Annotated in this window: 51 protein-coding genes, 1 tRNA gene and 1 riboswitch; of the genes, 28 read left to right on the top strand and 24 right to left on the bottom strand. The window is 56.6% G+C overall.

Annotation, left to right across the window (positions count from 1 at the left end; genetic code table 11):
- Window positions 1-83: 83 nt before the first annotated feature.
- From ACIQZK_RS04340 to ACIQZK_RS04330, 3 genes are read right to left on the bottom strand one after another with little or no spacing between them, the layout of a single operon-like run.
- Entirely contained in the window at window positions 84-857 is a 774-nt protein-coding gene (locus tag ACIQZK_RS04340) for an enoyl-CoA hydratase (RefSeq protein WP_397575061.1), read from the bottom strand.
- Window positions 854-1,903 carry an enoyl-CoA hydratase/isomerase family protein gene (locus ACIQZK_RS04335; protein WP_397575060.1) on the bottom strand — a complete coding sequence of 350 codons (1,050 nt, stop codon included), beginning with the start codon at window positions 1,901-1,903 and terminating at the stop codon, window positions 854-856. The genes ACIQZK_RS04340 and ACIQZK_RS04335 overlap by 4 nt, the downstream gene beginning before the upstream one ends.
- The gene (locus ACIQZK_RS04330; RefSeq protein ID WP_397575059.1) at window positions 1,900-3,045 is read right to left on the bottom strand and encodes an acyl-CoA dehydrogenase family protein; all 1,146 of its coding nucleotides are present in this window, start codon (window positions 3,043-3,045) and stop codon (window positions 1,900-1,902) included. Before ACIQZK_RS04330 ends, ACIQZK_RS04335 begins: the two co-directional genes overlap by 4 nt.
- 196 nt (window positions 3,046-3,241) lie before the next feature.
- Between ACIQZK_RS04330 and ACIQZK_RS04325 the strand changes: the two genes are divergently transcribed.
- The 3 genes from ACIQZK_RS04325 to ACIQZK_RS04315 all read left to right on the top strand — a co-directional run bounded on the left by ACIQZK_RS04325 (window position 3,242) and on the right by ACIQZK_RS04315 (window position 5,647).
- Window positions 3,242-3,318: transfer RNA gene (locus ACIQZK_RS04325), tRNA-Arg, on the top strand.
- 353 nt (window positions 3,319-3,671) lie between these two features.
- Window positions 3,672-4,232, top strand: a complete 561-nt coding sequence (locus ACIQZK_RS04320; protein ID WP_397575058.1) for a hypothetical protein — start codon at window positions 3,672-3,674, stop codon at window positions 4,230-4,232.
- 545 nt (window positions 4,233-4,777) lie between these two features.
- The gene (locus tag ACIQZK_RS04315) at window positions 4,778-5,647 is read left to right on the top strand and encodes a response regulator (protein WP_397575057.1); all 870 of its coding nucleotides are present in this window, start codon (window positions 4,778-4,780) and stop codon (window positions 5,645-5,647) included.
- Between the two features lie 17 nt (window positions 5,648-5,664).
- On the opposite strand, the gene ACIQZK_RS04310 is transcribed toward ACIQZK_RS04315, so the two are convergent.
- From ACIQZK_RS04310 to ACIQZK_RS04275, 8 genes are all read right to left on the bottom strand, one after another.
- Window positions 5,665-7,227 carry an ATP-binding protein gene (locus tag ACIQZK_RS04310; RefSeq protein ID WP_397575056.1) on the bottom strand — a complete coding sequence of 521 codons (1,563 nt, stop codon included), beginning with the start codon at window positions 7,225-7,227 and terminating at the stop codon, window positions 5,665-5,667.
- 3 nt (window positions 7,228-7,230) lie between these two features.
- Entirely contained in the window at window positions 7,231-7,776 is a 546-nt protein-coding gene (locus tag ACIQZK_RS04305) for a heme NO-binding domain-containing protein (protein ID WP_397575055.1), read from the bottom strand.
- A 12-nt stretch (window positions 7,777-7,788) separates the two neighbouring features.
- The gene (locus ACIQZK_RS04300) at window positions 7,789-8,025 is read right to left on the bottom strand and encodes a hypothetical protein (protein WP_397575054.1); all 237 of its coding nucleotides are present in this window, start codon (window positions 8,023-8,025) and stop codon (window positions 7,789-7,791) included.
- A 120-nt stretch (window positions 8,026-8,145) separates the two neighbouring features.
- On the bottom strand, window positions 8,146-8,823 hold the full coding sequence (locus ACIQZK_RS04295) for a hypothetical protein (RefSeq protein WP_397575053.1): 678 nt from the start codon (window positions 8,821-8,823) through the stop codon (window positions 8,146-8,148).
- A 206-nt stretch (window positions 8,824-9,029) separates the two neighbouring features.
- Complete coding sequence (locus ACIQZK_RS04290) at window positions 9,030-10,148, bottom strand: acyl-CoA dehydrogenase family protein (RefSeq protein ID WP_397575052.1); 1,119 nt, start codon at window positions 10,146-10,148, stop codon at window positions 9,030-9,032.
- Between the two features lie 88 nt (window positions 10,149-10,236).
- On the bottom strand, window positions 10,237-11,862 hold the full coding sequence (locus ACIQZK_RS04285; protein WP_397575051.1) for an alkaline phosphatase D family protein: 1,626 nt from the start codon (window positions 11,860-11,862) through the stop codon (window positions 10,237-10,239).
- 112 nt (window positions 11,863-11,974) lie between these two features.
- Entirely contained in the window at window positions 11,975-12,784 is an 810-nt protein-coding gene (locus ACIQZK_RS04280; protein WP_397575050.1) for a tryptophan 2,3-dioxygenase, read from the bottom strand.
- Window positions 12,785-12,801: 17 nt separating this feature from the next.
- Window positions 12,802-13,398 (bottom strand): TetR family transcriptional regulator C-terminal domain-containing protein, encoded by a 597-nt coding sequence (locus ACIQZK_RS04275; RefSeq protein ID WP_397575049.1) that lies wholly within the window; start codon window positions 13,396-13,398, stop codon window positions 12,802-12,804.
- Between the two features lie 36 nt (window positions 13,399-13,434).
- On the opposite strand from ACIQZK_RS04275, the gene ACIQZK_RS04270 reads away from it, so the two are divergent.
- Both ACIQZK_RS04270 and ACIQZK_RS04265 read left to right on the top strand, forming a co-directional pair.
- Entirely contained in the window at window positions 13,435-14,595 is a 1,161-nt protein-coding gene (locus ACIQZK_RS04270) for an aromatic ring-hydroxylating dioxygenase subunit alpha (protein ID WP_395637549.1), read from the top strand.
- Complete coding sequence (locus ACIQZK_RS04265; RefSeq protein WP_397575048.1) at window positions 14,592-16,211, top strand: phytoene desaturase family protein; 1,620 nt, start codon at window positions 14,592-14,594, stop codon at window positions 16,209-16,211. The genes ACIQZK_RS04270 and ACIQZK_RS04265 overlap by 4 nt, the downstream gene beginning before the upstream one ends.
- A 142-nt stretch (window positions 16,212-16,353) precedes the next feature.
- Here the strand turns inward: ACIQZK_RS04265 and ACIQZK_RS04260 are convergent, their stop codons facing one another.
- The 4 genes from ACIQZK_RS04260 to ACIQZK_RS04245 form a co-directional block, all read right to left on the bottom strand.
- The gene (locus ACIQZK_RS04260) at window positions 16,354-18,693 is read right to left on the bottom strand and encodes a TonB-dependent receptor (RefSeq protein ID WP_397575047.1); all 2,340 of its coding nucleotides are present in this window, start codon (window positions 18,691-18,693) and stop codon (window positions 16,354-16,356) included.
- Between the two features lie 202 nt (window positions 18,694-18,895).
- A complete protein-coding gene (locus ACIQZK_RS04255) occupies window positions 18,896-20,503 on the bottom strand; it encodes a sulfotransferase (protein ID WP_397575046.1) in 1,608 nt (535 codons plus the stop codon).
- A complete protein-coding gene (locus ACIQZK_RS04250) occupies window positions 20,500-21,078 on the bottom strand; it encodes a nucleotidyltransferase family protein (RefSeq protein ID WP_397575045.1) in 579 nt (192 codons plus the stop codon). The genes ACIQZK_RS04255 and ACIQZK_RS04250 overlap by 4 nt, the downstream gene beginning before the upstream one ends.
- A 14-nt stretch (window positions 21,079-21,092) precedes the next feature.
- The gene (locus ACIQZK_RS04245) at window positions 21,093-22,031 is read right to left on the bottom strand and encodes an XdhC family protein (protein ID WP_397575044.1); all 939 of its coding nucleotides are present in this window, start codon (window positions 22,029-22,031) and stop codon (window positions 21,093-21,095) included.
- A gap of 69 nt (window positions 22,032-22,100) precedes the next feature.
- Between ACIQZK_RS04245 and ACIQZK_RS04240 the strand changes: the two genes are divergently transcribed.
- The 8 genes from ACIQZK_RS04240 (at window position 22,101) to ACIQZK_RS04205 (ending at window position 31,337) form a co-directional block, all read left to right on the top strand.
- Window positions 22,101-22,592 (top strand): (2Fe-2S)-binding protein, encoded by a 492-nt coding sequence (locus ACIQZK_RS04240; RefSeq protein ID WP_397575043.1) that lies wholly within the window; start codon window positions 22,101-22,103, stop codon window positions 22,590-22,592.
- The gene (locus tag ACIQZK_RS04235) at window positions 22,592-24,826 is read left to right on the top strand and encodes a molybdopterin cofactor-binding domain-containing protein (protein WP_397575042.1); all 2,235 of its coding nucleotides are present in this window, start codon (window positions 22,592-22,594) and stop codon (window positions 24,824-24,826) included. The genes ACIQZK_RS04240 and ACIQZK_RS04235 overlap by 1 nt, the downstream gene beginning before the upstream one ends.
- Window position 24,827: 1 nt before the next feature.
- The gene (locus tag ACIQZK_RS04230) at window positions 24,828-25,424 is read left to right on the top strand and encodes a GNAT family N-acetyltransferase (protein WP_397575041.1); all 597 of its coding nucleotides are present in this window, start codon (window positions 24,828-24,830) and stop codon (window positions 25,422-25,424) included.
- A gap of 57 nt (window positions 25,425-25,481) precedes the next feature.
- A riboswitch (cobalamin riboswitch) is annotated at window positions 25,482-25,681 on the top strand.
- 83 nt (window positions 25,682-25,764) lie between these two features.
- Complete coding sequence (locus ACIQZK_RS04225) at window positions 25,765-27,612, top strand: TonB-dependent receptor plug domain-containing protein (RefSeq protein ID WP_397575040.1); 1,848 nt, start codon at window positions 25,765-25,767, stop codon at window positions 27,610-27,612.
- A 17-nt stretch (window positions 27,613-27,629) separates the two neighbouring features.
- Window positions 27,630-28,460 (top strand): ABC transporter substrate-binding protein, encoded by an 831-nt coding sequence (locus tag ACIQZK_RS04220; protein ID WP_397575039.1) that lies wholly within the window; start codon window positions 27,630-27,632, stop codon window positions 28,458-28,460.
- The gene (locus ACIQZK_RS04215; RefSeq protein ID WP_397575038.1) at window positions 28,457-29,422 is read left to right on the top strand and encodes a FecCD family ABC transporter permease; all 966 of its coding nucleotides are present in this window, start codon (window positions 28,457-28,459) and stop codon (window positions 29,420-29,422) included. Before ACIQZK_RS04220 ends, ACIQZK_RS04215 begins: the two co-directional genes overlap by 4 nt.
- On the top strand, window positions 29,419-30,195 hold the full coding sequence (locus ACIQZK_RS04210; RefSeq protein WP_397575037.1) for an ABC transporter ATP-binding protein: 777 nt from the start codon (window positions 29,419-29,421) through the stop codon (window positions 30,193-30,195). The genes ACIQZK_RS04215 and ACIQZK_RS04210 overlap by 4 nt, the downstream gene beginning before the upstream one ends.
- The gene (locus tag ACIQZK_RS04205) at window positions 30,192-31,337 is read left to right on the top strand and encodes an alkaline phosphatase D family protein (RefSeq protein WP_397575036.1); all 1,146 of its coding nucleotides are present in this window, start codon (window positions 30,192-30,194) and stop codon (window positions 31,335-31,337) included. Before ACIQZK_RS04210 ends, ACIQZK_RS04205 begins: the two co-directional genes overlap by 4 nt.
- On the opposite strand, the gene ACIQZK_RS04200 is transcribed toward ACIQZK_RS04205, so the two are convergent.
- The 4 genes from ACIQZK_RS04200 to ACIQZK_RS04185 form a co-directional block, all read right to left on the bottom strand.
- A complete protein-coding gene (locus ACIQZK_RS04200; RefSeq protein WP_397575035.1) occupies window positions 31,321-32,868 on the bottom strand; it encodes a PH domain-containing protein in 1,548 nt (515 codons plus the stop codon). The two genes, ACIQZK_RS04205 and ACIQZK_RS04200, sit on opposite strands and share 17 nt — an antisense overlap.
- Entirely contained in the window at window positions 32,865-33,338 is a 474-nt protein-coding gene (locus tag ACIQZK_RS04195; protein ID WP_397575034.1) for a PH domain-containing protein, read from the bottom strand. The genes ACIQZK_RS04200 and ACIQZK_RS04195 overlap by 4 nt, the downstream gene beginning before the upstream one ends.
- 75 nt (window positions 33,339-33,413) lie before the next feature.
- Window positions 33,414-34,412: an NAD(P)H-dependent flavin oxidoreductase gene (locus tag ACIQZK_RS04190; protein ID WP_397575033.1), complete on the bottom strand. Its 999-nt coding sequence runs from the start codon at window positions 34,410-34,412 to the stop codon at window positions 33,414-33,416.
- 40 nt (window positions 34,413-34,452) lie between these two features.
- Window positions 34,453-35,709, bottom strand: coding sequence for an aspartate kinase (locus ACIQZK_RS04185; protein ID WP_333569254.1), 1,257 nt, complete (start codon window positions 35,707-35,709; stop codon window positions 34,453-34,455).
- 54 nt (window positions 35,710-35,763) lie between these two features.
- Between ACIQZK_RS04185 and ubiG the strand changes: the two genes are divergently transcribed.
- Window positions 35,764-36,501 (top strand): bifunctional 2-polyprenyl-6-hydroxyphenol methylase/3-demethylubiquinol 3-O-methyltransferase UbiG, encoded by a 738-nt coding sequence (ubiG, locus tag ACIQZK_RS04180; protein WP_397575032.1) that lies wholly within the window; start codon window positions 35,764-35,766, stop codon window positions 36,499-36,501.
- Between the two features lie 127 nt (window positions 36,502-36,628).
- On the opposite strand, the gene ACIQZK_RS04175 is transcribed toward ubiG, so the two are convergent.
- Window positions 36,629-38,116, bottom strand: coding sequence for a replicative DNA helicase (locus ACIQZK_RS04175; protein WP_395635245.1), 1,488 nt, complete (start codon window positions 38,114-38,116; stop codon window positions 36,629-36,631).
- Between the two features lie 146 nt (window positions 38,117-38,262).
- Here ACIQZK_RS04175 and ACIQZK_RS04170 point away from each other — a divergent pair, with 146 nt between their 5' ends.
- From ACIQZK_RS04170 to ACIQZK_RS04145, 6 genes are all read left to right on the top strand, one after another.
- The gene (locus tag ACIQZK_RS04170) at window positions 38,263-38,745 is read left to right on the top strand and encodes a UPF0262 family protein (RefSeq protein WP_397575031.1); all 483 of its coding nucleotides are present in this window, start codon (window positions 38,263-38,265) and stop codon (window positions 38,743-38,745) included.
- Between the two features lie 113 nt (window positions 38,746-38,858).
- Complete coding sequence (locus tag ACIQZK_RS04165) at window positions 38,859-39,545, top strand: GH25 family lysozyme (RefSeq protein WP_397575030.1); 687 nt, start codon at window positions 38,859-38,861, stop codon at window positions 39,543-39,545.
- Entirely contained in the window at window positions 39,542-39,973 is a 432-nt protein-coding gene (locus ACIQZK_RS04160; protein WP_183941746.1) for a cytidine deaminase, read from the top strand. The genes ACIQZK_RS04165 and ACIQZK_RS04160 overlap by 4 nt, the downstream gene beginning before the upstream one ends.
- A gap of 94 nt (window positions 39,974-40,067) precedes the next feature.
- Window positions 40,068-40,622: a dCTP deaminase gene (dcd, locus tag ACIQZK_RS04155; protein WP_324477873.1), complete on the top strand. Its 555-nt coding sequence runs from the start codon at window positions 40,068-40,070 to the stop codon at window positions 40,620-40,622.
- A gap of 195 nt (window positions 40,623-40,817) precedes the next feature.
- Window positions 40,818-41,978 (top strand): saccharopine dehydrogenase family protein, encoded by a 1,161-nt coding sequence (locus ACIQZK_RS04150; RefSeq protein ID WP_397575029.1) that lies wholly within the window; start codon window positions 40,818-40,820, stop codon window positions 41,976-41,978.
- Window positions 41,979-42,020: 42 nt separating this feature from the next.
- Window positions 42,021-43,334, top strand: a complete 1,314-nt coding sequence (locus ACIQZK_RS04145; protein WP_397575075.1) for a M20/M25/M40 family metallo-hydrolase — start codon at window positions 42,021-42,023, stop codon at window positions 43,332-43,334.
- 2 nt (window positions 43,335-43,336) lie between these two features.
- Here ACIQZK_RS04145 and ctrA read toward each other — a convergent pair whose 3' ends face one another.
- Window positions 43,337-44,038, bottom strand: coding sequence for a response regulator transcription factor CtrA (gene ctrA, locus ACIQZK_RS04140; protein ID WP_395629008.1), 702 nt, complete (start codon window positions 44,036-44,038; stop codon window positions 43,337-43,339).
- Between the two features lie 395 nt (window positions 44,039-44,433).
- Between ctrA and ACIQZK_RS04135 the strand changes: the two genes are divergently transcribed.
- The 4 genes from ACIQZK_RS04135 (at window position 44,434) to ACIQZK_RS04120 (ending at window position 47,563) form a co-directional block, all read left to right on the top strand.
- Window positions 44,434-45,159, top strand: coding sequence for a pirin family protein (locus ACIQZK_RS04135; protein ID WP_397575028.1), 726 nt, complete (start codon window positions 44,434-44,436; stop codon window positions 45,157-45,159).
- Window positions 45,160-45,181: 22 nt separating this feature from the next.
- Window positions 45,182-45,583: an alternative ribosome rescue aminoacyl-tRNA hydrolase ArfB gene (gene arfB / locus ACIQZK_RS04130; RefSeq protein ID WP_397575027.1), complete on the top strand. Its 402-nt coding sequence runs from the start codon at window positions 45,182-45,184 to the stop codon at window positions 45,581-45,583.
- 12 nt (window positions 45,584-45,595) lie between these two features.
- Window positions 45,596-46,078 carry a GAF domain-containing protein gene (locus ACIQZK_RS04125; protein ID WP_397575026.1) on the top strand — a complete coding sequence of 161 codons (483 nt, stop codon included), beginning with the start codon at window positions 45,596-45,598 and terminating at the stop codon, window positions 46,076-46,078.
- A 105-nt stretch (window positions 46,079-46,183) separates the two neighbouring features.
- A complete protein-coding gene (locus ACIQZK_RS04120; protein WP_397575025.1) occupies window positions 46,184-47,563 on the top strand; it encodes a pyridoxal phosphate-dependent decarboxylase family protein in 1,380 nt (459 codons plus the stop codon).
- A gap of 16 nt (window positions 47,564-47,579) precedes the next feature.
- Here the strand turns inward: ACIQZK_RS04120 and ACIQZK_RS04115 are convergent, their stop codons facing one another.
- Both ACIQZK_RS04115 and ACIQZK_RS04110 read right to left on the bottom strand, forming a co-directional pair.
- The gene (locus ACIQZK_RS04115) at window positions 47,580-48,326 is read right to left on the bottom strand and encodes an arginyltransferase (protein WP_397575024.1); all 747 of its coding nucleotides are present in this window, start codon (window positions 48,324-48,326) and stop codon (window positions 47,580-47,582) included.
- Window positions 48,327-48,430: 104 nt separating this feature from the next.
- The gene (locus tag ACIQZK_RS04110) at window positions 48,431-49,651 is read right to left on the bottom strand and encodes a threonine ammonia-lyase (protein ID WP_397575023.1); all 1,221 of its coding nucleotides are present in this window, start codon (window positions 49,649-49,651) and stop codon (window positions 48,431-48,433) included.
- 42 nt (window positions 49,652-49,693) lie between these two features.
- On the opposite strand from ACIQZK_RS04110, the gene ACIQZK_RS04105 reads away from it, so the two are divergent.
- The 4 genes from ACIQZK_RS04105 (at window position 49,694) to ACIQZK_RS04090 (ending at window position 56,258) form a co-directional block, all read left to right on the top strand.
- The gene (locus ACIQZK_RS04105; protein WP_397575074.1) at window positions 49,694-50,578 is read left to right on the top strand and encodes an NAD(P)-dependent oxidoreductase; all 885 of its coding nucleotides are present in this window, start codon (window positions 49,694-49,696) and stop codon (window positions 50,576-50,578) included.
- On the top strand, window positions 50,575-52,257 hold the full coding sequence (locus ACIQZK_RS04100; RefSeq protein ID WP_397575022.1) for an amidohydrolase: 1,683 nt from the start codon (window positions 50,575-50,577) through the stop codon (window positions 52,255-52,257). The genes ACIQZK_RS04105 and ACIQZK_RS04100 overlap by 4 nt, the downstream gene beginning before the upstream one ends.
- On the top strand, window positions 52,257-53,273 hold the full coding sequence (locus ACIQZK_RS04095) for an NADP-dependent oxidoreductase (protein ID WP_397575021.1): 1,017 nt from the start codon (window positions 52,257-52,259) through the stop codon (window positions 53,271-53,273). The genes ACIQZK_RS04100 and ACIQZK_RS04095 overlap by 1 nt, the downstream gene beginning before the upstream one ends.
- Before the next feature lie 201 nt (window positions 53,274-53,474).
- Window positions 53,475-56,258 (top strand): TonB-dependent receptor, encoded by a 2,784-nt coding sequence (locus ACIQZK_RS04090; protein WP_397575020.1) that lies wholly within the window; start codon window positions 53,475-53,477, stop codon window positions 56,256-56,258.
- A gap of 237 nt (window positions 56,259-56,495) precedes the next feature.
- Here ACIQZK_RS04090 and ACIQZK_RS04085 read toward each other — a convergent pair.
- On the bottom strand, window positions 56,496-57,671 hold a 1,176-nt coding region (locus ACIQZK_RS04085), incomplete at its 5' end, for a DEAD/DEAH box helicase (RefSeq protein ID WP_397575019.1).

Below are 57,671 nucleotides of genomic sequence, written 5' to 3'. Positions count from 1 at the left end.
CAGGATAACAAATCACCGTCGAATGTTATCCTGAAACAAGTTCAGGATGACGAGACCGAGAAGCTTATCGCGCGACTGAAGCCCTACTTCCCTGTCCAATTCCCCGGACGCTTCTCAACAAAGGCGGCCATGCCCTCTTTCTGATCTTCGGTGCCGAACAGACCGTGGAACAGGCGGCGTTCGAACAGGACGCCTTGCTGCAATGTTGTTTCGAATGCAGCGTTGACCATTTCCTTGCACGCGAGCGCAGCCAATGGCGCCATGCCCGCGATGGCGGTCGCAGTTTTGATGGCTTCATCCACCAGATCTGCCGCAGGAACAACCTTCGCAACCAACCCAGAACGTTCGGCCTCAAGTGCGTCCATCATGCGGCCCGTCAGGCACATTTCCATCGCCTTTGCCTTGCCAATCGCCCGCGTTAGTCGTTGCGAACCGCCCATGCCGGGGGTGACCGCAAGTTTGATTTCAGGCTGCCCGAATTTTGCATTGTCGCCGGCAATGATGAAGTCGGCCATCATGGCCAATTCGCAGCCACCACCAAGCGCAAAGCCGTTCACCGCCGCAATCCATGGCTTGCGGGTCGCGGTCACGCGGTCATAGCCTGCGAAAAAGTTGTGGCCATACATGTCCGCAAAGGACTGGCTTTGCATTTCCTTAATGTCCGCGCCCGCCGCAAATGCCTTTTCGCTGCCGGTCAGCACGGCACAACGTTGGCTGTCATCGGCATCGAAAGCCGCAAATGCGGCAATCAGGTCCGCCAACACTTGGCTATTCAGCGCGTTCAACGCCTGCGGACGGTTGAGCGTAATGAGCGTCACCGCACCGCGTTGTTCGACCAATATCGTTTCGTAGCTCATAGCGGCTTCCATTCTTCTTGTGCGGGTAATGGGGCAAAGATCGCATCGATAAGCGCGTCAGTCACGCCTTCGGCTGTCGCAGGATCCCATTTGGGGCTATTGTCTTTATCCACGATCACGGCCCGCACGCCTTCAGCGAAGTCGGGGCGCACAAGCACGCGGCTGGCGATACGATATTCCATGGCCATATTATCGGCAAAGTCGGTGAGCTTCAGGCTCTCGGCCAATTGGCGAAGCGCAACTTTGCAGGTTTGCGGGCTTTTGCTCCGCAAAGTCGCAAGCTCTTTCATCGCCCAATCGCTTTCATCGCCTTCCAAGCTTGCGAGAATATCCTCCAGCCTATCAGACGCAAAATGGCGGTTGATCTGGACTATTGTCTCGACGATTTTGGAATCTGGCGGCGTGACCGACAAGGTTCCCAAAATGCCGTCAATCCGTTCGACATCCTCGGTCGCGATCCGCGACTTCGCCTCAGCAAGAACATCGCTCGTCAAATAATGTGTCGCCAGCCCAAGCGCGAGACAGCCTGCACCTGCGATACGCGCGCCGGTAAGCGCTAGAAACTGGCCAACGCGTCCCTCAAGCCGCGAAAGATACCATCCACCGCCAACATCGGGAAACAAACCAATGCCTGTTTCAGGCATGGCAAACTTTGTGTTCTCGGTCGCCACGCGGAAACGCGCAGGTTGGCTGATGCCAACGCCGCCACCCATACATATACCGTCCATGAACGCCACAACCGGCTTGGGATAATTAATCAGCAAATGGTTCAGTTGATATTCGTCGTGGAAGAATTTTAGGCCCGACACGCCGCCGTCGTTCATGGCCGAATTGCGCAAAAAGGCTATATCGCCACCCGCACAAAAACCGCGTCCGTCGGCATGATCAATAACCACGCACTTCACCGCAGGATCGTCCCGCCATTCCAGCAATGCCTGCGTCATGGCATGCACCATCGGCAATGTCAGCGCGTGGAGCGCCGATGGCCGGTTCAAGCTAATGAAACCGGCATGTCCTTCGACCTTAAGCAAAATATCATCGGTCATTGGCGTAACAAATCCCGACCGATAATCATGCGCATGACCTGATTGGTGCCTTCTAAAATCGAATGCACCCGCAAGTCGCGCCAGAAACGCTCAATGGGATAATCGCGTAAATAACCATAGCCGCCGAAAAGCTGCAGCGCTTTGTTCACTATCTCGCTTCCGCTGTCTGTCGACAGCCGCTTCGCCATCGCCGAAAAACGCGACTTGTCCGGTGCGTTCGCCGTGACCTTGGCGGCAGCGATGTAGAGCAATGCCCGCGCGGCTTCCAAATCGGTGGCCATGTCGGCGAGCATGAATTGCGTATTCTGAAAATCGGCGACGGGTTGGCCAAATTGCTGACGCTCTTTGGTGTATGCAATCGCCTCATCCAGACAACGCTGCGCGCCGCCCAACGAGCATGCACCGATGTTCAAGCGCCCGCCATCCAAGCCCATCATGGCAAAGCGGAAACCGTCCCCTTCCGCGCCCACGCGGTTGGCCACCGGCACGCGGCAATCTTCGAAGATGACTTGCGCCGTGGGCGAAGCGTTCCAGCCAAGCTTTTTCTCTGGCGCGCCGAAGCTCAATCCCGGCGTATCCTTGTCAACAACAAGGCATGTGACTCCCTTGGTCTTTTCTTCGCCTGTCCGGACCATGACAACATAGACGTCATTATAACCCGCTCCCGAAATGAACTGCTTCGTGCCGTTTAAGACATAATATTCACCATCGCGCCGCGCACTTGTCTTCAGCGCTGCCGCGTCGGAACCGCTGCCGGGTTCCGTCAGGCAGTAGCTTGCGATTTTCTCCATCGACACAAGGTCGGGCAAATAACGCGCCTTAAGCTCCGCGCTGCCAAAGCAATCGATCATCCACGCAGCCATATTATGGATGGAAATGAAGGCACTTGTGGCGGGGCAGCCATAGGCCATCGCTTCCATGATCAGCGCTGCTTCCAACCGTCCAAGGCCAGTGCCGCCCGACTCTTCGGACACGTAAATGGCGCCAAAGCCAAGTTCGCCGGCTGCTTTCCAGACATCGACCGGATAATGCGACTTTTCATCCCATTCGGCAGCAAATGGCGTAATCGCGTCCGCGGTGAATTTGCGCGCCATGTCTTGGATGGCAATCTGATCGTCCGTCAATTCAAATTGGTTTTGCATGGCGTTGCCGTAGCATCGCGTTTTTCAGTTATCCAGCCATTAGCTTCAGACTGCGCACATATCGCGTCACCGGGCAAATCCAAGGGCACAATGATGGCTTCTATACGCCGCGGAACGGCGCCCCCTGCCAAAAAAGCGAAGCTGCCCAAAAAAAACTTGGCGCGATGCTGCTCCGCCTGCTAACCGACCGCCACACGCACCCATAGCTCAGCTGGATAGAGCGCTGCCCTCCGAAGGCAGAGGCCAGAGGTTCGAATCCTCTTGGGTGCGCCATTTAAAACATTGATATATAACAATATTTAAACGCAACGATGTGCCAGTTGCGGCTTAAAGTGCGCTTTTTAGCTATGCACAAATCGTGCACACGACCCAGAAAAACATCATAAATTATTGATTAATAACGACTATCTCAATCATTAACCGCCCTCCGAAGGGCGGCGGCAGAACCCCGAATTCACTCACTGCCGCAAAAAGGAAATCGTGATCTATCCAATATTGACGATTTCAATAATAATAAGGCTGACCTGAAATAAATTGACTTTGATGATATTCGGGCGAACACCCGGGCAGAATTAGAAACGCACGACGGTAGAATACTATTTAACAATTTGTACGTCAGGGAAACTATGAAATTATTATTATGTGCAGGCCTTGCTTTAGCAAGCGCACCTGCTTTCGCTCAATCAAACACAACATCGCAACCAGCAACAGCTTCTTTGGCTGCAGAGCCGACAGTTGCAGCAATTGCGCCGCCTAAGGACAATATTCTGCGAGCTGGCACGAGCGTATCGGTTCGCTTGCTCGAAGAACTTACCACTGAACGCAAGGTAGCACGTGTAGGGCAACGCTTTCGAATGGAAGTAGCTGAGAACCTTAACTTGAATGGAAAAATAGTCATTCCATCTGGGTCGCCGGTGCAAGGCGAGATCACCGAAGTTCGTAACAAAGGTATGTGGGGCAAGTCAGGCCACATTACCGCTAGGGTCTTGTACACCACTGTTGGTGGAAGACAGGTAAGACTATCAGGTTCATTTGATGATAAGGGTGTGACCGGAACTGCAGGCGTTGTTGGAGCAATCGTCTTGGTTCCTCTCGCTGGATTTTTCGTCACTGGGACAAGTGCAAGAATCCCTAGTGGATCGGTCGTAAGTGCTTCTCTCGATGAGGACATCGCTGTCCTACCTTAAGGGTAACTAAACGGATCTTAATGTCCTGAAGAATGGACAAGGAAGGTCTGGCGTTTACGGGAGTGCGAAGATCCGCATTCCCGTATTTCGTAAAACCAAACGTCAGAACAGCTGGAGCCAATGGCTGCGTAACTGATCTGAGCGCACTTCAAACAATCCCCAAAAAATCATCTTAAATATCTGTAAAACCAGTGGAATATGACTAATTTTGCACAGCTGAAAAATGCATAAATCGTGCACACGACCCAGAAACACATAATAAGTTATTGATTTATAACAATTATTTTAACCATTAAGTGCCCTCCGAAGGCAGAGGCCAGAGGTTCGGATCCTCTTGGGCGCGCCATTTTATACAATCTTTTACCCCTATTCTGTGTTATACGCTGAGCGCACTTAGAAGATTGGGCGCTTTGCCAGCACCGTTGCATCTGCAAAAACATGGCAGATCGGGTTTGGTAGAACGTAATGATTAAGTTACATTGATGGGAAGCACCACAATTCATAGGTTCAGTACAGCATATTGGCAGGAATAACGGGGACCTTTCATGCACGTCAGCGACTCAAACGGAGAGTTGACCTTCAAACGAACTCCGAAAGGATGCACGGTTCTCGTCGTGGACGATGACCCGATTTGTCTGGATGAATACCGCGATACGATCGTTAATCTGGGCTATGATGTGGTCTGCGCGGGCAATGCGTCAGAAGCGCTCAAGAAGATTTCGGATTCCCAAGATATCGGCATTGTGCTGACCGATTTGGAAATGCCGAGCATGAACGGCATTTCGTTGCTCTCCGAAATTGCGGAGCGGTTTAAACCAAACCGGCCGATAGTAACATTGGTGGTAACGGCCTATTCAAGCCTGGAAGTTGCCACCATGGCAATGCAATCGCAGGCGACCGATTTACTCAGCAAGCCCGTGTCGATGGATGATTTGGCGACCGCACTACGGCGCGCCACCGCCAGTCATTCCGCGTTGGCCAACCTTTTCCAAATCATGGCACTTACCAAGCGCCTGGATCCGCAGGTATCGCAGGACAATGTCGATAAAGACGCGCGGCCAACGCATGAAGATTTGCAAGGTTTCATCCGGCTGCTGTTGAAGTACCAACATAATAAATCGAAATATTTCGACCCCGCTGTGCTGAGTGGTCCTTCGTGGGAAATATTGCTGGACCTCGCAGAAGCAAGCCTGCGTGGCGAGCCTGTGCCCGCATCAAGCGCCTCGGCAACGACCCTCGTTCCCCTCACCACCGCGCTGCGTCATGTAAACCATCTGGTTGAGGCCGGCTTAGTCAAACGCTGGACGGACCCAACAGATAAACGCCGCACATTGCTGGAGCTAGAGCCTGAGGCGCAATCTGCCATGCAGCGCTATCTGGAAAATGCTTGGAAGCTTAAGGCACAAGACGGTTAATCGGGCCGAAGGTTCGTTTAGACTGCGGACGCGACAAGACGCAGTAGTTCGTCGCTATCCATCGGTTTGCGTATGAACATCCAACCGGGTTCAAGCGATGCCGAATCGGGCACATATCCGCTCATCAATATCGTCTTGATCGATGGCTGACTAAGCTTGGCCAGCCTGGCGATTTCCGTGCCGGGTTGCCCGGGCATAACAATATCCGTCAGCAACAGATGATAGGCCTGCTGCTCCAACGCGTGCATGGCCTGTTCCCCTGACGCGCATGGGGTAACCACATAGCCTTCCGCCTCCAGCATTTCGGCCAGTGCCTCAAGCGCGTAAGGTTCGTCCTCGACCAAAAGTATGTGCCGCGTGCGAATGGCTGGTGCGTCAGCGGACTTTACGAATTCAGGGGCCATTTTGGTTTCGGTGGACGGATTTGCCAAGGGCAGATGCAGGTAAACCGTGGTTCCCTCGCCGACCTGCGATTCCAGCCAAACGTCACCGCCCATTTCCTTCGCAAAATCCCGGACGGATGCAAGGCCAAGGCCTGTTCCCTTTGGCTTTGACGAGAATAGCGGCTCAAACGCGCGTGAAAGTAATGCTTCGTTCATTCCGCTGCCACTGTCGGCGACGCAAATGGCAATATATGCGCTTGGTTCCGTGTCACCGCTGTCCGGTTTGCTGGTGGCAAGGCCGCGCGTGATAGATGTTGAAAGCGAGATCAGCCCGCCATGCGGCATCGCCTCACGCGCGTTAATGAGCAGGTTTATAATGCAGTTCAGCAACCCATTATAACTGATAACGCTTTCGGCATTAGCAGCCTGTAAATCGATATCAAAGGTAATGCCCGAACCCACGACGCTATTCAGAAATGTGTCATTTTCCCGAATGAGGTCGTCGATGACGATAGGCAGCAATGTATCCGTTTGCTGTTGTGACAGTCTCATCAGCGACTGCGTAATGTTCGATCCGCGCGCAGCCGTTTCCCGAATTATCTGGGCAAGATTGCTGATTTTTTCATCATGGCCAAATTTACGGAGCAATCGGTCAGCGTTCAACCTGATGATGGACAGCAAATTGTTAAAGTCGTGACCCATATAGCCTGCGACCCGGCCTGTCCGCTCCAGAAGGCTCGCGCTGCGCTCTCTTTCATGGGCCAACTCAATCGCGGTTGCTTGCGGCTCTTCAAGCATGGCCCGTTGCAACGAGATCAGCATAGTACTTAGCACGACAGGGTCGGCATAACCGAAGTCGTTCATATACAAGGTGCCATTGTTCATCGATTCTTCGGACAGAACACGCCGCACTGCCAAGATACAGCCCGTTTTGTCAAAAACCGCTGCGCCGAATAAATGGGTCCTTCCACAGCGCGAAACGAGCCGGATAGGTTTAACGCCCTGTGTGTTGTCGAAAAATTCCTCGATATCGGTATGAACAAAGTCAAACACATCGGTGCATCGCATGCCGATCCGGATATCCGGCATATGTTCAACCACCGATGGCCCCATCGCTTTAATATGAAGCGAGGAGTCCAGACGCAGATATGCTGGCAGGAGGCTGGCAAGCTGCTGCTCCGTAAATGTCAGCAGCACGCGTTAACTTCCGTCTTGATATTGCAGTTCAAAGATGATCGAGTCTGCCTTATGCTCGGCGATCATCACGTCGCCTGTCGCACCAAAGCGTGTAATCAAACCATCGAATAGCCCCAGAACAAATTGCTCCAAACCGGTGCGATCCGACCGATATTCCACCATCAGCTGCCCGGGCGCCTTCGATATTGTGGTGAATGAGGGTAAGCGCGCGCCGGGCATAGCTGCCCCCACCGCAAGATGTAATCTGTCCAGATTTTCAATGAAGCTGGCCAAATCTTGACCCGTGAAATTCATGATCGACGCGAGCGAACCGCGCTCGGCATATTTAATCCAGTAGCGACCAAATTCGAAAAGGCAGGCTTCAACGGATAAGTTCAACCGCGCGGACGCCTCCGAGATAATAGCGATGGTCAAGGCGTCATCATACACCATACCCGTCAGCAGTTCGGTTGGCCCGATACCCAGCTTATGTTCGAGAGCGAGCCAAGCGTCTTCACCCAACTCATCAAAAACCATCTGCCGCACAGCCCGGTGAATCATGCCATACATAATGATTTCCCCTTAACTTTCGCGAGGCATGCCGTCATTTTCATCGCGCCTTTTTAAATCCTGCAAAAGCTTGGTAGCGCGCACGACTTGCTCTTCGATACGCACCATTTTCTCAACAAGATAATCAGAATTCTCACTTGGATGATTTGAAATCCTTGCGCGAATATTACCACAAGACAACCGTATGATGTTTAACGGCTGCATGATTTCATGCAGCGTCTTGCTGTCTAGCTCATTAATTGATTTCATCGATTTAACCGCAAATTGAATAAAAATTTATGAATTTCGAAGCGCTGAATAGGCTGTCGTCGTCGATTTTGCAAACAAATGCCGAGCGGGCGTAGCCCGTGGCGCAGCCGAAAACTGCACTTAAGACGCGATCGTCAGGTCACTATCGTCGTCGGTCAGCAAAATACGCTGAATTTCCTGTTTCGTTTCCTCAGTCAGTTCCAGATATACACGGCGCTGGTCGCGCGGGTCGAAGCGCCGGACAATGATATTTCGTTCGGTCATAATCGCAATGTGCCGCAGCGCTGTTGTGACAGGCGAAAATGACGCTTGGCAGGCGCTGGAAACGCCCGTGTCCAAACCGGAATGCTGCCGAACAAACAGGTCCAAAAGGATGAACCAAGCAGGGTCAGCAAACAGGTTTGCATCTGCAACAAGCCGCGAGCGGCGCTTGGCGATTTCGATAAGGTCGACGGCTTTTTTCACTGCCAGCGTCGTGGCAACGTCGGCTGAATTGGAATCTTCGTCAAATATAGCTGCATCATGCGCATCCGCCTGAAAGGCGAGCAGCATCTTTTCCAGCTGCTTTTGCGTGAACGTAATGGGAACCTCGAAAGTGCGAATCTGGTCGTTGATGTCTAAATCATCTTGGAATTCGACCATTTTTCCCACCGGACGCAAACAAAATAAACCTCGTGGAGCTTTCCCAGACATCCACCAAGGTGATGAAAAATACCGAATCTTAACAACTAAGCATCGATGCGGCGCGCGCTTATCGCTTCGGCTGTGCGCCCTTGAGGTTCGCAAAGAAAATTGCACGGCATATCGCCACCGCTACGAAAGCAAATATAATCATTTTGCCACTATTTATCATTTTTCGATTATATTACAGATGCTTATGATCAGACGTAACCTCATTTGGTTACAATAGTTAGCAAAATATCATAGGGCACAATATGAATGGGCCTTTATCGAGATCGGCGGCAACATGTTGTGTGGTTGCCCCGACAATTTTGACATCATGATTACCCGAGCAACAACGGCGCAAGCTTTGCGCGTTGCCATGCCGCATCACCATATTGTGACGCGTGGAATATCGCGGCACGGCGGTGCAACCCGGCGTCGCAATCATGGGTAAAGCCAAAGCCACCGTGGAATTGGATCGCGCGGTCGGCGGCAAAGCTGTAGGTGCCATCTGCGGCGGCTTTCGCCATCCGCACGGCGATTTCGCCCATCCCCTGATCGCTAAAACTGTTCGCGGCGCTGTACAAATGCGACCGCGCTTTTTCATAGTCGACATAGGCGTCAACGGTCGGATGTTTGAGCGCCTGATACTCGCCAATGATTTTGCCGAATTGTTTGCGCGTTTGCAGATAGCTGACGGTGTAATCGATCACGCTCTGCGCGCCGCCGCACATTTCGGCGCTCTGCAACAGATTGGCGGCCTGCTCGACATGCGCCAATGTGGACGCGGCGCGCGCGACGTCCAGCAATGCGGCGCGGGGCACCGACAGTCCATCGAGCGACACCGCAAAGCTGCGCTTGGTTTCGTCAATGATGGATTCGCGGCGCAGACGGCCAGCGACATCATCCGCGGTCAACGCGACAAGCGCTGCTTTGCCATCAAGCATGACCGATGCGATAATGATATCCGCGCTTTCAGCCCAAAGCACAAACTGCTTTTCACCGGACAACAGGATGCTGTCGCCATCAACCTTGGCCGTCGCGGTGATGTTGAGCAGATCCCAGTCGCCATGCGCTTCGGATAGCGCGAGTGAACCAATGGCCCCTTCGGCAAGCTTTGGCAGCCATTCCGCGCGCTGTGCTTCTGTGCCACCAGCGATGAGCGCTTGCGCAGCCAGCGTGGATGCGACCAACGGCGAAGCCATCAAATGCCGCCCCATTTGTTCCACAACTGGTACGACTTCAGCCATGGTCAGCCCGACGCCATTATGTGCTTCCGGAATGGCGATTGCAGTCCAACCCAAAGCCGCAACTTCAGCCCAGATTTCGGCGTCATAGCCAAGATCGCTTTCCATCAACTTGCGGACGCGATCAATTGGAGATTTGTCACGACAAAAGGTCGTCGCCACATCCAGCAACTCAATCTGCTCTTCGCTATATCCTAAGCCAGGCATCTGCATGTCATTCTCTCCTCGCGCCGTTGCATTCACTATGGCGCGAGGCGATGGACAAAATCAAGGCGATTTAACCGACCGGTTAAATTGCACCTTATGCCTGTTCGAGAACTTTGCGGCCTGGACGGACTTTCATTTTGTGGCCAGCCTTGGTGGCGAGCGAAATGTCTTTCACAGTTTGCATGAACACCCACTCGTTCGTCGCAGCCTGCGGCGTCAGCGCCAAGTGCATGTAACCACGGTTGGATGTGTCCACCCAACGCAATTCCTGCTTATTGCCTTCAAGCAGTCCGCGCGCCACAGTGGACGGATCCGTCCCTTGCGTTGCGCTTTCAAAGCCGGGTGAAGACACGCTGTGGCCTCCAAACTCTACACCGGCGGGTTTGCCACCTTCTGGCAGGTCGTAAGCCCATCCGTTGTGGCTGTCGCCTGTGATCACGACAAGGTTGGCATCGGCGCGCTGCGCAGCGGCCAATATGCGTGAACGCGCCGCAGGATAGCCGCCCCAATTGTCGAGATTGTATGGCAGGCCAGCCTTCGCCGCGGCGATGCCCTGACGCACAAAGTTACGTGTGCGTTCGGGCGCATCTTTCGGGAACCAGTCAATGGCGGATTCTGGGGTGTAGTTATAGCCCATGTTGGTACCCGAGCCCAAGACAGTCCAAGTCGATTTGTTGCGGCCTATGCTGCGCGACAGCCATGCTTCCTGTTCCGAGCCAAACATGGTCATCGACGGATCTTGCCAAGCGCCGTCGCGAAACTCGGCAAAGGCCTTTGCCGGATCTGCCGCGCGCATCAGGTCGCCATGAAAATAGGGCTTGGAGCGCGCGACCGCCCGCGTGTCGGTGCGGTAATAAGTCGCAAGGTCGCCTATTGAATATTCTTTCCAAGGCTGTTCACCGACGGGCAACCATTCGCGCCAGACCTGCATCGCTGCATTGCGACGGGCATTCCAGTCGCCTTCGTCGACGCTATGGTTCTGCGCGCCGCCTTCCCAAGCGTCGTTCGCTGTTTCATGATCGTCGGTATTTACGATCATCGGGAAATTGGCGTGCAGTGCCTGCAATTGCGGATCAGCCCGATAGCTGGAATAGCGCAACCGATAATCCGCCAAAGTCAGAATTTCGTCAGCAGGAAAAATGCGCGCCGCGAATTTCGCGCCGCCATCATAACCACCGCGTCCATATTCATAGATATAGTCGCCCATGTGCAGCACAAGGTCGATGTCGTTGCGTGCTGCGGCATGGCCATATGCGTTGAATTCGCCAAAGCCCAAGTTCGAGCATGAAAATATCGCGATGTTGAAATTCGACGTTTTGCCAACGGGCAATGTCTTCGTGCGGCCAATAGGCGATATGCTGCCGTCGGGCGCAATGAAGCGGAACCAGTGCCATTTGCCGGGCGCGAGATTATCGACCGTAATCTTCACGGTGTGGTCGCGCCAAGGACCCGTTACCATTTGACCGCCGCCCGCAATTTTAGAAAAATCCTGGCTTTCGGAAATTTCGACGCGGACTTTGGATGGACCGCCGGTCGGGTTTACATAACGTGTCCACAACAGCACGGAATCCGGGCCAGGCTCACCACTGGCGACATTGTGCGTAAAACCGGTAAGGCCAAGCAGTGTCTGCGCCATGGCGGCTCCGCCCGGCAGCAATAAGCCGCCAATGCCAAAGCCAGCGGTTGCCAACAAATTGCGACGATTGATAAAAAATGACATCCCGTGCTCCCCCGATGGTCCGATTCAATATACTGCGTATCGCGCTAGTCGGCTGCTGTTGCAACCTTGTGACATGAAATCGGTTCATGCCCGCTGATGATATATGAAGCGGTCACAGTTGCGTGCGCAGCGACCATAATTCGGGAAAGGCGCGCTTGGACACGGTGCCGTTCAAATAGCTGACACCCGCCGTCCCGCCAGTTCCGGTCTTACCGCCAATGATACGCTCGACGGTCAGGACATGCTTGTGCCGCCACGTCGCCATTGCATCGTCCAGATCGACGAGCTTTTCGGCCAACTGGTACAATTCCCAATATGTGTCAGGGTTGCGATAGACCGTGAGAAACGCCGCTTCGACCTCCGGCGAAAACACATGCGCCTCGCTCCAGTCGCGTTCCAACAACGCAGACGGTATGTCGAACCCCGCGCGTGCCAAAGCGGCAATGGCATCATCCCAAATACTTGGGTTCATGAGTGCGTCGGTCATTGCCGCATGCGCATCTGGCCTGTCTTCCTGATATTTCAAAAATGCCGACGCTTTAAGACCGAGCAAATATTCCACTGTGCGGAACTGGTCCGACTGAAAGCCAGAGCTTGGCCCAAGGACATGCCGGAACCGTGTATATTCGGACGGCGTCATCGTCGACAGCACATCCCAGCTGAGCGTCATCACCGCCTGAATACGGCTAACGCGCGCTAACGCCTTATAAGCAGGCACAAGCGCATCGTTCCGAATTTGCGATCGCGCCAGTTGAAGCTCGCGGATGATTTGTTTTAGCCAAAGCTCTTTGGTTTGGTGGATGATGATGAAAAGCATCTCATCATCCAAATCGGACTGCGGATTCTGACAATCCAGAAGTCTGTCGAGCGCGAGGTACCGCGCATAGGTCATTGGGGTATCGGGTTGGGATGTATCGGCCATCCCGCAACCTTACTGTTTCAAATGAAACTATCCACCCACTTTTCGGCCAGTGCCTCGGCTTCAGCAACGCTGAACGGCGCGTTGCCCAAACTCAGTTCCAACCACAAGCCATCGACCAACGCCGTCAGCGCCACCGCGGCGAGCCGTGTATCCTTCGGCGCGTTGGGACAGGCGGATATCAGCCTTTCGATATCCTGTCGGTTTTCGGCGTACAGCTCGTCATGAATTTGTCCAATTATGGGCGACGTTCGCGACAGGCTCCAAAAGGCGAGCCATGTCGCGAGCAAAGCAGGGTCGGCAATGGGTTCCCGAAAACTGGCGGTGATAAACCCCAGCAATCGCCCACGCGGATCTGTTTCGGGAACCATAACAACGGCCGCGTGCATCGCTGCGGAAACGCGTGTCCCCGTCGTCCGATATGTTTCCGCGATCAGCGCATCAATTCCATCGAAATAATGCCGCAACAACCCCGGTGATACGCCAGCTTCCACGCAGATCGCACGTACCGATACGCCCTGCGCTCCATAGGTCGCCAGACAGCGCGCACAGGCCGCGATTAAGGCATCTCTGCGGGTATCAGCGCTTTCGCGGGTGAAGGCTTGTCGGGCGCTCATCGAGTTGTTATACACTCGTATAACAAGGAGAGCAAGATGTCCGAATCAGACCTGCACATAGAGCGTGACAATCTGGACGGCTGGAGCCTGCCAGCATGGACCTATGATGATCCTGAATTTGCAGCGCTTGAGGTAGATCGGATTTTCCGTCCCTCATGGCAAGTAGTCTGCCATGTCAGCGATGTCGCGAACAGTGGCGACTGGCATAGCCTCGATTATATCGGCGAAAGCGTCATCGTCGTGCGCGGTGCGGATCAGGTATTGCGTGCCTTTACCAATGTCTGCCGCCACCGGGGCAGCCGCTTGGTCGATGGATCAGGCGGATGCGCCAAGAAACTTGTGTGCCCTTATCATGCCTGGACCTATGATCTTGATGGCCGCCTGACGGGTGTTCCGGACAGCGCGTCCTACCCCACTTTGGACAAGGACAAAGCGGGTCTTGTCGCTGTCGACATGGAAATCTGGCGCGGTTTTGTTTTTGTCCGCCTGGAAAGCGGCGGCCCCTCGGTCGCCGACATGATGGCGCCTTATGAAGACCAAGTCGCGCCCTATCGTTTTGAAGAACTCAGGGCGCTTGGCCGGGTCACGATGCGACCGCGCGCTGTGAACTGGAAAAATGTCGGCGACAATTATTCCGATGGCCTGCACATTCCGGTGGCGCATCCCGGCCTCACGCGGCTGTTCGGCAAAAGCTACGGCATTGAGGCAGAGCCACATGTTGACCGCATGTGGGGCGACCTTGTGGACCGGCCATCGGCCAACTGGTCAGAGCGTGGCTATCAGAATCTGTTACCTCCAGTGCCGCACCTGCCCGCCGCCAACCAGAAACGCTGGTTGTATTTCAAACTGTGGCCATCGGTTGCGTTCGACATTTATCCCGACCAGGTCGATTTCATGCAATGGCTGCCAACTGGCCCTACCAGCTGCATCATCCGCGAGATTAGCTATGTCTTACCCGATGACCGCCGCGAAATGCGCGCTGCCCGCTATCTCAATTGGCGGATTAACCGGCAAGTAAATGCGGAGGATACCGTCCTCATCACCCGCGTGCAGCAAGGCATGGCTAGCCAAAGCTTTTCCATGGGTCCGCTGTCCGACACGGAAGTTTGCCTCAAAAGCTTCTGTCGCCAAATTCGCAACATCATTCCCGAGTCGCGTCTTGAACATCGCCCTGCGCAGGGCTGGAGCAAAAAATGACACAAAAATATGACGCACTCATCATTGGCGCTGGCCACAATGGCCTTGTCTGCGCCTTTTATCTGGCGCGCGCCGGTCTAAAGGTTCGTATCGTCGAACGCCGCGATGTCGTGGGCGGTGCGGCCGTCACCGAAGAATTCCACCCCGGTTTCCGCAACTCGGTCGCAAGCTACACCGTCAGCCTGCTCCAGCCCAAGGTCATTTCGGACATGAAACTGGCCGACCATGGCTACCGTGTCATTGAACGCCCGATATCGAATTTTCTGCCGCAAGAAGACGGCGGCTATTTGAAACTGGGCGGCGGGCTTGAGCGTACACAGGCCGAATTTGCGCGCTTTTCAAAACATGATGCCGCAGTGCTTCCCGAATATTATGACATGTTGGAAGGCGTTGCCGACGTCCTGCGCGATCTTGCGCTGAAATCGCCACCCAATGTCGGTGACGGGCTGAAGACATTGATCGACGCCGCCGTGCAGGGTCGCGGGCTGATGAAGCTCAACCTGTCGCAGCAACGTGACGTGCTTGAACTGTTCACAAAATCGGCGCGCAGCTTCCTCGACAGCTGGTTCGAGAGCGAAGCGGTCAAGGCGGCGTTCGGTTTCGACGCCGTCGTCGGCAACTATGCCAGCCCAGATACGCCCGGCAGCGCCTATGTTTTGCTCCACCACGTCTTTGGCGAAGTGAACGGCAACAAGGGCGCATGGGGACATAGCATTGGCGGCATGGGCGCGATTACGCAAATCATGGCGAAGGTGTGCGTTGCCCTTGGCGTGGAAATCAGCCTTGAAGCGCCGGTATCGCGCGTGCTGGTCGATGGCGAAAAAGTGGCTGGCGTCCGGTTGGAAAGTGGCGAGGAAATCGTCGCCGACCGCGTGATCTCCAACGTTGGACCAAAGCTGTTATACGAACGCATGTTCGACGACGCCGATTTGAAACCCGAATTCAAACGCCGCGTAAAAGGGTTCAAGGCCGGCAGCGGCACGTTCCGCATGAATGTCGCGCTTTCAGAACTGCCCAAGTTTACGTGCCTTCCCGAACCCGGCGAACACCATCAATCGGGTATCATCATTGCGCCAACGCTTGATTATATGGACCGCGCGTTTCTTGATGCAAAGCGCGATGGTTGGTCGCAAAAACCGATTGTCGAGATGCTGATCCCATCCATCATCGACGACAGCCTCGCGCCTGCGGAGCAACATGTCGCGAGCCTGTTCTGCCAGCAATTTGCGCCGGAGCTTCCGGATAATGCAGATGGTTCCAAACGCGATTGGGATGCCGAAGAGGGCAAGGCGGCCGATGTCATCATCGACACAGTAGAGGCTTATGCACCGGGTTTCCGCGCGTCAGTCCTTGGCCGGCAGATTTTGAGCCCCAAAGGTCTCGAACGCAAATTCGGGCTTGTGGGCGGCGACATCATGCACGGAAATATGAGCCTCGACCAATTGTGGTCAGCACGTCCTATCTTGGGCCATGGCGCGTATCGCGGACCGTTGAAGGGCCTGTATATGTGCGGTGCGGGCAGCCATCCCGGCGGCGGTGTTACCGGCGCTCCGGGCCATAACTGCGCTGCTGAAGTGCTGGCTGACAGAGGCATCCTGAAGCGGATCTTCGGCTAAGCCATAATGAAAAAGCCGGATCTATACAGATCCGGCTTCTCCCCCCTGTCGCCCTTGGCGACAAACTTTATGTCATTCATTTAATGACGAATTTCACCTTCCTTCCCTACAAATTTTTGCAGGGAAGAAAAGCGAACAATTGTCAAAAATCGCGTGAGAACTTCACGCCGATCAGCCGTGGTTTGATCAGCACGTCGTAAAATGCACCGCCAGTTGGCGTCGCAGGCGTCACGTCCGTACCGCAAACAGTTTCAAGGCATTGGACGCCTGTGTTCACGATACCGCGTGTGTCGAACAGGTTCGTCGCAAAAGCCTCGATCGTCCATAGGTCGCTCTTCACACCAACGGAGAAGTCAGCGGTCGTGTAGGCGCCCAAATCGCCCTTGATTGCATTTTGCGCAGGCCGCAAATCGCTCTTGCGACTTCCAATATGGTTGACGGCAAATTGAACATGGCCATCCCAGTCAGCGACAGGGAATTCGTAACGCGCAATAGCGTTGCCCTTCAACTTGGCCGTAACAGGCAGACGCGATCCAGCCTCTGCGAGCAAGGAATTGCCCGGTGTCGAACAATCAAAATTCGCGTTGGCAATGGCGCAGAAGTCACGGCGAATTTGCGCGTCGTTATAACTGAAGCCAGCATTCAGGCTGAAGCCGCCGGCACGGAAGCCTGCATCCATTTCAACACCGCGAATACGCGAAATACCGGCATTGCGGATTTCCGTAAGACCGTTTGCGCCGAGGAAGGACAGCTGAATATTATTCCAGTCTTCCTGGAACACTGCGCCGTTCCAGCGGAACGCACCGAATGTGGTTTTCCAACCCAATTCATAATTGTCCAACTTGTCCGAGCCATAAGGTGGCAAGGTACCGCGACGGTTGATGCCACCGGGGCGGAAACCACGCGACCATGTTGCATAGAGCAGCACGTCGTCATTGACCTTGTACGTGGCGTTCAGCTTGTGGATGAAGCCAGTGTCCGAAGTCGACTTGTCAACATTGGTACAAGGGCTGCCATCGACGAGGATCGGCACCGGTGTGCCGCTTGGATTGGCGCGGCGTGTTGTGCCATCGGTGTTGAGGCAGGCTGCTTCACCGGTTCGGCTGGAATAGCCGCTCGAAAATCCAAAGAAGCCTTGAAGCGAGTTATCAAACTTATAGTAACGCAGACCACCGGTGAGCGAGAGCTTCTCCGTTAGGTCATAGGTCAATTCGCCAAATGCCGCATAATCGCGGTCAACGCGTTTCTGCATGGTCAACCAGATATTGCTGTCGGTTCCGGTAACCGTGATGGAATCGGCAATATTGTCGATGATGTAGTTTTGGTCGATGATGTGCGACTGACGCTGTGCAAACAGACCACCAATGAACCGCACGGGTGCGTCCGCAGGGCTGGCAACACGCAATTCACCGAAGCTTTTTCTATACGTGTCAACACCCTCAATATACTGGTTCGGGTTCACGAGGTTCCCGGCATTGTCATAGAAATAATTGCCGTACCCAGCGAGCGCGTCATAGAAATACGCATAATCGGAATAGTCCAATTGCGTTTCTGTCTTACGACGCAAATGTCCGCCCGTCGCGGTGACATCCCAATTGCCGATCTTACCTTCAACGGTAAGCGCGGCCTGAATCCATTTATCGCGGCTGCCCTCTGGATTGTACTGCACAGTTTGCAGTTCACCGGTTGTTTGGCCGGAGCGTTCCTGTGAATAGCTGCCCTGGGTGTTCTGGACTTGGCCCATCAGCGTTGGCTTGATGGTCCAGTTTTCGTCCAGATCAATGCCCAAAGCCAAACGTGCGCCATATGTTTCAGCGTCGTTAAAGTTCTTTTCAACCAACGCGGTATTGCTTTGGCGAATGCCTGAGCTCGCAAAGGTGCGCGAGCCCTGAATATTGTCGATATAGCCGCCATCATCACGATACCAGCCGACCAAACGCGCTGCGGCGCCTTCGGCGATTGGCACGTTCACAAAGCCTTCGTAAATCGAACCGAAATCGCCATGCGCAACATTGTTGAGTTCAACGCCGACGCTGCCGTAAAGTCCGGAAGGATCGGGCGCATTGGTCACCAGCTTCAATGTACCTGCCATTGAGCTTGCGCCGTACAATGTGCCTTGTGGACCCGCCAGTGCTTCAACACGTGCGAGGTCATATGCGTGCAAATCAAGCGCGCCTTGAATGGTCGTGATCGGCATTTCGTCAAGATATGTGCCGACGGTCGGCAGCGATGCCGAGTGGTTCGCGTTTTCACCCGACGCTACGCCGCGGAAATACACCTGCGCAAAACCTGGTCCGCCTTGCTGGATCGTGACCGAAGGCAAAAACTTGACGACATCTTGCAATTCGCTGACCTGAAGCTGATCGAGCTTTTCATTGCCAATCGCGTTGATGGCAATTGGCACATCCTGCAGATTCTGTTCACGCTTTTGCGCGGTCACGACGATGACATTGCTGTCCTCTTCAGCGGCTTGCTGCGCCATAGCTGGCGCTGCGAAGGCGGTTGATGTCAACAGCACAACGAGAGCTGTTCGGACGTTAGACTTCTGACTTTGTAGGCGCATGCAGCGACCCTCCCTTGTTACCCTAGAATAAATAGGCTCCCAATTGCGCCCTCACGCAATATATTTTCGCTCCATCAGCCGTTTTTATACAATTTTACATTTCTGTGTTGCAACCCAGCAACTATGCTGCGGCCGGATAAATTTCCCACAAATGGCCAAGTGCGCGCTTTAACGGCTCAAGATGCGCTTCATACGGTTTCCATTGGTCAACGCCGTCGCGGTTGATGGGGCGGCGGACCTGTTCGCTCGACGCAGTGCGCACCGCACGCTTGTTTTCATGGAAATTCAGACACGCATCTTCAAACGGCAGCCCCAGATATTCCAAAAGTTTCCGGATTTCTTGCTCCGGGTCTTCCAGCAATTGTTCGTGAATGACGCGGTAGACATAGCCCGGCGCAACAGCATCAAAATGCGCCATCGCCCGCACATAATCGGCATAATATTGGCCCATATGCGCAAGGTCATAACTGAACGCCTGCCCCTTGGCGAAATGCTGGCGATAATTGGAAAAGCAGCAATCCAGCGGGTGCCGCCGCGCATCAATGATTTTGGCGCCCGGCAAAATCAAACGGATGAACGCCAGATAATTCCAGTTGTTGGGCAGCTTATCGATGAAAAATGGCTTGTCGGTTTTGCGTTGGATGCGCGTGCGCTCGATGAATTCCGCGCCAAGCCGTTCGGCATCATCGGCGGATAGCGCAACGGTCGCATCAATCCAGTCCGACCCGCGCCCTTCACGCAGCGCCATGGCTGGAATGTCCGGTAGTTCCATCGTCCCTTCAACCATGGAATGGCTCGCAAGGATTTGCTCAATCAGCGTCGAGCCCGCACGCGGCATGCCGATGATGAAGATAGGGTCTGGCGCCTTATGCCCCTGTCCCGCGCGCCCTTCCCAAAATGGAGTGGTGAACTGGGCCGCGATCTTATCGACCTGCGTACTTACGCTTTGCGGATCATAATGCAGCTCCGCACTGCGCAGCGCGTTGCCCTTGGCATAATGCGCAAAGGCGGCGGTATGATCCGCGCGCTCTTCGCTTGCCTTGCCCAGCGCAAAATGCAGATGAAACGCGTCCTCCGAAACCAACCCGGCCGATGTTAAAGCGGTCTCCATCGCCGCAACATCGTCGTCCGAAAACTGGTAGGTTTTTAGATTGGCAAGGCTCCAATACACTTCGCCCAGCGTTGGTTCCACCGATATGGCGTGCCGATATGCCGCAACGCTTTCGTCCTGATTGCCAACGGTTTTGAGCATATGGCCATAGCTCATCCACAATTTGGCATGGTCGGGGAACCGCGCGGTCAGTTCCTGATAGAGCGCAATAGCCTCTGCATAACCGCCAATCCGCCCGAGTGCCGCAGCCTTCAAATTTTGCTGCACCGGATTGTCACCGTCTTCGGCGAGCACGGCATTCAAATGCTCAAGCGCCTCTGGAAACCGGTTCTGTTTGTACAATACCGTTGCCAGATTGGCACGCGCAGCGCCAAAGTCAGGTGTCAGCTCAAGCGCGCGGCGAAGCAATGCCTCGCTATCTTTCAACCGGCCCACACGCGCCGCCAATTCCGCCATCATGCGAATGGCGGCAACGTCCGTCGGCGCATCACGCAAATGACCGCGCAACAGCGGCTCTGCATCCTCCAACCTGTTTTCGGAAAGCGCGACAGCCGCCGCCATAAGGTTCGGATTGCGCAAAGCAGCTTCGATAGCGGGGCGTGCAGATATTTGGTTCATTGCGGACGGTCTATGCGATGAAACGAAACTTTTGAAGCGGCCAAATCATCTGGCGTATCAATGTCGCGCAACATGCCCGCAGGTGCGGTCAGTTTTTCTGCACGGGCCAGAATATGCCGCGCGCCAGCATCGCCCGCTGTCGCCAGCAAATCCGGCCAATGAGATCGCGGGAATATAGCGGGCGGCATGGGCTGGTTTCCGTCAAAAGATGCCACCACATCATCCGTGCAAGCCGCAATCAGCGCCTCGACATGGGCAGCCTGCACGAACGGCATATCGGCCAGCCCGATAAGCAACGCCTGCGCATCGGTGCGCAAGGCTGCCTCAACCGCGAGATGGAGCGAGCCCGATAGCCCGATGCTGGGGTTCGGGTTATCGACAATATCAAATCCCAAAAGCTTATAATGTGCGGCAATAATTGCGTCGGGCTGACACACCGCGAAATGCGCGGCTGACGCAATGCCGCCCAGTTCACGCGCCGCACGCGCACCCAGTGGCGCACTTTCAAATTCTGCCATCAACTTATCGGCACCAAAACGCCGCGCATTGCCAGCCGCCAGCAGGACGATTGCCACGTCCTTCGCCTGCATCAACGCAGCCCTTGGTTAAACGCGCGGATCATGCCGCCTGCGATAGACAGCGCGATTTCGGGCGCGCTGATGGCGTTAATCGCCACGCCCGCTGGCCCCTCAATGCGCGCGCATTGTTCTGCAGTTACACCCGCCGCCGACAGCCGGGCCAAACGTGCCTGATGTGACCGGACGGAACCGAGCGCAGCGACATAGGCCGCAGGGCTCGCCAGCGCCGCCGCCAGCGCAGGGTCGTCGATTTTGGGATCATGGCTCAGCGTCACAATCGCGCTTCGGCTATCGGGCGCAAAAGCCTTGACCGCGTCGTCGGGCCAGCGGTCATCCAACCGAATGCCGGGAAAGCGTTCCGCCGTTAAAAATCGGCCGCGCGGGTCGCTCAATGTGACATCCACCCCCTGCGATACCGCAATGGCGGCAAGGGCCGATGCAATTTCAACCGCGCCGACAATCAGCAAACGGCGCGGCGGATGGTAGATATTGACGAAACCAACACCCGCATCATCGTCCAGCACAGCACTTCGGCCCGATTCCAAATCCGTCGCAACCGACAGCGCCGCGCCGGCAGAGCGCGCCTGGATGATATCGGCAAACAGATGCGCAGGAAAACCATCGGCGGAAACAGGCTGGACCAGCACCTGAATATCCCCGCCACAGGGCAGGCCCACGTCCCACGCCGCATCGTCAGCAACGCCATATCGGCGGAGCACCGACGGCGCGCCTGCCAAAACCATCTGCGCACGCTCAAGGACGTCGCCTTCAACACAGCCGCCAGAAACAGACCCCACAAAGCGCCCGTCCGCATGCACAAGCATATGTGTACCGACCGGACATGGCGCGGATTTCCAGGTTTCGACCACCGTGGCAATCGCCATCGGCGCGCCTGCCCAGTCGATTGCGGCGGCAAGGATACGGTCGTGATTGGCGCTGCCCATAGTCATGGCAATGCGCTAGCAAAGAGGCGGAAGCGTTGCTATATGAAACGCAGTTTTGGGTGGGAGCTTATTTGCATGGCAATTCAGACGTCAATCAATGGCAAGCCAGTGGCACTTTCGGCGGAGCCGGACACCCCGTTGCTTTGGGTTATCCGCGAAGAGCTTGGCCTAACCGGTACGAAATTCGGGTGCGGCATTGCGGCCTGCGGCGCGTGCACCGTCCATGTGAATGGCGAACCCACCCGTTCGTGCAGCCTTCCCGTGAGCGAAGTCGCGGGCAAGGCGATCACTACCATCGAAGGCCTCAAATCTGCGGATGGTACGCTCCACGCCGTCCAGCAAGCATGGATTTCTGCGCAGGTTCCGCAATGCGGCTATTGCCAGTCGGGGCAGATTATGGCCGCTGTGGCGCTCATCGAAAAAACCGGCAGCCCAAGCGATGCACAAATTGATGAGGCGATGACCAACATCTGCCGCTGCGGCACCTATCCGCGCATCCGCAAGGCGATCCATGCAGCGACCGGGCAAGCGGCGAAAGCAGCGAAACCTGCAGAAGGAGCGGCATAATGGCTGACAACACCGCAACTGAAGTGCAACCAACAAAGCGCAAGGGCGTCAAACGCCGTGCCTTCCTCATCGGCGGTGTAGCCGTGGTCGGTGCCGGCCTGTTCGGTATCTCCATCGCCGACAGCAATGCTGCCAAATCCGCCAAGGCACGCCTTGAAAGCGACGGCGGCCACAGCTTTGCCACATGGCTGAAAATTGGTGAGGATGACAGCATCACCATTTATTCGCCGCACACCGACATTGGTCAGGGTTCCAACACCGGTCTTGCGCAAATGCTCGCCGAAGAACTGGACGCTGCGTGGGATCAGGTGCGTGTTGTTTCTGCACCCGCAGAACCGGCGTTCGCCAATGTGGGGCTTGGACGCGCTTTCCTTGCCGATATGACGGGGCAGCCTGCGATCATTAATGGCATTCCGCAATCATTCCTGTCCTTCCTCGCGCGGCAAATGAACCTTCAGATGACCGGCGGCTCCACAGCGTTGCGGTTCACGGGCCGGGTGACCTTTCAAAATGTCGGCGCGGCGACGCGGCTGGCATTGATTGAAACCGCTGCCAAGCGGCTGGACGTTCCAGCCGATGAACTGACGACACAGGACAGCCATGTCATCCATGCCAAATCCGGTCGTGCGTTGCGCTATGGCGAACTGGCGGCCGAGGCGGCTACCTTGTCACTCGACAATGCGCCGAAGCTGAAGGATCCGTCGCAATATCGCATCATGCGCCAATCGATACAGCGGCTCGACATTCCCGCGAAGGTCGATGGCAGCGCGCAATATGGCATCGACTTTGCGGTCCCCGACATGCGCGTCGCAACGATCATGGCAGCGCCTGTGCGTGGTGGCAAATTGACGTCCGTGGACACTGCGCCTGCCTTGGCGGTCAAAGGTGTCGAGAAAGTCATCAAGCTCGATGATGCGGTTGCTGTCGTGGCGAAAGGTTATTGGCCCGCCATTTCCGGCTTGCGCGCGCTCACACCAGAGTTTTCGGACGGCGGCAATGGCGGCATCTCGACCGCGTCCATTTTCAAGGCGCAGGATGCCCTGATCGCCAAGGGCGATGCCGATAGCACAGCCGGCGACGGCGATGTGCAGGCTGGTCTTGGCGCAAAGCCGATCGAGGCGAAATATCAGGTGCCATTTTTGCACCACGCGATGATGGAACCATTTGCCCTGACCGCCCATTTCAAGGATGGGAAGCTCAACATTTGGGGCGGCATGCAAGACCCGCTTGCCACCAAGATGATGGCCGTGGACGTTTCCGGTCTCGACGCGGATGATGTGACCTTCCACCCGATGATGATCGGTGGCAGCTTTGGCCGCCGCTTGCCGATGTATATGGAAATCGTCGCGCAGGTCACAAAGCTTGCGATGCAATTGCCTTATCCGGCGAAGCTGATCTGGAGCCGTGAGGAAGAAGTTGCCCAAGGCGCATATCGACCACAAAGCTCCGCCGCGTTGCAGGCATCATTGACCAAAGAAAAACGCATAAGCGCATATCGCAACGACTATGCCCAACCCGAAAGCGCGGAGAGCGAAACGGTATTCCCTTATACCCTTCCCGCCGTGTCGCGTCGCCATTTTGCGCATGTTTCGAACCAGCAAACCGGCGCGTGGCGTTCGGTCAACTCGACCCAGCAGGGCTTTTACAACGAAAGCTTCATGGACGAGCTGGCCCATGCAGCGGGCGAAGACCCGGTTGTGTTTCGCCGTAATCATTTGAAGGCGGGATCACGGCATTTACGCGTATTGGACGAAGTTGCTGCACGCAGCGGTTGGGGCTCCCCCCTTCCCGCCGGAACGGGTCGCGGTGTCGCACTTGTCGAAAGCTTCAGAACCATCGTCGCGCAGGTTATCGAAGCGTCGGTCGGTGAAGACGGCATGCCCAAAGTGCATAAGGTAACAACGGTCGTGGACGCCGGAAGCATTGTTAACCCGGACGCCGCCATGGCGCAGATTGAGGGCGGCATCATCATGGGGCTTTCGTCCGCCATTGGTGAGGCGATTACGCTTGAAAATGGCGCGGTTCAACAAAGCAACTTGGCGGATTATCCGTTGTTGAAAATGGCAGGCGCGCCTTTGGAGATCGATATCCATTTCCTCAACAGCGGCGCAGATATGGGCGGCATTGGCGAACCTGGCGTTCCTCCGGCGGCCCCTGCCTTGGCCAATGCGTTGTTCGCTGCCACCGGCAAGCGTGTCCGCAATCTGCCCATCCTAACGCAAGCAAAGGCCTAATTTGCCGCACGCACGTTTGTTAAAGCCAACGGACAATCTGGAAATCGCCGAGACATTGGCGCGGGCGTTCCAGACAGAAACCGGGTGGAGCTACGTCATTCCAGACGCAAAGCTGCGCGCGCAGCGGCTTACGGGCATGTTCCATCTGTTCTTGCGCGACGAACATCGCAAAGGTGCGGTGTATGGAACCGATGGCATAGAGGCCGTCACTTTATGGCGTGGTCCGGGGCAGGCCCGCGACAGCATGTTGGATACCGCGCGGCTAATATTGCCGTTCGTCCAGCAGCTGCGCTTTTCGATATTTCGCGGCCTCGAAGTCGCAGACCTCATCGAAAAGCATCTGCCAAAAGAGCCCGTCTGGTATTTGCATTATGCGGGATGTGATCCGGCCTATCAGGGCAAGGGTTATGGCGGCGCTGCCATTCGCGCCGGTTTGGAGCGCGCCGATCAGGATGGATTACCTGCCTATCTGGAAACCGCAGACGAACATAATATTGCGTTATATCAAAGCTTTGGTTTTGCCATCAAGCATAGCTGGCAAGTGCCCGAAGGCCCGCAATTTTGGGGTATGCAGCGCCCGGGCAAGACCCGCCACTGAATAGCGCCAGCGCCCATAGCCGCTGAAGTCCTTGCCCTCCTTACAAAAGCGGCGTAACCCGCTTCGTACGCACCAGGTCTGCGCGAGAGCGTGGATAATAGGGAAGCCGGCGGAAATCCGGCGCTGTTCCCGCAACTGTAACCGGCGAGCTTTTGCTCCAAATGCCACTGGGGAAACGGGTAACCGTGAAACTGGGAAGGCGGGGCAAGAGCACTGACCCGGGAGCCAGGAGACCTGCCTGAATGCGGTTTGTCCTTTGTGCTTGCGGGACACTGGCGCAATCGGGGTTTTCCTCCGCGTGACGACATTGTGTTGGACGTCATGCGAAGGAGATAGTTCCATGACTTATTTAAAATATGCGGCCGCGGCGCTTGCGCTGCTGCCGACGTCGGCACTGGCCGATGAATGGGACGACGTTATCGTTGTCACCGCTAGTGGATTTGAACAACCGCGGTCAGAAACAGGACAAGCGATCGATATTGTCGAGCGCGAGCGGCTCGACCAATTGCAAAGCGCCACCATCGGTGATGCGTTGCAAAGCGTGCCCGGCGTTACCGTTGCCGCACGCGGCAGCCTTGGCGGGCAGACCAGCGCGTTTTTGCGCGGCGGCAACAGTTCGCAGACGCTGGTGCTCATCGATGGCGTGCGGATCAATGACCTCACCAACCCCAATGGTGCGTTTGATTTTGGCCCGCTGATGACGGGCAATATTGGTCAGGTGGAAGTCCTGCGCGGGCCAAACTCAATCATCTGGGGCAGCCAAGCGATTGGCGGCGTAGTCAATATCCAGTCACTGGCCCCGGTCGATGGTTTCGAAGGACGCTTCGGCGCGGAATATGGTGCCGCCGATACCAAACGGATGAACGCCAACATGGCCGGAAGCAGTGGCCTGATCGAAGGCAGCTTTGGCGGGTCATATGTCGATGCCCAAGGAATTTCGGCACTGGCGGGCGGCACCGAACGCGATGGCTTTGAAAATTTCGCGGGCAATGGCCGGTTGAAGTTGAACATAAGCGATGCCTTCAACCTCGATTTTCGTGGCTATTATAACCACGCGACAGTGGAATATGACTCCGCCTTTGGGATCGGCGCCAATGCCCTGCCCGTCACCCGCAACCGGCAATTTGTCGGCTATGTCGGGGCGAATGTCGTTGCGCTCGACGGCCGCATGCAAAACCGCATGGCTTACACACGAACCGACATCAGGCGGCTTGGCACCGACCCGGTGGTGTTCAGCTTCAACAACTTCATTGTCCGTGGCAGCATCGACCGCGCGGAATATCACACGGCATTTGACGTCAACGACGCCCTGACCCTTACCGCTGGTTTGGAGTATGAACGGTCGTTCGCCAGCACATCTTTTGAGGGCGCTGCAGCCGATATCGCGCGCAACCACGTCGCCAGCGGCTTTGGCCAGATTATCGTTCGCCCATTGGCCGGGCTGACACTGACGGGCGGGGTCCGACATGACCAATATAGAGACTATGGCGGGCAAACGACATTGGGCGGCAATATTGCCTTCACCCCCAATGATGGCCGCACCATGTTGCGCGCCACCTATGGCGAGGGTTTCCGCGCGCCGACGCTGACTGAAGGTCAACCACCTTATGGCAACCCCGACCTGCGCCCCGAAACCGTGCGCAATTTCGACCTTGGTTTCGAACAGCAAATATTGGACGGAAAGGCCCGGTTTTTCGCGACCTATTTTAACCGGCGCAGCACGGACTTGATCGCGTTCTCCTTTGCAACTTTTCAGTCCGAAAACATCGATCGCGTGAAATCAACCGGCGCAGAAGCTGGCTTCAACCTGAACCCCACCGACCGATTGGACATTCGGGCGAGCTATACGCTGGTCGATGCGGTTAACCGGTCTGCGGGTGCGAATTTCGGCAACCGACTGGCGTTACGTCCGCAACATAGCGGCAGCCTGACGGTCGACTGGCAAACGCCTTTTGGCCTGTCGGTGGGCAGCAGTGTGTTGTTGATCGGCGATAGCTTTGACGATGCGTCAAACAGCGTGGGTATTGATGGCTATGCGTTGGTTGGCTTGCGGGCATCATTGCCGATCAACGACAGGCTTGAGCTTTATGGCCGCGTCGATAACATCTTCGATGTGCAGTACAGTGTCGTAGCAGGATATAACAGCTTTGGCCGCAATGCCGCGGTTGGCGTCAGGGCCAAATTCTGATGCGTCTCGGGTGGTGCATGTTGCCTTTATTGGCGCTGGCCGGATGCGCCAACCAAGGTACAATTGTGCCCAGCGGCATTGTCTCGAATAATCCCTGCATTGACGCAGTGCTGGCCGAAATTGCGTTGCCCGGCCAAGTGACTGCGGTCAGCACTTATTCGCATGATCCCGAAAGCGCATCTGCACCTTTGGCTTGGTCCATGCAGTATCCCGCCATTGGTGCGAGCGCAGAAGAATTGCTTTTGGCGCGCCCGAAATTGGTGCTGACCGGCAATCTGGCATCGTCGGGTGCAAATGCCGTGCTGGCGCGCGCAGGGATTAAAACAGTGGCCATCGGCGTGGCGCCGACGATTGCAGAGGACATCACGCAAATCCGCACGCTGGCGAAAGCCATCGGCAGGGTGGAGGCGGGCGAAGCCCTTGTTTGGCGCATACAAAGTGCACTGCCCAAACCCGCGAACGCCCAGCCGCCAGTTTCAGCAGTGATCTGGCAAAATGGCGGGTTCGTTGCCGGCAAAGGCACGTTGCAAGACGAACTGTTACAGCGTCACGGATTTCGCAATGCCAGCGCCGAATATGGGCTGGCGTCATGGGGCATATTGCCGCTGGAGACCCTCCTGCGTAACCCGCCGACGGTCATCTTCATGCCCACCATTGCGCAGGGCGAAGATGCCCGAGCGCTTACCGCACGGCAAACGCTATTGCGGCATTTGGACGGCAAAACGCGCATCGTCGATTTTCCTGACCAGCTGTTATTCTGCGGCGGTCCCACGATCGTTAAAGTATCCGCGATCTTGTCGAAGACACGGGCATCGCTGATTGCGCACGCAAGTGGAGGTGGCCGATGACATCGCGTTTCATGACTGGCCTTTTGCTTTGCCTCACGCTTGCGGGGTTCCTGCTTTCGCTGATGGCGGGCAAGGTCTGGATTTGGCCGATGTCATGGGCCGCCGACAATGCCGACGGCTGGATTTTCCTTGAGCTTCGCCTGCCTCGCGCGCTTCTCGGGCTTTGCGTTGGGGCGGTCCTTGGGCTGTCGGGCGCAGTGCTGCAGGGTTATTTACGCAATCCATTGGCCGACCCGACTGTGCTCGGGGTTTCAGCAAGCGCTGCTTTGGGCGGCGTTCTGGCGATCTTCTTGGGCATCAACCTTGTGCCCTTTGGCCTATTCGGCTGCGCCATGATTGGCGCAGGTGCCAGCATCCTTTTGCTGTTGGCGATCGGCCGCGGTGGCGGGCCAATCGGGTTCATATTGGGCGGCATGGTCTTGTCAACGCTGGCGGGAGCACTAACCGCCTTGGTCATCAGCATCGCGCCGAACCCATTTGCCGCCAGTGAAATCATCAACTGGCTGATGGGCGCGCTGACCGACCGGCTGATGGAGGATGTGCTCACTGCGCTGCCGTTCATGGCGATTGGCGCGCTGCTGTTGCTGACCACAGGCCGCGCGCTCGATGCGCTGACCTTGGGCGAGAATGGCGCAAAAAGCCTTGGTGTCGACCTGTTCCGGTTGCAGTGGCTGATTGTCCTTGGCGTTGGCCTTTCGGTTGGCGCATCCGTCGCGGTGTCGGGCGTGGTCGGCTTTGTCGGGCTAATCGTGCCGCACCTCATACGCAGCTTTTATGGCGAACAGCCGTCCCGCATTTTGGTGCCTTCGGCCTTGGGTGGCGCGATTTTAACGCTCACGGCGGACAGCCTTGTGCGTCTTATTCCCGGCCCCGGCGAAATGCGGCTTGGCATTGCCATGGCAGTCCTTGGCGCGCCGTTCTTCCTGCTGCTGCTTTTACGCTATCGTAAGGGTGCAGCATGAACCTGAATGTTCAAGATCTCGGCTTCGCCCATGGCAACGCACCAACGCTTGAGGGAGTCAGCGCCACTTTTGAAGCGGGCAAATTCAGCGTCATCCTTGGGCCCAATGGTGCAGGCAAATCGACATTGCTGGCCTGCCTTGCGGGCCTGCAAAAGCCAAACCGCGGCGCAGCAAAGCTTGGCGAAGAAAGCATATCGAACATGCCCGCACCAACGCGTGCCAAGCGCATTGGACTGCTGCCGCAAGGCGCAGAAACGCATTGGGCGATCACGTCCGAGGCGTTGGTTGCGCTTGGCCGCATACCGCACGCGCGCGGCGCAGGGGCATCGGCCGATGACCGCAGGGCCATTGCCGCCGCGATGTCCGCAACCGCAACCGATGGCTTTGCGCACCGCCCTATCACCGAGCTATCGGGCGGCGAGCGTGCGCGCGTATTGCTGGCGCGCGTGTTGGCCGGCGAACCGGAATGGATACTCGCCGACGAACCCTTGGCCAACCTAGACCCGGGCTATCAACTCGACATCCTTGATCTGTTGCGACAGCAGGCACGGGGCGGCCAAGGTGTCGTCGCCGTCCTACATGATTTGCACCACGCTGCTCGCTTTGCAGATCATATCGTGCTGCTGCATCAGGGTTCCGTCTTTGCGCAGGGTGCGGTGGATGATGTCATCACCGCGCAAAACCTCGCGACGGTATACGGGATTGACGCGCTGCTTTCCAAAGACGAGGAAGGGGCAACCCAATTGTTGATCAAAGGCAAGATGCGCTCATGAAATATGCCCTTCCCCTATTCGCCCTGCTTCTGTCGGGATGCGCCACCACGGTCACCCCGCCGCAGCTTGCTCCAACAAGCGCGCAGGAGGCGCTGCGCCCTTATTATGCCGCACTGGACGTCAAGCTGCCCAAGGCACCAGCCAATCCAGCGCTTTCTGCCGATACCGTAATCACACGTTTTGCATTCGGCAGTTGCCTCAACGAAAACCGCGACATGAAATTCTGGGACGTGATTGCCGCGCAAAGTCCGCAGGCGTTTCTGTTGATCGGTGACAATGTCTATGGCGATACACGGCCAACAAATGGGGCCGACATTCCCACGCTGGCCGCAAGCTATAAGAAACTAAACAGCCGCGTTGAATTTGACCGATTCCGGCGCAGCATCCCCATGATGACCACATGGGATGACCATGATTATGGCGCCAATGACGCCGGCGGTTCCTTTGCGTTCAAAGAATGGGCCGAGAAAGCCTATGAAACCTTTTGGGGTGCATCCGACGAAGTGCGCGCCCGCCCCGGTGTGTATGAAAGCCGGATCGTCGGTCCGCAGGGCAAGCGGGTGCAGTTCATCATCCTTGATGCGCGCTTTTTCCGTTCCGACTTGACCTCCATGACCTATCGCGATCCATCGCCTGCGCTTGGCTGGTATATTCCCAACATGGATCCCAGAGCGACCGTGCTGGGCAGTGCGCAATGGGAATGGTTGGCACAGGAACTAGATAAGCCAGCAGACGTGCGCTTCATCATTTCGTCAACGCAGGTAATAACCGACGCGCATAATTTCGAAGGCTGGACAAATTTCCCTAAGGAGCGCGACCGCCTTTATGCATTGTTGGGTCAAAAGCGCGTTAATAATGCGATATTCCTGACCGGCGACCGGCATTCCGGTGGCTTTTACAAGACCAATGCACCGGGCCTTTCCAAACCGTTGTGGGACTTTACATCCAGCTCGCTGAACTTCGCCTTTGGTAAAGGCGACGGCAGTGACCGCGAACCTGATCCAAGCCGGACAGGTGGTTTTTGGGGCATTGCAAATTTTGGTCAAATCGACATTGATTGGGCATCGAAAAAGGTGGTCATGACCTTGCGCAAGGATGATGGCAGCGTGATCGAAACGCAGGTTGCTAATGCGATTGATTGATCGCTGAATAATCTACGGCCACAACCTTTTCCATCACGGCATCGCGGATAGCGACAGCGGTGGATAGAGGCAGCGCGATCATCTCCATCGTCCCGCCAGCAATGCCGAACCGAAGTGACGCGAGGCCTTGCCGCCGCGATAATGGGCCTTGCGCAATTTCAACTGTCTGCACCTTCACCTGAGGCGCAATCGTCATCTGTTGCCGCCACCAGCCGCGTTTAAGATACAACTGACGGTCATCCAGCCCGAAACGATATTGCCGCCAGTCCAGCCAGAAAAAAGCGCCGGGAAGAACCAATAACAGCAGCAGCAATGTCGTGCGGCTAATTGGGGCATCCGCGAAAATCATCAACGCAGCCATCGCGGTCAACAGCACGGGCACGATGAACAAAAGCTGCGTCAGCCAATATGTGGCAGCGCCCCGCTGCAACCGTTCGTCCCCATCGGGCGCAGCGATTGCGGCGGCTATTGCGATGCGCCACACTTCGTCCAGTGTCGCAAAGGGCGCGGCGACATAGTTGGTCTCTTGCTTGCTGTCCTGCGCGAGACTAACAAATTTCAGGCTGTGCCAGCCACGGCGTTTCCGGAATGGCCCGGTTTGCACAAGTGCCGCCTGCACCCGGTGCGTGGGCATGATAACGTCCGTGAGCGTAAACATACCGCGCCGACGGCGGAACCCCTTGGCGGTTTGGTCGAGCCGGAAGCCATACTCGCGTAAAATCGTGCGCACCACGCCTGTCGCAAAGCCAATGAAAATCAGGCTCGAAATGGCGCCGAAGGCCAAGATCAGCTGCGCGAACACACCAACGCCGTTGATCTGGCTAACGCTCACACCGCGCTCTTCGGCAAGCCCGATCCAATGTTTCACGTCCCAAAAATCATAAGGCAGCAGGAAATCAAATTGCTGTGCAAGACCGCCGAGCACCGCGAAAATCACGAGTGAAAAGGAATAGAGGCCAAAGACAAATACCCGCTTGCCATCCATCGCAAATATCGGGTGCGCGTCGTCTTCAACGGGCCCTGGTGCTTCTGCCGGAGCAGCAATCGCAACCCCAGCCTTACGCGACCGGATTGAAGCGCGCAGGCGGTTCGCCTCCTCCAATGTAACGAAACTCAGTTTCGCATCGTCACCATCGCCGCCGCCGGTTTCAAACTTCACCTCACCCAAACCCATCATGCGGGCGAGCGGCTTTTGTTCGATGCTGACATCCTGAATACGCTCATAGGGTATCGAGCGTGCCGTCCGGTTCAAAATCCCTTTCTCGACCCGGATATCATGTTCGCCAACGAAATATTGAAACCGCAGCCATGCCAACCAGCGAAAGAACAGACTGAATAAAAGAACAAGCGCGATGACGATGGGAATGAGAACCGGATTGTCGGCTTTTCGGACACCGAAGATCGCGGCAACCATTGGAAACACTAACTGCGGAAGGCCCGAGACAAAGCTCACCAGCAAGCCGCTGATATGCAGCCGTTCGCCATCGACTGCGGGCGTTAGATACTCCGGCGCATCAACGGTTTCGTTCACAAGCTGTCCTGCCGGATCGCGGCGCGAATGGCCTCTCGCATCGCCAGCGCGTCGGCATTGGCCAGACCGGGCAAAGCGACTTTGCTGTTGTGGTTACCCGCCGTGTGCACCGTCAGCGTGGCGAGGCCATAGCGCCGGTCAATCGGCCCTTGGTCGACATCGATATGCTGGATGCGCCCGAACGGGACGATGGTATCGCGATAAAACATGTAACCGCGCACAATGCGCAGCCGGTCGGTGCCCATGTCATAGCCCCAATGCCGATATTTGCGCGCCGGGACGGTGAAGGCGACAAAGGCATAGAACAAAAGCATCGGCACGATGAAGCTTCCCGGAGGGGCGACGTGCGCCACCTCAAGCACGCCTGCTCCGACGACAAAGGGCAACAATCCAATCGCTGTCGCAATGCGTGTCGTGGTCACGAATGCGGGGTCGAGCGGGGTTAGTTCCGTCGCGATATTTTGTGTCATGGCACAGATATGCGCACGCTGTGTTGCATTGGCAAGACGGTTAACGATATTCGCTATATGGAGAGTGTGATAGGCTTAACGCGCCAGCGCAGTGTTCGCTTCGTCGACCAGCTTGGCAATGATATCGACAACGGGCCGTTCGACATGGACCATGCCAACCGACTGGCCTGCCATGACCGAACCATATTCAACATCGCCGTCAATCACGGCGCGGCGCAATGCCCCTGCCCAATATTTCTCAATCTCCAGCTGCGCCGTTTCCATATCGATTTCGCCGCGGTCGAGCATTGCGGCCACTTCGACCTGTTTCTTGGTGAACTCCTCAGTGCCCTTGTTCTTCAACGCGCGGACAGGAATGACCGGCAAACGCGGGTCAATTTGAACGCTGGCGACCGCATCGCGGGCATTGGCGCGCAGGAACGCCGCCTTGAAATTAGGATGGGCAATGCTTTCATGCGCGCAGACGAACCGCGTGCCCAATTGCACACCCGCCGCACCCATTTCGAGATAGCTTGCAATCGCACCGCCACGGGCAATGCCCCCCGCGACAAAAATCGGCAGTTGATCGCCCAGCTCCGGCAGGATTTCCTGCGCCAAAACGCTGGTTGCCACTGGGCCGATATGCCCGCCTGCCTCACTGCCCTCGATGACCAGCGCATCAACGCCAGATCGCGCAAATTTCTTCGCGAGCGTGAGCGCAGGGGCAAAGCAGATCACCTTCGCGCCGAACGCCTTGATCGCCTCAATGCTGCCCTTTGGCGGTAATCCGCCCGCGAGTACGACGTGGCTCACCTCATATTTCGCGCAAACATCAATCAGTTCCATGATTTGCGGATGCATGGTGATCAGGTTCACGCCGAATGGCTTGGACGTCAGTGCCTTCGTGGCGGCAATTTCGGTATCGAGCAATTCGGGCGACATCGCCCCGCACGCGATTACCCCAAACCCGCCAGCGTTGGAGATGGCAGATACAAGGTTCCGTTCCGAAACCCAAGACATCGCCCCGCACATAATGGCGACGTCGCAGCCAAGAAATTCCGTGCCGCGTTGCATGAGGTGTTTGAGTTTGGTCATAGCGGTCTCTTAACGGTCGCTAGTTGGCAATGAAAGCGGTTTACTCTGCATCCAACCCATAAGCGGTGTGCAACACGCGCACGGCCAGTTCGGTTTCGTCCTCGTCGATCAAAACCGAAACCTTAATTTCGGAGGTCGAGATCGCCTGAATGTTGATCTTGCGGTCGGCCAAGGAGCTGAACATCGTCGACGCGACGCCTGCGTGGCTTTTCATGCCGACGCCGACGACGGAAATCTTGGTCACCTTTGTATCGGGGATCAGGCGGTTGTAGCCAATCGCGTCGCGGCGGTTTTCCAAAATGTCGGTGCAACGCACAAGGTCGGCTTGCGGGCAGGTGAAGGTCACGTCGGTTTCGCCTTTGTCGCGGCCAACGTTTTGGATGATCATGTCGACGTTGATATTTGCGTCGGCAAGCGGCGAAAAGATGTTGGCCACCGCACCGGGACGGTCGGGTACGCGCGTAAGGGTGATCTTCGCCTCATTCTTGTCGGCGGCAATTCCGGTGATCAGTTGGCGTTCCACTTGATACTTCTCCAATTCTGCGTCGGTCACAATCATCGTGCCGGGGATACTGTCGGCGTCAGGCGCGCTTTCATCAACGAATGAAGACAGCACTTGCACGCGCACGCCTTCCTTCATCGCAAGGCCAACCGAACGGGTCTGCAAAACCTTTGATCCGACCGATGCCAGTTCAAGCATTTCTTCGTAGGTCACGGCCTTCAACTTGCGTGCGCGGGCCACGATGCGCGGGTCAGTGGTGTAAACGCCGTCAACGTCGGTGTAGATATCGCAGCGGTCAGCCTTCACCGCAGCGGCCACGGCAACAGCAGAGGTGTCCGAACCCCCGCGGCCCAAGGTGGTGATGCGGTTGTCGTCGGTCAGGCCCTGAAATCCGGGAATGACCGCGATATTGCCGGCCTTCATCGACGCCAGCAATTCGTCGGTATCGATTGAACCAATGCGCGCCTTGGCATGGGCGCTGTCGGTATGGATGGGCATTTGCCAGCCCAACCAGCTGCGCGCTTCGCAACCGAGCGCCTGCAACGTTATCGCGAGCAAGCCTGCGGTAATCTGTTCGCCAGCGGCGACCACCACGTCATATTCGGCGGGATCGTACAGCGCGTTCGCCTCGCGGCAGAAGTTGACGAGCCGGTCGGTATCGCCCGCCATCGCGGAGACAACGACGGCAACTTCGTCGCCGCGTTCTGCCTGACGCTTCACCAATTGCGCGACACGGCGGATACGTTCCGTTCCGGCCATAGACGTGCCGCCAAATTTCATTACAATGCGGGCCATGAAAACCTTGAAAAGTCGCTATATTACAATCGAGGGCCCTGATAGGGACAGGATATGACAAACGCAAGCTCAGCAACGACAATAAACGCTACGGAAGCCGCCCATTTTGGTGGCTTGGCTGCCGAATGGTGGGACCCAAAGGGTTCCAGCGCCATGCTGCACAAGTTGAATCCCGTGCGGCTTGGCTTCATTCGATCCGCTGTCGACGCCCATTTTGGCGGTGATGGCAAGGCGCGCCATCCCTTGGTTGGCAAATCCGCGCTTGATGTCGGTTGCGGTGCGGGACTGCTGTGTGAGCCACTGGCGCGTATGGGGGCGGACGTGACGGGTGTTGATGCCGCGCCCGAAAATATCGATGCCGCAACCGCCCATGCGGCGCTGTCGGGCCTACCGATCACGTATCGCGCGGGCGAAATCGCCGCCCAAGGACTTGGCCAGTTTGATATCGTCTCATCGATGGAAGTCATTGAGCATGTGAATGATCCGGCCGTGTTCATCGGCGAGCTGAAACGCCACATGAAACCCGATGGCTTGTTGTTGCTATCGACGCCGAATCGTACGCCCGCCTCGCGAATTTTCTTGGTTGAGGCCGCCGAGCGGCTTGGGCAAGTCCCGCGCGGCACGCATGATTGGGACAAGTTCCTGACGCCCGATGAATTGACGGCGCTTCTCAACGATGCGGGAATCGAGATTGTCGACATGCAAGGCATTGCGTTTTCGCCAATGTCCGGACTGCATCTCAGCAGCAACATGGCGTTGAACTACATATTGTCCGCGCGGTTGCGGGACTGAGCCCTACGCACATCGTCACCCTGAACTCGTTTCAGGGTCTTACTTCGTGCGCCCGAAAGAAAGTAAGATGCTGAACCAAGTTCAGCATGACGATTTAGGGATTAGCATGGCGATTTTGGCCTAAGCCTCAATCATAGCCCGCATCGGCATATTGGTCGTCGGCAAGGTCGGTAAAGCGGGTGATCTTCGCTTCGAACTTCATCCGGACGCGGCCCGTTGAACCGTGGCGCTGCTTGGCGACGATGAGTTCGGCGATACCAAAGATGCGCTCCATCTTTTCCTTCCACGCATCATGCGCGGCTTCGTTGACGGGGTCGGGCTGCTTGGACGCTTCGTAATAATCTTCGCGATACACGAACCAGACCATATCGGCGTCCTGCTCGATCGAACCGGATTCGCGAAGGTCGGACAGCATCGGACGTTTGTCCTCGCGTTGTTCAACCGCACGGCTGAGCTGCGAAAGAGCGATCACGGGCAGGCCCAGTTCCTTCGCCAAGGTTTTCAAACCACGGCTAATTTCCGAAATTTCGTTGACGCGGTTGTCGCCGGAACGGCTTGAACCCTGAAGCAACTGCAAATAGTCAACGACGATCAGCCCAATGCCATGCCGACGCTGTAAGCGCCGTGCGCGTGTACGCAATGCAGCGATGGTCAGCGCGGGCGTGTCGTCAATATAGAGCGGCAATTCCTGCAGCTCGCGGCTCGCGCGGGACAGTTCACGAAAATCTTCGCGACTGATTTTCCCCATACGCAGCAGTTCGGAACTGATGCCCGATTGTTCGGCCAAGATACGCGTCGCCAGCTGGTCCGCCGACATTTCGAGGCTGAAGAAAGCTACCTTGGCGCCAGCACCCTTGGCTTCTTCAATGCCATCTTCACGTTCGCGGATCCACCGGCGCGCAGCGTTGAAGGCAATGTTCGTGGCAAGCGATGTCTTGCCCATACCCGGGCGACCCGCGAGGATGATAAGGTCGGAATTGTGCAGACCGCCGCATTTGGCGTTAATGCTATCTAGGCCCGTGGTCACACCGGATAAGCTGCCGCCCGACTGCAACGCCTTTTCAACATTGCGGATCGCTTCGGTCGATGCGGTGAGGAAGCTCTTCATCGAGCCGGTTTCGCCTTCGCCTTCGGCGACTTTGTACAAAGCGCTTTCCGCGGCCTCAATCTGGCCCTTGGGGTCAACGCTCTCGCTCGTGTCCAGCGCATTGTCGACCAATGTGCGGCCAACCGTCACCAATTCACGCAGCAACGCGAGGTCATAAATCTGCTGCGCAAAGTCACGTGCGCCGATCAACCCCGCGCCATCTGCCGTCAGCTTAATCAAATAGCCCGGGCCCCCAAGCTCCCGCATGGATTCGTCGGCTTCGAAAAATGGCTTCAGTGTGACGGGCGTCACCAGCATGTTCCGGTCCATCAGACGCAATATCTGTTCGTAAATGCGGCCGTGCAGCGGTTCAAAGAAATGGTCGGGCTGCAATTTGATCGACACATCTTCGATCACCCGGTTATCAATCAGAATTGCGCCAAGAAACGCGGCCTCCGCCTCAATATTGCGGGGAAGGCGTTGGGGTTCAGCTTCATTCGCTGCTGCAAGTCTGATAAGTTCGGCCATGGCTCCCTATCCTTTAGCATGTGCAGCTTCGCAAGGGGGGACAAAAAGAAGTGCGGGGATATGGCTGTGGACAACAATCGGACAACAACATGTCCCACAAACGGGATAGCGCTTGCCCCAAAAATATCTCAAGCTAACACAGCAACATGAGCGACCCGCGCATCATCAAAGTTGATCTGGACGAAGCAACGATACTTCGGCGTAATGCCGATATCGAGCAGGAGCGGCGCGTCGCGATCTTCGATCTGATCGAAGACAACTTCTTCAAGCCGCTGCGCGATATGGGAGATGGCTATGCCGGGCCATATCATCTGAGCATCAGCGTCGCCGACGGCCGCCTCATCCTCGACATTCGTCGGCCCGATAATGCGCCACATGAAATGCTCATCCTCAGCTTGGGCCGTTTCCGCCGAGTGGTGAAAGACTATTTTGCCATTTGTGACAGTTACTATCAGGCCATTCGCAAGGCGAGTGCCGCCGAAATCGAAACCATCGATATGGCGCGGCGCGGCGTGCACAATGAAGCAGCCGAGTTGTTGATGGAACGACTTGATGGTAAAGTTGAGGTCGATTTTGCCACGGCCCGCCGTCTGTTCACGCTCATTTGCGTGCTGCACATCAAAAGCTGAGCGCGGCGCGGCGTAAAATCTTCTCTATTCGAACTGCCATTGCGCAACGGCTATCGACTTCGCGCGGCGGTAACGCCTAGAGGGACGAATCACATGCTTGAACAGAGGGTCGCATGACTGGGGGTAAACGCCAATTCGTCCGGTGGGGCATTATCATGCTCTGCATCGCGCTCGCGGTCTATGCGGGCTGGCGTTATGTCACCGCCTGGGCACCGTCGCGCACTGAATATCCGGTTCAAGGCATTGTGGTCACCCAAAGCAATGGCCGTCCCAATTGGGCGGAGCTTGGCGCAACGGGTGTCGATTTCGCCTATATCACTGCGGTCGAAGGCGCACGCACGCGCGACGCAGAATTCCAAGCCAATTTGGCCGGCGCGCAAAACGCCGGCATCCGCTTCGGTGCGCTCCACCATTTTGATATTTGCCGTCTGGCATCGGAGCAAGCGACGATGTTCATTACCAGCGTTCCACGCAACGAAAGCGCGCTGCCACCTGCGGTCCAGCTGGATTTTTCCGATACGTGCAAAGGGCGTCCGAACCGCGCGCTGATATTGTCCGAACTCGCGACATTCCTAAACCAGATAGAGGCGCATAGCGGCACACCTGCAATCCTGCTACTCACCCGGGAGTTTGAGAAGGAGTATCACGTGAGCAAGTCGATTGATCGTACTGTTTGGCTGGAGGGCAATTGGTTGCTCCCCGATTATTCCGCGCGGCCTTGGGTTATGTGGACCGCCAATTTACAGCGTCGCATCGACGGCGTTGACGGCCCGGTGCGCTGGGTGGTGGTACGCAAATGACCGACAGCACGCAAAAGCTTGTTCAGCTTGCCATTGAAGCAGCGCAAACCGCGTATGCGCCTTATTCAAACTTTCATGTCGGCACGGCCTTGCTGCTTGATACAGGCGAAATCATCACGGGCAGCAATTTTGAAAACGCCAGCTATGGCATGACGTTGTGCGCCGAAACGGTTGCCATCGCCAAAGCCAATAGTGACGGCAAATTGCGCGCCATTCGCGAAATCGCCGTGGCCGGTGGCTTGGCGGGGCATGTGGGTAAAGCAGCTGACCCCATTACCCCGTGCGGCCGATGCCGCCAGATTATCAAGGAAGTGGCGGACCTGACGGACACCGACATTCCGGTCCATTGTGCGCACGCAACCGGATATGAAACATTCCGGCTATCGGAATTGCTGCCGCATGGCTTTGGCCCCGCAAATTTGAAATAAAGCCGAAGCCGCACCTTTCGCACGATAATTTCCACGCCGCCACTTGCGCTCACACCGTAAATTGGCAAAAGCAGTCCCATAACAGGGAGTGATTATGTCCATATTGTCCGACATCTGGATCCGTGAGCAAGCCCATGCGACCGGCATGATTGAACCATTTGTCGAGGCGCAACGCCGCGATGGCTGCATCAGCTACGGCCTGTCCTCTTATGGCTATGACGCCCGCGTGGCCGATGAGTTCAAGATTTTCACCAATGTCGACAGCTCCATCGTCGACCCAAAAGAGTTTGATCCCAAAAGCTTTGTCGATCGTAAGACCGACGTGTGCATCATCCCGCCGAACAGTTTTGCGTTGGCACGGACCGTCGAATATTTCCGCATACCCCGCGACGTGCTCGTCATCTGTCTCGGCAAATCGACCTATGCCCGCTGCGGCATCATCGTGAATGTGACCCCGCTTGAGCCAGGTTGGGAAGGTCATGTCACGCTGGAGTTCAGCAATACCACCCCGCTGCCCGCAAAGATTTACGCCAATGAAGGTGCGTGCCAGTTCCTGTTCCTAAAGGGCGAACAGCCTTGCGAGACGAGCTATGCTGACCGTGCCGGCAAATATATGGGCCAACGCGGCGTCACTCTGCCCAAGCTGTAATCTGTATAAATCTTAGGGTATGGCTCTTATGGGCCCGTCGTGCGTTATTCCTTCGACCGGGTTTTCGGCATTCGTCTGCCAAAGGTTTTTAGTAACCATCCCGCAGCTGGTGCCGACTAAAACCATCTCTCCCTTTTGACATTGCCGCCCGCGCAGCCCATCAGGATGGGCAAAAGAATCACGGGAGAGAGCAGAATGTCAGACGCACGCGAGTTCGATATCATTGTCTATGGCGCCACCGGATATACCGGACGACTGGTTGCCGAATATCTCAAGACCAAAACGGGTCTCAAATGGGCAATGGCTGGGCGGAGCGCGGACAAGCTTGCGGAAGTACGCGACCTCATTGGCGCTGCGGCAGACACGCCGTTAATCGTGGCGGACGCGTCAGACCCCGCATCGCTGGATGCTATGGTGAAGCGCACCAAAGTGGTGTTGACCACCGTTGGACCTTATCAGCTGTATGGCAATGAACTGGTCGAAGCCTGCGTTGCCAATGGCACTGACTATACCGATTTGTGCGGCGAGCCCGCATGGATGCGGCAGAAAATCGACCAACATAATGAAGCCGCAAAAGCATCGGGTGCGCGCATTGTCTTTTCTGCTGGGTTCGATTCCATTCCCTTCGATCTTGGCGTGTTGATGCTACAAAAGCATTGCGTTGAAACCTTTGGCGCGCCTGCGCCACGCGTAAAGGGACGCGTCCGTGCGATGAAGGGCACATTCTCTGGCGGCACAGCGGCCAGCATGAAGGCGACGATGGCTGCCGCTTCAAAAGACCCGGCGGTTATCAAATATCTCACCAACCCGTTCAGCCTTGCGGGCGGATTTGAAGGTCCGGCGCAGCCAGCCGGGAACAAGCCCGAATATGACGAAAGCATCGGCAGCTGGGCCACAAGCTTCGTCATGGCACCCATTAACACCAAAAATGTGCACCGTACCAACGCCTTGCTTGGTCAGGCCTTTGGCGCAGATTTTGTCTATGACGAAATGATGCTGACCGGTCCCGGTGAACAAGGCGAGGCAATGGCCAAGCATGTCGCGTCGACGCCGATGATGGGTGGCGACAATGACCCCAAGCCCGGCGAAGGCCCCAGCAAAGAAGAACGCGAAACCGGCTTTTACGATGTGCTGTTCATCGCGGAATATCCCGATGGCCGGACCGCGAAGCTTAGCGTGAAGGGCGACCGCGACCCGGGCTATGGTTCAACCAGCAAGATGATCAGTGAAACGGCCATTGCGTTGAGCGAAAATCAAGGCGCGGGCGGTGTCACCACGCCGGGCGCTGCGCTGGGTGAAACGCTGGTTGACCGGTTGCAGAAATATGCCGGATTGATTTTCGCGGTTGAAGCCTAAACACGCTTATCATGCGCCGGACGCGATAGGACAGGAACGATGATGAAAAAACTACCTTTATTGGCCAGTTTGCTTGCGCTGAGCATCGCTGTGACAGCCGCCGCGCATGATCGTCCAAGCCCGGAACGCCTGAAGGCGGATGTTGAAAAACTGGTGAGCTTCGGCACGCGGCACACATTGTCCTCGGCTACCGATCCAAAGCGCGGCATTGGCGCGGCACGGCGCTGGGCACAAAGCGAGTTTGAGAAGATTTCCAAGGCCTGCAAAGGCTGTCTGACGACCGAATTGCTTGAACGAAACATGTCCGGTCCACGTATTCCCAATGGCGTGAACATCGTTGATGTCCTTGCGATCAAGCCCGGTAAAATGGGCTGGGATCATGTCATCATTATCGCTGGCCATATCGATAGCCGCGTGTCCGATGTTATGGACTTCACCAAAGACGCACCCGGCGCGAACGACGACGGATCGGGCAGCGCGCTCGTGATCGAAGCCGCACGATTGATGTCGAAAGAACCGCAAGGCGATGCGACGATCGTCTTTGCGCTTCTGTCGGGCGAAGAGCAGGGGCTGATGGGCGGGCGCTTGCTTGCGGAAACGGCCAAAGAACGCGGGTGGAAAGTCAGCGCGATGCTGAACAATGACATTGTCGGTGGCACGCTTGGCACCGACGGTCGCGTCGTCAAGAATGTCGTCCGCGTATTCAGCGAAGGCATCCGCGCATCGGAAGATTTGGCCGGCCAGATGGCGCGCCGCAACAGTGGCGGCGAAGACGACGGCCCAAGCCGTTCGTTGATGCGCTATGCCGACAATATTGGAGCGAAGCTATATCCCGACGTGACGCTGGACGTATTCGGCGTCCGCCGCCCCGACCGCTTTGCGCGCGGCGGCGATCACCTGCCCGCGCTGGATCTGGGCTTCCCCGCAATCCGTTTCACCGTTGGCGTCGAAAATTATCACCACCAGCATCAGGATGTGCGCACCGAAAACGGCATCGAATATGGCGACACCGTCGACAAGATGGACTTCGACTATCTGGCCAAGGTCACGATGCTGAACATCTTTACCGCAAATGCGCTGTCGGTCGCGCCCCCTGCCCCGGCTTCGGCGACTTTAGGTGGCGCAGTCACCTCTAACACGACAGTTAAATGGGACGCAGCGCCGGGTGCGCAGCGTTATCGCATTTACCAACGCCGCGCAGACGCGCAGGATTGGGTGTTCGTCCGCGACGTACAAGGCACCGAGGCTGTTCTTGAAGGCTTGATTGTGGACGATCATTTCGTCGGCGTCAGTTCGGTCAGCGCGTCCGGCGGCGAGAGCATCATCACCTTCGCCGGGTTGCCACCCCGCCGGTAGGCTCAGGCGACGAGCGGCTCTTCCATTTCGTCGAGATCACGCAGCACATAGCCACGGCCCCAAACGGTTTCGATGTAATTTTCACCGCCACATGCGAGCGCGAGTTTCTTGCGCAGCTTGCAGATGAACACATCGATAATTTTGAGCTCGGGCTCGTCCATGCCGCCATAAAGGTGGTTCAGGAACATTTCCTTGGTCAGCGTCGTGCCCTTGCGCAACGAAAGCAGCTCAAGCATCGCATATTCTTTGCCGGTCAGGTGCACACGGCTGCCGTCGACTTCGACGGTCTTGGCATCAAGGTTCACCGCAAGCTTGCCGGTCCGGATCACCGACTGCGAATGGCCCTTTGAACGGCGCACGACGGCGTGAATACGCGCGACAAGTTCATCGCGATGGAATGGCTTGGTCACATAATCATCGGCACCAAAGCCGAACGAGCGCACCTTTGAATCCATTTCGCTGATGCCCGAAAGAATGAGCACAGGTGTCTGCACCTTGGCCACACGTAGCTTTTTCAGAACATCATAACCGTGCATATCGGGCAGGTTCAGGTCGAGCAATATGATGTCATAATCATACAGCTTACCCAGATCGAGACCCTCTTCGCCCAAGTCGGTGGTGTAGACATTGAACCCTTCGGTCGCGAGCATCATCTCGATAGCCTTGGCCGTGGTTGGCTCGTCTTCAATCAAAAGCACACGCATTGGGAAAAACCCCTCTTTGAAACCCTTGCACCCCTGAAGCAGCACCCGCGAACCGGGTGATGCGACGGACTTTATTAACCATAAGAAAAATGAACTGAAAAGGTTAATTTGGCGTTAATGCTGGGGTTTCGGGGAATCTTCCAAATTTTAGTTCACAAATAATGACGTTTTCTGCGGGTTTGGGAGCCCTGTGACCCAGCAAAAATAATTTGTGAAATTTTGCCCCAATTGCCCTTCGGGCGACCAAAGGTGCAAAATCATGGATAACAGGACGTTAATTTTACGGTGGCGTTGTATAATCTTATGCGGATTAAGGGACACTTGAACCCGCACGCATCGACATTATCTCTCACACATTCCGGCGGTTCATTTCCCCGCCGATGCGGGTATTTTGCATGACGGACACAAGCCTATCCAACGGCCTCCATATCGAGGCGCGTCCCTTTGCGTCGCTGGGCAAGCGCGATCATGGCTGGCTGAAACCCAATTTCCACTTCAGCTTTTCGGATTATTATGACCCTGCTCGGATGAGCTGGGGCGCCATTCGCGTTTGGAACGATGACGAGATCGCCGCGCAATCCGGCTTTGCACCGCATGCGCACGACAATATGGAAATCATCACCTATGTCCGCGAAGGCGCGATTACGCATAAGGACAGCATGGGCAATGTTGGCCGGACCGAGGCTGGCGACGTGCAAGTCATGTCCGCGGGAACGGGCGTCACGCACAGCGAATATAATTTGGAGGACGGCCTATGCCGCCTGTTCCAGATTTGGGTCCTGCCCCGCAACCGCAATGTCCCGCCCGCGTGGGACCAACGGCAATTCCCCAAAGGGGATCGTTCGGGCGCATTCAACGTGCTGGCGAGCGGCTATGGCGAAGACGGCGCGCTGGCCATTAACGCGGACGCCCGCGTGCTTGGCGCGACCGTCAGTGCCGGGGCGACGGCGGAATATGCATTGGCCGAGGGCAATCATGCCTATCTGGTTCCGGCAACAGGCCGCGTCCGCATTGCCGGCGTCGAATATGGTGCACGCGACGGTATCGCCATTAAAGGCGCGGGCGTGTTGCACATTGAAGCCATTGAGGATGCTGAACTGGTGATGGTCGACAGCGCATAGTCTGACGCGCTATGGGCAGGCCATGGCCTTTGACCTTCCCGAAGACTTGCTCGAAGAAACCTTCCTGGCCTCCACCGGGCCGGGCGGGCAGAATGTCAACAAAGTCGCTACTGCGTGCCAGTTGCGCGTTGATGTCTTCGCGCTCGGTTTGCAGCCTTATGCATTCCGGCAGTTGAAGGTTCTTGCGGGTAGCAAGATGACGATGAACGGTGAATTGATCGTCACCGCCCGCAGCCACCGAACCCGCGAAGCCAACCGTGCAGATGCCCGCGCCCGCGTGATCGAGCTTATCGACCGCGCGCACATCCGTCAGGCACGCCGCGTCGCGACGAAACCCAGCAAGGCCGCCAAGGCACGGCGCGTGGATGCCAAAAAGGGCCGGTCAACGGTTAAGAAAAACCGTGGCAAGGTTAGCTTCGACTGATAGGATGCATGCATGTACGAATTTTCCATTGATACGAACGCCCCGAAATCGGACATGTACCGCGAACTGGTTAAGTCCGCCGATGCATTGACCCGTGGAGAGACCGACGGTGTTGCCAACATGTCGAACATCGCCGCTCTGCTATGGGAATTCCTGCCCGATGTGAATTGGACCGGCTTTTACCGCGTCGTGGACGGGGAGCTCGTTCTTGGACCGTTTCAGGGCAAAGCCGCCTGTATCCGCATTCCCTTTGGCCGCGGCGTATGCGGCGCTGCGGCGCAAACCGGCGAGACCCAATTGGTCGAAGATGTGCACGCCTTTCCCGGCCATATCGCCTGCGACGCCAACAGCGCCTCTGAACTTGTTGTCCCCGTGATGCGCGATGGCCACGTGATCGCCGTGGTTGACCTGGATAGCCCGTCACGCGGCCGGTTCGACCATGATGACGTGCTGGGGATACAATCGCTCGTCGCTATTATCGCAGACCGCATTTAAGCACGTTGCCTCATTAAACGTGCTCGATGGGAACCCGGTCGCCAACCTCAAACCTTAATGGATAACGACATAGACTCGATCTGAGGGATATTTTACGAAACCGCCATGGACACACTCGACATCGCCTTTGCTGAAGCCCGCCGCTATTTGGCCTCACTCGACACACGCCCAGTGGCGTCGCGTGGAACGCCCGCTGAGATGCTCTTGCCTCTGCCAGCACAGTTCCCCGAGCGCGGAATTCCAGCGAATGATGTGGTCCGCGCAATTGCAGCCGCAGCGGACCCAGGGTTAACAGGCAATGCCGGCGGACGCTTCTTCGCATGGGTAAAAGGCGGCGCGCTGCCGGCCGCGCTTGCAACGGACATCATGTGTTCTGCATGGGATCAAAATGCGGTGCTTGCATCGACCAGTCCCGCCGGTGCGGTGCTTGAGGAGGTGGCGGGCCGATTTCTGCTAGATGCTCTGCGTCTGCCCGCCGATGCCAGCTACGCCTTTGTCACAGGATGCCAGATGGCACATACGACGGCGCTGGCTGCCGCGCGTCATGCCGTGCTCGCGCAAAAGGGCTGGGATGTTGAGGCAAAGGGGCTTCAGGGCGCGCCTGTTATCCGCGTGCTGGCGAACAGCCATCACCATTCGTCGGTTACGCGGGCGTTGCGTCTGCTCGGGCTGGGCAGCGACTGTATCGTGCCCTTGAGCGGAGACAAGCCCGGTCTGGTGTCGCCAGAGATACTGCGCGCGGCGCTCGCACAAGCACCTGATGCACCGACGATCGTGGTTCTCAATGCGGGTGATCTCAACATTGGTGCGTGCGATGATTTCGCAACTTTATGCCCCATTGCACAAGCCGCAGGGGCTTGGGTTCATATCGACGGTGCCTTCGGTCTTTGGGCCAATGCCAGCCCGCGTCTAGCTCCGCTGGTAACCGGAGTGGAGATGGCGGATAGCTGGGCCACCGATGGGCATAAATGGCTGAACACACCCTATGATTGCGGCATGGCAATTACGCGCCATGCAAGCGCGCACAGTGCAGCGATGCGCATGACGGCCGCCTATCTGACCAGTGGCGGCGACGTTCGCGATCCTATGGACTTCACACCGGAATGGTCGCGTCGCGCCCGGGCTCTGCCAGCGCTGGCCGCTTTGATGGAACTCGGCCGTGACGGCCTTGCTGCGATGATCGAACGGTGCTGCGACCATGCCGCCGCCATCTATGACGGGATCGTGGGCTTACAAGGCGCCACGGGTATCGCGCGCCCGACAATGAATCAGGGCCTGATACGGTTCGACGCAAAAGACGGATCGAATATCAGCGACGCGGTGATCGCCGCGATCAATGCCAGTGGCGAAGCTTTCCTGAGCGGTGGCAGCTGGGACGGCGAACGTGTGATGCGGATCAGCGTCTGTGGCTGGAATACGAGCGCCGACGACGTCGCACGGACCGTGGCTGCAGCAGGTGAGGGACTATCGAGGGTCAGAACCTAACCTTCGCTGACGATTTTCAGCCTTCCGCGTCCGGATCAAACAACTCCCAACCATCCGGACCAAGCCGCTCCAATGGCCGATAGCGCGTTTTATACTGCATACGGGCAGCGCCGTTTACCCAATAGCCCAGATACACATAAGGCAGACCAGCCGCCTTTGCGCGCAGGATGTGGTCCATGATGATAAAGTTGCCAAGGCCGCCGCGATCTTCGATGTCGGGATTGTAAAAGCTGTAGATCATGGACACGCCATCGCTTTGCTGGTCGGTCAGGCACGCACCAACCAATTCGCCCAGCCGGCCAAAAGTTGTGGGCGTGCGATATTCCACCACATGGCTTTGAACCGGCGATTGCTCGACCATGTCGGCATAATCCATATCATCCATATTCGCCATGCCGCCTTCGGGATGGCGTTTTGTCAGATAGCGGCGGAGCAGATCATATTGTTCGGATGTCGACCATGGCTTGCACGCGCTGACCACCAGATCGGAATTGCGCCGCAATATTTTGCGCTGCGTGGCGTTGGGCTGGAATTCATCGGTGCGGACGCGAACCGAAACGCAGGCCTTACAATCAAGGCAGCTGGGGCGGTATGCAACATTCTGACTGCGGCGAAACCCGATGCGGCCAAGCGCTTCGTTCAGCTCGTCTGCGTAATTGCCGTTCAGCTCGGTAAAAACCTTCCGCTCGGTCTTGCCGGGCAAATAGGGACAAGGCCCCGGGCTGGTCACAAAAAACCGGGGAAAACGGACCGGTGCGCTCATATTCTCTCCGCTCTTGTGCTGGGACTGTTAAGACGTTCTTTACCTTTTATGCACAGGTCCCCAGTCGCTGAAAAGCGAATTAACCATGATTCGTTCGTTCCGGACTATTTGTTGAGCTCGACCCGCTCAACCTTGTAACCGGCGGCGTCCAGGCCGTCGACAAGACCCTGCAATTGTTCCGCATCGCGGGCTTCGCATTCGATGTCGGTAATCAGGCCCTTGGCGGGTAGCGTGGTGAAAATACGCTGGTGATAAATTTCGATGATGTTGACATTATGCTCGTTGAACAAGCGCATGACTTTAAACAACGCGCCGGGTCGATCCTGAAGCGTCAGGCGCAAGCGCGCAAGACGTCCGGACCGCGCAAGGTCACGCAACAGAACGTTCGCCAGCAGGCGCGTATCGATATTACCGCCACACAATACGATGCCGACATTCTTACCCTTGAATATCTCCGGATGGGCCATGACGGCCGCGAGACCCGCCGCGCCAGCGCCTTCGACCACGGTTTTTTCAATCTGCAGCAGCAAGCTGACGGCGGTTTCAAGATCCGCCTCGCTGACCAAGACGATTTCGTCGACCAAGCCGCGAATGACTTCGCTGGTGAACGATCCGGGGATTTTCACCGCAATGCCTTCGGCCAGCGTGTCGCCTTCGCATGGCATCTGCAGGTTGTTGAGCAGCGCGTACATCGACGGATATAGCTCCGCCTGCACACCGATAAGGCCGATGTCCGGCTTCAGTGCGCGCGCAGCAGTACCCATGCCCGACAGCAAGCCGCCGCCGCCAATGGGCACGACCAGCATATCCAGCGACGGGACGCTCTCGAGCATTTCAAGCGCAACGGTGCCCTGCCCTGCGGCGACATCAGGATCATCAAACGGATGGACGAATGTCAGGCCCTGTTCCGCCTCAAGCAAGCGCGCATGTTTGTAGGCATCATCAAAGGTCTCGCCATGCAGCACGACTTTGCCTCCAACGCTTTCGGTCTGCATCACCTTCACCGTCGGCGTCGGTACGGGCATAACAATGGTCACAGGAATACCCAGACGCGTGCCATGATAGCTCAAACCTTGCGCATGATTGCCGGCCGATGCCGCGATCACGCCCTTGCTGCGCTGTTCTTCGGTGAGCAGCAGGATCGCATTCAGCGCACCGCGTTCCTTATACGCCGCCGTGAACTGATGGTTTTCGAACTTCAGATAAATATTTGCCCCTGTCAGCTTGGACAAAGTCTGGCTGTGCAGCGTTGGCGTCGCCACGATGGAGTCACGGATCCGGGCATGGGCGGCGCGGACATGTTCAAGGGTCAGATGATCAGACATAGAAAGCGGCCCTAACGTATCTGGCGTTAAGTGAAAACAAACATTAAGACCCTGCCTATGACTAGAATAGCTTTTATCGGACTGGGCGTCATGGGCGGCCCAATGGCGCGGCATCTTAAACAGGCAGGACATGAGCTGACGGTGTATAACCGTTCGCGGGCCAAGGCCGAAAACTGGGTTGCGACTTATGGCGGAACGCTGGCGCTGTCGCCCGCGGATGCCGCTAAGGATGCAGAGGTCGTCATCAGCTGCGTTGGCACCGACGATGACCTTGCTGGCGTCACGCTTGGACGCGATGGTGCATTTGCCGCGATGGCGAAGGGCAGCCTGTACATTGACCATACAACGGTCTCCGCGCGGATAGCCCGTCAGCTTGGCGTAGAGGCCAAGTCACGCGGCCTGTTGGTTGTGGATGCGCCCGTCACGGGCGGACAGGCCGGCGCCGAGAACGGAACCTTGTCCATCATGTGCGGCGGCAGTGAAGCAGCCGTTGAGGCCGCGCGACCGATCATGGCGCCTTATGCCAAGCGCGTTGTCCATGTTGGCGGCCCCGGCACCGGACAGATCACCAAAATGTGCAACCAAATCGCCTTTGCGGGTATTATCCAGTCGCTGTCCGAAGCGATGCGTTTCGCGCAATCGGCGGAACTTGACGTTGAAAAAGTCTATGAAGCAATATCGGGCGGCGCGGCGCAAAGCTGGCAAATGGACAATCGCTGGGCCACGATGGCCGAGGACAAGTTCGACTTTGGCTTTGCCGTTGACTGGATGCGCAAGGATTTGGGCCTCGCGTTCGAAGAGGCGCGTGCCGTTGGCGCGACCTTGCCAATCACCGCGATCATCGATCAATTTTATGCCGATGTGCAGCATATGGGCGGTGGCCGTCTGGACACCAGTGCGATTGTGAAAAGGCTGCCCAAGGGATGAGGGCGTTTTTTGCGTTCGCCTTGCTCGCGCTTGCTGCACCTGCATGTGCCGACGGACTGGTCGAGAATGTCAACGGCATCACGCTTGATCAGGACGGCAATGTCATCCGGTTCAACGCGATGCTGGTGGGCACGGATGGCAAAGTCACGGAGCTGCTGACCAAGAAAGACAGGCTTCCCAAGCAACTCGATTTCCGCCTCGATGGGCGCGGCGCAACCTTGTTGCCCGGCCTGATTGATGCGCACGGCCATGTCATGGGCCTTGGCTTTCAATTGCTGACGCTCGATTTGTCCGGAACCAATAGCCTTGCCGAAGCGCAAGCCGCGATAAAGGCCTATGCGGCAAAATATCCCGAACGCCGCTGGATTATAGGTCGGGGTTGGAATCAGGAAAAATGGGGCCTTGGCCGGTTCCCGACCGCGCAAGATTTAGACGCCGCCGTCGGCGATCGGCCCGTATGGCTGGAGCGCGTCGATGGGCATGCCGGATGGGCCAACAGCAAAGCGATGGAAATTGCGGGCGTCACCGCTGCATCCAAATCACCGCCGGGCGGTCGCATTGAACTGGCTGGCGGCAAACCCAGCGGTATCTTTGTTGACTCCGCTGCCGATCTGGTTGGCAAATTCGTGCCCGCACCAAAGCCGTTGGAACGCGATATCGCCTTGGGCGAAGCGCAGAAGAAACTCCACAGTCTGGGTATCACATCGATTGCCGACATGGGCACGTCGATGGACGATTGGCAAAGCTATCGCCGGGCAGGCGATGCAGGATGGCTGACCGTCCGCATATTTGCCTATGCCGGTGGTATTGACAATATGGTCGCCATCGCGGGCCCTGCGCCAACCCCTTGGTTGTACAACGACAAATTGCGGCTGGGCGGTGTGAAGCTGTATCTTGATGGCGCTTTGGGCAGCCGGGGTGCGTGGCTGAAGAAGCCTTATGCCGACGCGCCGGGGCAGACTGGCCTTCAGTTTTTAGCGAGCGCGGAAATCCGCAATCTTATGGTGCGTGCATCGATGGACGGGTTCCAGACGGCAGTACACGCCATTGGCGATGCGGCGAATGCCGAAGTTATCGGCGCGATCGAGGAACTGTCCGAAACATATAAAGGCGATATGCGCTGGCGGATTGAACATGTCCAAATTGTCGACCCGGCCGATCTGCAAAAGCTTGGCAAACATGGCATCATTTCGTCGATGCAGCCGGTGCACCAGACATCCGACCGGTTGATGGCCGAGGCGCGGCTTGGCCAAGAGCGGCTCAATGGCGCTTATGCGTGGCAGTCCATCGCGCGCGCTGGCGGCAAGCTGGCATTCGGTTCTGACGTACCCGTTGAGTCCGCCGATCCCTTCGCCGGATTGGCCGCGGCCATGACGCGCGAAGATGCGGCTGGCCAACCCTTTGGCGGATGGCGCCCCGAAGATCGCGTGTCGCGCGAACAAGCGCTTGCCGGCTTTACCACCGGCGCTGCTTACGCGGCCTTTGCCGAAGGCAAATTTGGTTCGTTAACCCCCGGGCATTATGCCGACTTCATATTGATTGATGTCGACCCATTGCTTGCAAGCCCGCGCGAACTGCGTAATGCGATAGTCAAAGAAACATGGGTCGGCGGTCGGCCCGTATATAAAAATGCTGCAGCACATGCTGCGGACAAAAACAACAATGGAGAGACAAGATAATGCGTGCATGGACCTTAGCTAGCCGCCCAGCCGGGCTTCCAAATGACAGCAACTTTGCGATGATCGACGCACCCGATGCGCCCTTGGGCGCAGACGAGTTTCGCGTTGCGAACAGCTGGCTGTCGGTTGACCCCTATATGCGCGGCCGCATGAACGATGCGAAAAGCTATGCCGACCCATTCATGCTTGGCGAACCCATGACCGGCGGGGCAGTCGGCACGGTAACCGAAAGCAACAATGCCGATTTTCCGGTCGGCGTGAAGGTTCTCCATATGGCTGGCTGGCGCGACAGCGCCGTATTCGGCGGCGACAAGACGCCACCTGCTGGCATGCCGCCGGTTAAATTGCCCGATCTGGGCGTTCCCGATCAACATTGGCTCAGCATCATCGGCATGCCCGGCGGCACCGCATGGTTCGGCTTGCTCAAGGTTGCCGAGGCAAAGGCCGGCGAAGTTGTTTTCGTATCTGCCGCTGCGGGTGCTGTTGGCTCGACCGTCACGCAAATTGCGAAGGCCAAGGGCATGAAAGTCATCGGTTCAGCCGGTGGCGCAGAAAAATGCGCTTGGGTCAAAGAACTCGGCGCCGATGCCGTTATCGACTATAAATCCGGCAAGGTGCTGCCGCAGTTGATGGCCGCGCTGAAAGACATGGGCGAAAGCGGCATTGATGTCTATTTTGACAATGTCGGCGGCGAACATTTTGATGCGGCGCTTGCCACATCCAAAGAATGGGCGCGCTTTGCGATTTGCGGCATGATTGACGTGTATAACGACTTCAAAGCCCAGCCGATGCAATATCTTCCGATGATCATCGGCAAGCGCATCATGATTAAGGGCTTCCTCTACCCTGACTTCTACGCACAGGTTCCGGAATTCAACGCCGATATGGCGGGCCTGATCCAGTCTGGCGCGGTCAAGGGCCGTGAAACAGTGAAAGACGGGCTGGAGAAAACACCAGAAGCCTTTATCGGCCTGTTCAGTGGCGAAAACACCGGCAAGATGCTTGTAAAACTATAAGCAAATTGCTGCGCAGCATTGCTTGCTATGTTACGGAAAAGTCTGTTCAAACTGAACATTCTTTCCGTAACGTCAAAAATGTCAATGTTGCAATATTGACGCACTGAATGAATTTCAGGAGAACCGCGGTAAACGCCGATGACATTGCCATTTCCTTTCGTTAGATTGTGACAAAATGATTTCAACACAGGAGAGAAGCATATGTTACGACGTGACAAATCCCTCAGCCATGCATTGAGACTATCGGCCGCGTGCCTTGCGCTTTCGGTGCCAAGCCTTGCATTTGCGCAGGAGGCCCCTCAGGCCGACGACACTGCGGACGAAGAAATCGTTGTAACCGCGCAGGGCCGCAGCCAGCTATTGTCTGACGTGCCAGTGGCCATTTCCGCAGTTAATGCCGAAACCCTCCAAAATAGCGGCGCGAACGATATTCGTCAGCTGAACCAGGTTGCACCATCGTTGCTCGTGTCTTCGACGGGTTCGGAAGCCAATGGTTCGGCCCGTATTCGCGGCATCGGTACGGTCGGTGACAATCCCGGCCTTGAAAGCTCGGTCCCTGTTTTCATCGACGGCGTATACCGTTCGCGTTCGGGCATTGGTCTGAACGAACTCGGCGAAATCGACCGGGTTGAAGTGCAGCGTGGGCCGCAAGGCACATTGGGCGGACGTAACTCGTCGGCGGGCCTCATCAGCATCTATTCCAAAAAGCCAAGCTTCACCTTTGGTGTCAACGGCGAGCTGACCTACGGCAATTATGACTTCATGCGCGCTGCAACCAGCATCACGGGCCCAATTTCGGATCAGGTCGCGTTCCGCGTTGATGGCGTTTATGTAAAACGTGACGGTTTCTACCGCGACGACCAAAATGGCCACGACGTCAACAATCGTAACCGCTACTTCCTGCGTGGCCAGTTGTTGTTTCAACCAACCGATGCGCTGTCGGTGCGTCTGATTGCAGACTATACCTCGCGTAACGAAGAATGCTGCGCAGCAACCTATGTCGACGGCTCCGTCAATCCATTCATTGGTGACCTGAACAACCCAAGCACGACCGGCGTGGCGTCAACAGCGACATCCAACAACATCATCAACGTATTGCGTGACCTTGGCCAGCCATTGGCTGCGTTCAACCAAGGCTATGGCCGTAACATCTCGGTCAGCGCGAACCGCGTCTTTACCGGCGAAACCAAGGATTATGGTTTCTCCGGCCAAATCGATTATGATTTCGGCGGCGCAACTTTGACATCGATTACGGCCTATCGCCAATATCGTTCCGGTCAGGCATCCGACACCGATTATGGTGAGGTCGACATTCTGTACCGCGCGCCAAGCGACGATGCTTATCGTCAGTTCCACACCTTTACGCAGGAACTGCGCCTGCAAGGTGAAGCGTTCGGCGGAAAGCTGGATTGGCTCGTCGGCGGATTTTTCTCCAATGAAAAGCTGACCGTCCGGGACAATCTGCGTTTCGGCAACCAATATGGCCGCTTTGCAACATGCCGCATCATTTCGGGTGGCGGTTTGGCTGGGCTATATTCGCCCACCAGCCCGTCATGCGTCATCCCTGGCGTCGGCACCGCAACCATCGGTGGCGCATCGGGTCCATCCGCTCCGGATATTCTGGCGGCGTTCACGGCGCTCGATAACCTGAATGATCTCGGCACCACCAACGATCGTTATTTCCAGAACGGCACGAACTTCGCGGCGTTCACGCATAACATCCTGCACATCACAGATGCGCTCGATCTGACGCTTGGCCTTCGCTACACCAGCGACAAGAAGAAGTTTGACGCCACCTTCGGTAACGACAACACCGTTTGTACGGCGGTCCAAGGCCTTGTGACCGACGACTTGGTGAACCCGCAGACAACGGCAACGGCGCGTGCACTTGCGGGTTCGTTGATTGGCCTGTCTTGTCAGGGCAACTCGACAGCCGAATTGAACGGCGTGTCTATCAACGACAAGCGCAGCGAAGACGAATTCACCGGCACGGCAATCCTGTCGTGGAAAGCAACCGACGATCTGTTGCTCTACAGCAGCTTTGCGCGTGGTTATAAGGCGGGTGGTTTCAACCTTGACCGTTCCGCGCTGAAGTCACCAATCGGCACATTTGCAGCATCCGGCGGCGCGCAGGCGTTGACGGGCAGATTGCAATTCGACCCCGAACTGGTGGACAGCTATGAAATCGGCGCAAAATTCTCAAATGGCCCACTCGGCCTGAGCGTTTCTGCGTTCCGTTCGGACTTCAGCAATTTCCAGCTGAATACGTTCAATGGCACCGTTTTCCTTGTGCAGTCGATTAACGGTTGTAGCGCGGATTTGGGCGGTGCTGACCGTGACCAAAGCTTGTCATCAGCAGGATCCAACTTCAACGCAGCAGCGGCAACAACCGGAGCCTGTGCGGCAAGCGACGTGGGCTATGGCGTGCGCGCAGAAGGTGTCGAGCTGGAAGCATCCTTGGTGCCAGCACGCAACTTCCGCGTGGCGGCAGGTCTGACATATGCAAACACCAGCTATCGTGAAAATCTGGTCGGCAGCAAAACCGGTGCACCACTTGACCCCGCATTGCGCAAATTGCCAGGTGACAATCTGTCCAACGCACCGGAGCTGGTTGCCACGTCAAGCGTCACATGGACGCCGGATATCGGCAGCAATGGCATGAGCGGCCTTGTGTATATCGACGGCCGTATGACCAGCGATTACAACACCGGTTCCGACCTGTTCCCGCAGAAAGAGCAGAATAGTTTCGCCGTATTTAACGCGCGTGTCGGCCTTCGCGGTCCTGACGAAGCCTGGAGCATTGAGCTTTGGGGTCAGAACATCTTCAATCAGGATTATGCGCAGGTCGCGTTCAACTCGCCATTCCAAGCGGGTGCAACCTCGGCACCATTTGTGGATGGGCAATATCCCGGTGGTCGCCAGCTGATGTCGCACTTCCTTGCCGAGCCACGGACATATGGCATCACATTGCGCGGCAAGTTCTAAGAACGTCGCGAACCTAAACAAAAAAGGGCCTGCAGCGATGCGGGCCCTTTTTTGTTGGGTCGGTTGGAACCGGTCTCATGACGGGCGTTCTGGCACCATCGGGAACAGCGACCACGACCCTATTCGTCATCCTGAACTTGTTTCAGGATGACGCATGAACGTCGCATGTTATCCTGAAACAAGTTCAGGATGACGATTTAAAGGTATTTCGGAACCGAGGCCTGCTCGAAAGCTTAGTTAAGACGTCCCAAACCCAACGCCCAGGAAGCCGGGCATTGGACCGTTCCATCCGTCATCGCCCGCTGGCGCTGTGCTTGGCTTTTGCGCGGGTTCAGCTTCAACCATTGGCGCTGCCTTTTCACGGGCAGGCTTAGCCGCCGCTTTTTCGCGTGCTGGCTTTGGCTCCGCTGGTGCCGCCGCTTCTGCGGGTGCGGCCTTGGCTTTTGGCTCTGCTGGCTTACGGCCGCGCTTTGCGGGTGCGCGCTCTTCGGGTTCACCCGATGGCGCTTCGACCTTGCCAAGACGCTCGATCTTGGTGCCAATCAGCTTTTCGATGTTTTCAATGGCTTCTTCGTCAGCCTTGGTGACAAAGGTAAATGCCTTGCCCTTGGCACCCGCGCGGCCTGTGCGGCCAATGCGGTGGACATAATCATCGGGGTGCCATGGCGCGTCAAAATTGAACACATGGCTGACGCCCTTAACGTCGAGGCCACGCGCCGCCACGTCGGATGCCACGAGCAGATTGATGTCGCCGTTTTTGAACGCCTCCAATTGCTTCTGACGTGACGCCTGATCAATGTCGCCGTGAATTTCGCCCGAACGCATGCCGTGGCGCTGCAGGCTGGTGTTCAATTCGCGCACCGTGGTCTTGCGGTTGCAGAAGATAATCGCGTTGGACACATCTTCGGTGCGCAAAAGATCGCGCAACACATCACGCTTTTTCATCGGTGATACGTTCACCAAAAACTGCTCGATATTGATATTGGCAGTCGCGGGGCGCGCGACTTCGATATATTTCGGGTTGGACAAAAACTTGTCCGCCAGCTTCTTAATCGGCGGCGGCATCGTTGCCGAAAACAGCAATGTCTGACGCGTCGCCGGCAATTTGGTGCAGATATGTTCGATGTCGGGAATGAAGCCCATGTCCAACATACGGTCCGCTTCGTCGATGACCAGCATTTCGCAGCCCGTCAGCAAAATCTTACCGCGTTCGAACAAATCCATCAGCCGTCCGGGGGTCGCGATCAAAACATCAACGCCCTTTTCAAGCGCCTTCACCTGGTCGCCCATTTGAACACCACCGATAAGCAGCGCCATCGATAGCTTGTGATATTTGCCGTATTTTTCGAAATTCTCCGCAACCTGCGCCGCAAGTTCGCGCGTCGGTTCGAGAATGAGGCTGCGCGGCATGCG

The sequence above is a fragment of the Sphingorhabdus sp. genome (assembly GCF_044338195.1).
Lineage (GTDB): Bacteria > Pseudomonadota > Alphaproteobacteria > Sphingomonadales > Sphingomonadaceae > Sphingorhabdus_B.
This window is presented reverse-complemented; position numbering and strand designations above follow the sequence as displayed.

Excerpts from the sequence above, each read along its gene's own strand:
- ACIQZK_RS04285 (WP_397575051.1), bottom strand. The coding sequence starts at position 11,862 with ATGTCATTTTTTATCAATCGTCGCAATTTGTTGGCAACCGCTGGCTTT.
- ACIQZK_RS04270 (WP_395637549.1), top strand. The coding sequence starts at position 13,435 with ATGTCCGAATCAGACCTGCACATAGAGCGTGACAATCTGGACGGCTGG.
- arfB (WP_397575027.1), top strand. The coding sequence starts at position 45,182 with ATGGCCTTTGACCTTCCCGAAGACTTGCTCGAAGAAACCTTCCTGGCC.
- ACIQZK_RS04315 (WP_397575057.1), top strand. The coding sequence starts at position 4,778 with ATGCACGTCAGCGACTCAAACGGAGAGTTGACCTTCAAACGAACTCCG.
- ACIQZK_RS04210 (WP_397575037.1), top strand. The coding sequence starts at position 29,419 with ATGAACCTGAATGTTCAAGATCTCGGCTTCGCCCATGGCAACGCACCA.
- ACIQZK_RS04115 (WP_397575024.1), bottom strand. The coding sequence starts at position 48,326 with ATGAGCGCACCGGTCCGTTTTCCCCGGTTTTTTGTGACCAGCCCGGGG.
- ACIQZK_RS04240 (WP_397575043.1), top strand. The coding sequence starts at position 22,101 with ATGGCAATTCAGACGTCAATCAATGGCAAGCCAGTGGCACTTTCGGCG.
- ACIQZK_RS04175 (WP_395635245.1), bottom strand. The coding sequence starts at position 38,116 with ATGGCCGAACTTATCAGACTTGCAGCAGCGAATGAAGCTGAACCCCAA.
- ACIQZK_RS04190 (WP_397575033.1), bottom strand. The coding sequence starts at position 34,412 with ATGACCAAACTCAAACACCTCATGCAACGCGGCACGGAATTTCTTGGC.
- ACIQZK_RS04260 (WP_397575047.1), bottom strand. The coding sequence starts at position 18,693 with ATGGCGCAGCAAGCCGCTGAAGAGGACAGCAATGTCATCGTCGTGACC.
- dcd (WP_324477873.1), top strand. The coding sequence starts at position 40,068 with ATGTCCATATTGTCCGACATCTGGATCCGTGAGCAAGCCCATGCGACC.
- ACIQZK_RS04195 (WP_397575034.1), bottom strand. The coding sequence starts at position 33,338 with ATGACACAAAATATCGCGACGGAACTAACCCCGCTCGACCCCGCATTC.
- ACIQZK_RS04275 (WP_397575049.1), bottom strand. The coding sequence starts at position 13,398 with ATGAGCGCCCGACAAGCCTTCACCCGCGAAAGCGCTGATACCCGCAGA.
- ACIQZK_RS04110 (WP_397575023.1), bottom strand. The coding sequence starts at position 49,651 with ATGTCTGATCATCTGACCCTTGAACATGTCCGCGCCGCCCATGCCCGG.
- ACIQZK_RS04215 (WP_397575038.1), top strand. The coding sequence starts at position 28,457 with ATGACATCGCGTTTCATGACTGGCCTTTTGCTTTGCCTCACGCTTGCG.
- ACIQZK_RS04305 (WP_397575055.1), bottom strand. The coding sequence starts at position 7,776 with ATGTATGGCATGATTCACCGGGCTGTGCGGCAGATGGTTTTTGATGAG.
- ACIQZK_RS04165 (WP_397575030.1), top strand. The coding sequence starts at position 38,859 with ATGACTGGGGGTAAACGCCAATTCGTCCGGTGGGGCATTATCATGCTC.
- ctrA (WP_395629008.1), bottom strand. The coding sequence starts at position 44,038 with ATGCGTGTGCTTTTGATTGAAGACGAGCCAACCACGGCCAAGGCTATC.
- ACIQZK_RS04280 (WP_397575050.1), bottom strand. The coding sequence starts at position 12,784 with ATGGCCGATACATCCCAACCCGATACCCCAATGACCTATGCGCGGTAC.
- ACIQZK_RS04245 (WP_397575044.1), bottom strand. The coding sequence starts at position 22,031 with ATGACTATGGGCAGCGCCAATCACGACCGTATCCTTGCCGCCGCAATC.
- ACIQZK_RS04330 (WP_397575059.1), bottom strand. The coding sequence starts at position 3,045 with ATGCAAAACCAATTTGAATTGACGGACGATCAGATTGCCATCCAAGAC.
- ACIQZK_RS04225 (WP_397575040.1), top strand. The coding sequence starts at position 25,765 with ATGACTTATTTAAAATATGCGGCCGCGGCGCTTGCGCTGCTGCCGACG.
- ACIQZK_RS04340 (WP_397575061.1), bottom strand. The coding sequence starts at position 857 with ATGAGCTACGAAACGATATTGGTCGAACAACGCGGTGCGGTGACGCTC.
- ACIQZK_RS04135 (WP_397575028.1), top strand. The coding sequence starts at position 44,434 with ATGACGGACACAAGCCTATCCAACGGCCTCCATATCGAGGCGCGTCCC.
- ACIQZK_RS04265 (WP_397575048.1), top strand. The coding sequence starts at position 14,592 with ATGACACAAAAATATGACGCACTCATCATTGGCGCTGGCCACAATGGC.
- ACIQZK_RS04220 (WP_397575039.1), top strand. The coding sequence starts at position 27,630 with ATGTTGCCTTTATTGGCGCTGGCCGGATGCGCCAACCAAGGTACAATT.
- ACIQZK_RS04255 (WP_397575046.1), bottom strand. The coding sequence starts at position 20,503 with ATGAACCAAATATCTGCACGCCCCGCTATCGAAGCTGCTTTGCGCAAT.
- ACIQZK_RS04120 (WP_397575025.1), top strand. The coding sequence starts at position 46,184 with ATGGACACACTCGACATCGCCTTTGCTGAAGCCCGCCGCTATTTGGCC.
- ACIQZK_RS04290 (WP_397575052.1), bottom strand. The coding sequence starts at position 10,148 with ATGCAGATGCCTGGCTTAGGATATAGCGAAGAGCAGATTGAGTTGCTG.
- ACIQZK_RS04320 (WP_397575058.1), top strand. The coding sequence starts at position 3,672 with ATGAAATTATTATTATGTGCAGGCCTTGCTTTAGCAAGCGCACCTGCT.
- ACIQZK_RS04145 (WP_397575075.1), top strand. The coding sequence starts at position 42,021 with ATGAAAAAACTACCTTTATTGGCCAGTTTGCTTGCGCTGAGCATCGCT.
- ACIQZK_RS04300 (WP_397575054.1), bottom strand. The coding sequence starts at position 8,025 with ATGAAATCAATTAATGAGCTAGACAGCAAGACGCTGCATGAAATCATG.
- ACIQZK_RS04185 (WP_333569254.1), bottom strand. The coding sequence starts at position 35,709 with ATGGCCCGCATTGTAATGAAATTTGGCGGCACGTCTATGGCCGGAACG.
- ACIQZK_RS04170 (WP_397575031.1), top strand. The coding sequence starts at position 38,263 with ATGAGCGACCCGCGCATCATCAAAGTTGATCTGGACGAAGCAACGATA.
- ACIQZK_RS04100 (WP_397575022.1), top strand. The coding sequence starts at position 50,575 with ATGAGGGCGTTTTTTGCGTTCGCCTTGCTCGCGCTTGCTGCACCTGCA.
- ACIQZK_RS04160 (WP_183941746.1), top strand. The coding sequence starts at position 39,542 with ATGACCGACAGCACGCAAAAGCTTGTTCAGCTTGCCATTGAAGCAGCG.
- ubiG (WP_397575032.1), top strand. The coding sequence starts at position 35,764 with ATGACAAACGCAAGCTCAGCAACGACAATAAACGCTACGGAAGCCGCC.
- ACIQZK_RS04150 (WP_397575029.1), top strand. The coding sequence starts at position 40,818 with ATGTCAGACGCACGCGAGTTCGATATCATTGTCTATGGCGCCACCGGA.
- ACIQZK_RS04090 (WP_397575020.1), top strand. The coding sequence starts at position 53,475 with ATGTTACGACGTGACAAATCCCTCAGCCATGCATTGAGACTATCGGCC.
- ACIQZK_RS04095 (WP_397575021.1), top strand. The coding sequence starts at position 52,257 with ATGCGTGCATGGACCTTAGCTAGCCGCCCAGCCGGGCTTCCAAATGAC.
- ACIQZK_RS04205 (WP_397575036.1), top strand. The coding sequence starts at position 30,192 with ATGAAATATGCCCTTCCCCTATTCGCCCTGCTTCTGTCGGGATGCGCC.
- ACIQZK_RS04125 (WP_397575026.1), top strand. The coding sequence starts at position 45,596 with ATGTACGAATTTTCCATTGATACGAACGCCCCGAAATCGGACATGTAC.
- ACIQZK_RS04335 (WP_397575060.1), bottom strand. The coding sequence starts at position 1,903 with ATGACCGATGATATTTTGCTTAAGGTCGAAGGACATGCCGGTTTCATT.
- ACIQZK_RS04235 (WP_397575042.1), top strand. The coding sequence starts at position 22,592 with ATGGCTGACAACACCGCAACTGAAGTGCAACCAACAAAGCGCAAGGGC.